At 65.0% G+C, this 50,414-nt stretch carries 43 protein-coding genes and 1 pseudogene; 27 read left to right on the top strand and 17 right to left on the bottom strand.

The genetic code is table 11. The features are described 5' to 3' along the window. Positions 1-27: 27 nt before the first annotated feature. The 4 genes and pseudogenes from AADJ04_RS06450 to AADJ04_RS06435 all read right to left on the bottom strand — a co-directional run. Positions 28-234 (bottom strand): annotated as a pseudogene (locus AADJ04_RS06450) (NAD(P)-binding domain-containing protein); the annotation flags it as partial. 98 nt (positions 235-332) lie between these two features. Continuing rightward, positions 333-1,469 (bottom strand): PilT/PilU family type 4a pilus ATPase, encoded by a 1,137-nt coding sequence (locus AADJ04_RS06445; protein WP_044397335.1) that lies wholly within the window; start codon positions 1,467-1,469, stop codon positions 333-335. Positions 1,470-1,535: 66 nt separating this feature from the next. Beyond that, the gene (locus AADJ04_RS06440; RefSeq protein ID WP_066697709.1) at positions 1,536-2,171 is read right to left on the bottom strand and encodes a cyclic nucleotide-binding domain-containing protein; all 636 of its coding nucleotides are present in this window, start codon (positions 2,169-2,171) and stop codon (positions 1,536-1,538) included. A 66-nt stretch (positions 2,172-2,237) separates the two neighbouring features. Continuing rightward, positions 2,238-3,281, bottom strand: a complete 1,044-nt coding sequence (locus tag AADJ04_RS06435) for a type IV pilus twitching motility protein PilT (protein ID WP_044397331.1) — start codon at positions 3,279-3,281, stop codon at positions 2,238-2,240. A gap of 38 nt (positions 3,282-3,319) precedes the next feature. Here AADJ04_RS06435 and AADJ04_RS06430 point away from each other — a divergent pair, with 38 nt between their 5' ends. Next, a complete protein-coding gene (locus AADJ04_RS06430) occupies positions 3,320-4,048 on the top strand; it encodes a YggS family pyridoxal phosphate-dependent enzyme (protein ID WP_066697706.1) in 729 nt (242 codons plus the stop codon). A gap of 16 nt (positions 4,049-4,064) precedes the next feature. Here the strand turns inward: AADJ04_RS06430 and ltaE are convergent, their stop codons facing one another. Beyond that, entirely contained in the window at positions 4,065-5,135 is a 1,071-nt protein-coding gene (ltaE, locus tag AADJ04_RS06425; protein ID WP_341239106.1) for a low-specificity L-threonine aldolase, read from the bottom strand. Between the two features lie 143 nt (positions 5,136-5,278). Between ltaE and AADJ04_RS06420 the strand changes: the two genes are divergently transcribed. Then, positions 5,279-6,415, top strand: a complete 1,137-nt coding sequence (locus AADJ04_RS06420; RefSeq protein WP_341239105.1) for an aminotransferase class V-fold PLP-dependent enzyme — start codon at positions 5,279-5,281, stop codon at positions 6,413-6,415. A gap of 36 nt (positions 6,416-6,451) precedes the next feature. Beyond that, complete coding sequence (locus tag AADJ04_RS06415) at positions 6,452-7,777, top strand: DUF445 family protein (RefSeq protein WP_341239104.1); 1,326 nt, start codon at positions 6,452-6,454, stop codon at positions 7,775-7,777. Positions 7,778-7,854: 77 nt separating this feature from the next. On the opposite strand, the gene AADJ04_RS06410 is transcribed toward AADJ04_RS06415, so the two are convergent. The 6 genes from AADJ04_RS06410 to AADJ04_RS06385 all read right to left on the bottom strand — a co-directional run bounded on the left by AADJ04_RS06410 (position 7,855) and on the right by AADJ04_RS06385 (position 13,297). Further along, positions 7,855-8,580, bottom strand: a complete 726-nt coding sequence (locus AADJ04_RS06410; RefSeq protein WP_044397321.1) for an LrgB family protein — start codon at positions 8,578-8,580, stop codon at positions 7,855-7,857. Continuing rightward, positions 8,564-8,926 (bottom strand): CidA/LrgA family protein, encoded by a 363-nt coding sequence (locus AADJ04_RS06405; protein ID WP_273623847.1) that lies wholly within the window; start codon positions 8,924-8,926, stop codon positions 8,564-8,566. The genes AADJ04_RS06410 and AADJ04_RS06405 overlap by 17 nt, the downstream gene beginning before the upstream one ends. A gap of 9 nt (positions 8,927-8,935) precedes the next feature. After that, positions 8,936-10,429, bottom strand: coding sequence for an FAD-linked oxidase C-terminal domain-containing protein (locus AADJ04_RS06400; RefSeq protein ID WP_341239108.1), 1,494 nt, complete (start codon positions 10,427-10,429; stop codon positions 8,936-8,938). 95 nt (positions 10,430-10,524) lie between these two features. Next, the gene (locus tag AADJ04_RS06395) at positions 10,525-11,439 is read right to left on the bottom strand and encodes a LysR substrate-binding domain-containing protein (protein WP_341239103.1); all 915 of its coding nucleotides are present in this window, start codon (positions 11,437-11,439) and stop codon (positions 10,525-10,527) included. A 23-nt stretch (positions 11,440-11,462) separates the two neighbouring features. Next, complete coding sequence (purU, locus tag AADJ04_RS06390) at positions 11,463-12,311, bottom strand: formyltetrahydrofolate deformylase (RefSeq protein WP_044397315.1); 849 nt, start codon at positions 12,309-12,311, stop codon at positions 11,463-11,465. An 86-nt stretch (positions 12,312-12,397) separates the two neighbouring features. Further along, complete coding sequence (locus AADJ04_RS06385) at positions 12,398-13,297, bottom strand: ChaN family lipoprotein (RefSeq protein ID WP_341239102.1); 900 nt, start codon at positions 13,295-13,297, stop codon at positions 12,398-12,400. Between the two features lie 104 nt (positions 13,298-13,401). Between AADJ04_RS06385 and AADJ04_RS06380 the strand changes: the two genes are divergently transcribed. The 16 genes from AADJ04_RS06380 (at position 13,402) to AADJ04_RS06305 (ending at position 34,575) form a co-directional block, all read left to right on the top strand. Next, entirely contained in the window at positions 13,402-15,372 is a 1,971-nt protein-coding gene (locus AADJ04_RS06380) for a type IV pili methyl-accepting chemotaxis transducer N-terminal domain-containing protein (RefSeq protein ID WP_341239101.1), read from the top strand. Then, positions 15,369-16,067 (top strand): response regulator transcription factor, encoded by a 699-nt coding sequence (locus AADJ04_RS06375; RefSeq protein ID WP_066697701.1) that lies wholly within the window; start codon positions 15,369-15,371, stop codon positions 16,065-16,067. Before AADJ04_RS06380 ends, AADJ04_RS06375 begins: the two co-directional genes overlap by 4 nt. Positions 16,068-16,402: 335 nt before the next feature. Further along, a complete protein-coding gene (locus AADJ04_RS06370) occupies positions 16,403-17,692 on the top strand; it encodes a nitrate/nitrite transporter (RefSeq protein ID WP_341239100.1) in 1,290 nt (429 codons plus the stop codon). Positions 17,693-17,714: 22 nt separating this feature from the next. Further along, positions 17,715-19,124 (top strand): NarK family nitrate/nitrite MFS transporter, encoded by a 1,410-nt coding sequence (locus AADJ04_RS06365; RefSeq protein ID WP_341239099.1) that lies wholly within the window; start codon positions 17,715-17,717, stop codon positions 19,122-19,124. A 46-nt stretch (positions 19,125-19,170) separates the two neighbouring features. After that, positions 19,171-22,971 carry a nitrate reductase subunit alpha gene (locus tag AADJ04_RS06360; protein WP_341239098.1) on the top strand — a complete coding sequence of 1,267 codons (3,801 nt, stop codon included), beginning with the start codon at positions 19,171-19,173 and terminating at the stop codon, positions 22,969-22,971. A 20-nt stretch (positions 22,972-22,991) separates the two neighbouring features. Then, a complete protein-coding gene (gene narH, locus AADJ04_RS06355; protein WP_341239097.1) occupies positions 22,992-24,515 on the top strand; it encodes a nitrate reductase subunit beta in 1,524 nt (507 codons plus the stop codon). Between the two features lie 23 nt (positions 24,516-24,538). After that, positions 24,539-25,240: a nitrate reductase molybdenum cofactor assembly chaperone gene (narJ, locus tag AADJ04_RS06350; RefSeq protein WP_207374928.1), complete on the top strand. Its 702-nt coding sequence runs from the start codon at positions 24,539-24,541 to the stop codon at positions 25,238-25,240. Further along, positions 25,237-25,968, top strand: a complete 732-nt coding sequence (narI, locus tag AADJ04_RS06345) for a respiratory nitrate reductase subunit gamma (RefSeq protein WP_288486633.1) — start codon at positions 25,237-25,239, stop codon at positions 25,966-25,968. The genes narJ and narI overlap by 4 nt, the downstream gene beginning before the upstream one ends. Positions 25,969-26,116: 148 nt before the next feature. Beyond that, positions 26,117-26,932 carry a peptidylprolyl isomerase gene (locus tag AADJ04_RS06340; RefSeq protein ID WP_242638274.1) on the top strand — a complete coding sequence of 272 codons (816 nt, stop codon included), beginning with the start codon at positions 26,117-26,119 and terminating at the stop codon, positions 26,930-26,932. A 26-nt stretch (positions 26,933-26,958) separates the two neighbouring features. Further along, positions 26,959-27,633 (top strand): carbonic anhydrase, encoded by a 675-nt coding sequence (locus AADJ04_RS06335; protein WP_066690171.1) that lies wholly within the window; start codon positions 26,959-26,961, stop codon positions 27,631-27,633. A 104-nt stretch (positions 27,634-27,737) separates the two neighbouring features. Further along, positions 27,738-30,185 (top strand): adenosylcobalamin-dependent ribonucleoside-diphosphate reductase, encoded by a 2,448-nt coding sequence (locus tag AADJ04_RS06330; protein WP_341239096.1) that lies wholly within the window; start codon positions 27,738-27,740, stop codon positions 30,183-30,185. Then, positions 30,182-31,528 (top strand): NnrS family protein, encoded by a 1,347-nt coding sequence (locus AADJ04_RS06325; protein ID WP_341239095.1) that lies wholly within the window; start codon positions 30,182-30,184, stop codon positions 31,526-31,528. Before AADJ04_RS06330 ends, AADJ04_RS06325 begins: the two co-directional genes overlap by 4 nt. 98 nt (positions 31,529-31,626) lie before the next feature. Continuing rightward, positions 31,627-32,256: a nitroreductase family protein gene (locus AADJ04_RS06320; protein ID WP_341239107.1), complete on the top strand. Its 630-nt coding sequence runs from the start codon at positions 31,627-31,629 to the stop codon at positions 32,254-32,256. Positions 32,257-32,294: 38 nt separating this feature from the next. Further along, a complete protein-coding gene (locus AADJ04_RS06315; RefSeq protein ID WP_044395477.1) occupies positions 32,295-32,708 on the top strand; it encodes a hypothetical protein in 414 nt (137 codons plus the stop codon). Positions 32,709-32,759: 51 nt separating this feature from the next. Then, positions 32,760-33,308 (top strand): hemerythrin domain-containing protein, encoded by a 549-nt coding sequence (locus AADJ04_RS06310; protein ID WP_341239094.1) that lies wholly within the window; start codon positions 32,760-32,762, stop codon positions 33,306-33,308. 187 nt (positions 33,309-33,495) lie between these two features. After that, positions 33,496-34,575, top strand: coding sequence for an AbrB family transcriptional regulator (locus AADJ04_RS06305; protein ID WP_341239093.1), 1,080 nt, complete (start codon positions 33,496-33,498; stop codon positions 34,573-34,575). 121 nt (positions 34,576-34,696) lie between these two features. On the opposite strand, the gene AADJ04_RS06300 is transcribed toward AADJ04_RS06305, so the two are convergent. The 3 genes from AADJ04_RS06300 to AADJ04_RS06290 form a co-directional block, all read right to left on the bottom strand. Continuing rightward, positions 34,697-34,993, bottom strand: a complete 297-nt coding sequence (locus AADJ04_RS06300; protein ID WP_044395823.1) for a DUF3567 domain-containing protein — start codon at positions 34,991-34,993, stop codon at positions 34,697-34,699. A 192-nt stretch (positions 34,994-35,185) separates the two neighbouring features. Next, positions 35,186-36,352 (bottom strand): DUF3108 domain-containing protein, encoded by a 1,167-nt coding sequence (locus AADJ04_RS06295; RefSeq protein WP_273623836.1) that lies wholly within the window; start codon positions 36,350-36,352, stop codon positions 35,186-35,188. A gap of 46 nt (positions 36,353-36,398) precedes the next feature. After that, the gene (locus AADJ04_RS06290) at positions 36,399-37,181 is read right to left on the bottom strand and encodes an IclR family transcriptional regulator (protein ID WP_066693290.1); all 783 of its coding nucleotides are present in this window, start codon (positions 37,179-37,181) and stop codon (positions 36,399-36,401) included. Positions 37,182-37,302: 121 nt separating this feature from the next. On the opposite strand from AADJ04_RS06290, the gene AADJ04_RS06285 reads away from it, so the two are divergent. Further along, positions 37,303-38,319: a fumarylacetoacetate hydrolase family protein gene (locus tag AADJ04_RS06285; RefSeq protein WP_066693293.1), complete on the top strand. Its 1,017-nt coding sequence runs from the start codon at positions 37,303-37,305 to the stop codon at positions 38,317-38,319. Between the two features lie 221 nt (positions 38,320-38,540). Here AADJ04_RS06285 and AADJ04_RS06280 read toward each other — a convergent pair whose 3' ends face one another. Next, on the bottom strand, positions 38,541-39,563 hold the full coding sequence (locus AADJ04_RS06280) for a zinc-binding alcohol dehydrogenase family protein (protein WP_341239092.1): 1,023 nt from the start codon (positions 39,561-39,563) through the stop codon (positions 38,541-38,543). 131 nt (positions 39,564-39,694) lie between these two features. On the opposite strand from AADJ04_RS06280, the gene AADJ04_RS06275 reads away from it, so the two are divergent. From AADJ04_RS06275 to AADJ04_RS06265, 3 genes are all read left to right on the top strand, one after another. Further along, a complete protein-coding gene (locus AADJ04_RS06275; protein WP_341239091.1) occupies positions 39,695-40,612 on the top strand; it encodes a LysR family transcriptional regulator in 918 nt (305 codons plus the stop codon). Positions 40,613-40,809: 197 nt separating this feature from the next. Beyond that, positions 40,810-41,973: an iron-containing alcohol dehydrogenase gene (locus AADJ04_RS06270; protein WP_341239090.1), complete on the top strand. Its 1,164-nt coding sequence runs from the start codon at positions 40,810-40,812 to the stop codon at positions 41,971-41,973. Between the two features lie 116 nt (positions 41,974-42,089). Then, entirely contained in the window at positions 42,090-42,770 is a 681-nt protein-coding gene (locus tag AADJ04_RS06265; protein WP_341239089.1) for a type 1 glutamine amidotransferase domain-containing protein, read from the top strand. A gap of 130 nt (positions 42,771-42,900) precedes the next feature. On the opposite strand, the gene AADJ04_RS06260 is transcribed toward AADJ04_RS06265, so the two are convergent. Further along, entirely contained in the window at positions 42,901-44,976 is a 2,076-nt protein-coding gene (locus AADJ04_RS06260) for a molybdopterin oxidoreductase family protein (RefSeq protein WP_341239088.1), read from the bottom strand. Between the two features lie 133 nt (positions 44,977-45,109). On the opposite strand from AADJ04_RS06260, the gene AADJ04_RS06255 reads away from it, so the two are divergent. Next, positions 45,110-46,258, top strand: a complete 1,149-nt coding sequence (locus tag AADJ04_RS06255; RefSeq protein ID WP_341239087.1) for an ABC transporter substrate-binding protein — start codon at positions 45,110-45,112, stop codon at positions 46,256-46,258. A 101-nt stretch (positions 46,259-46,359) separates the two neighbouring features. Here AADJ04_RS06255 and argE read toward each other — a convergent pair whose 3' ends face one another. Next, positions 46,360-47,517 carry an acetylornithine deacetylase gene (argE, locus tag AADJ04_RS06250; RefSeq protein WP_341239086.1) on the bottom strand — a complete coding sequence of 386 codons (1,158 nt, stop codon included), beginning with the start codon at positions 47,515-47,517 and terminating at the stop codon, positions 46,360-46,362. 283 nt (positions 47,518-47,800) lie between these two features. On the opposite strand from argE, the gene AADJ04_RS06245 reads away from it, so the two are divergent. From AADJ04_RS06245 to AADJ04_RS06235, 3 genes are all read left to right on the top strand, one after another. Beyond that, complete coding sequence (locus AADJ04_RS06245; protein WP_341239085.1) at positions 47,801-49,012, top strand: M20 aminoacylase family protein; 1,212 nt, start codon at positions 47,801-47,803, stop codon at positions 49,010-49,012. Positions 49,013-49,056: 44 nt separating this feature from the next. Next, entirely contained in the window at positions 49,057-50,157 is a 1,101-nt protein-coding gene (locus AADJ04_RS06240; RefSeq protein ID WP_341239084.1) for a M14 family metallopeptidase, read from the top strand. Positions 50,158-50,207: 50 nt separating this feature from the next. Further along, the coding region (locus tag AADJ04_RS06235) for a hypothetical protein (protein ID WP_341239083.1) at positions 50,208-50,414 on the top strand (207 nt) is incomplete at its 3' end.

The following is a 50,414-nucleotide window of genomic DNA, read 5'->3' as shown; positions in this document are numbered from 1 at the left end:
GATATCGGCGCCAGTGGCTGCCTCTCATGGCGTAGCCGCACTGCGCGGCGCCGGGGTGGCGGCAAATTCCTCACACCATGCCACGGCCTTGGCGGCAGTTCGGTTGTACACGGTCACTTCATGGCCGGCCAGGGCCAGGTGCCCAGCCATGGGGTAACCCATCACCCCGAGGCCTAGGAAAGCGACTTTGCTGCTGGCGATGGATTCGTAAGAGCGTGGGTTGGTGCTGGACATGGTATGGCTCGGGAGGTCAAAGAAAAAGCGCCTGCCTTGCGAACGTATTCCAAGGGCAGGCGCCGGGGTGGGGGTGTGGCGCGCCGCAGCGCAGGGGCTCAGACGATGGCGAAATGCTCGGTGCCCGAGGCCAGATCGGGTGACCTGGCGCGCTGGCTGTTGAGCTTGATCTGCAGTCGCAGGTCGTTCAGCGAATCGGCATTGCGCAGGGCGTCTTCGTAACTGATCACATTGGCTTCGTACAAGTCAAAGAGCGACTGGTCAAACGTCTGCATGCCCAGGTTGCGGCTCTTCTTCATGATTTCTTTGATTTCCGAGACTTCACCCTTGAAGATGAGGTCGGAAATCAGGGGCGTGTTGATCATGATCTCCACGGCCGCCGCACGGCCTTTGCCGTCCTGCTTTGCCACCAAGCGTTGCGACACCATGGCGCGCAGGTTCAGTGACAGGTCCATCAGCAGCTGAGCGCGGCGCTCTTCAGGGAAGAAGTTGATGATCCGGTCCAGTGCCTGGTTGGCACTGTTGGCGTGCAGCGTGGCCATGCACAGGTGTCCGGTTTCAGCAAACGCGACGGCGTGTTCCATGGTTTCGCGGTCACGGATTTCGCCCATCAAGATCACGTCCGGGGCTTGGCGCAGGGTGTTCTTCAGGGCCGCTTCCCAGCTGTCGGTATCAAGCCCCACTTCGCGCTGCGTGACCACGCAATTCTTGTGCGGGTGAACAAATTCGACGGGGTCTTCCACGGTGATGATGTGGCCGAACGAGTTTTCGTTGCGCCAGTCCACCATGGCCGCCAGAGTGGTTGATTTGCCCGAGCCTGTGGCACCCACCATGATGCACAAGCCGCGCTTGGTCATGGTGATTTCCTTGAGCACCTGGGGCACGCCCAGGCCGTCAATGGTGGGTAGCGTCAATGGGATCGTACGCAGCACCATGCCCACTCTGCCTTGCTGCACGAACGCATTGACCCGAAAGCGGCCGATGCCTGCAGGCGAAATGGCGAAATTGCATTCCTTGGTGCGCTCAAAGTCAGCCACCTGCTTGTCGCTCATGATGGCGCGCGCCAGCGTGAGCGTGTGGGTGGGGGTCAATGGCTGCGGCGACACCTTGGTCACCTTGCCATCGACCTTGATGGCGGGCGGGAACTCCGCTGTGATGAACAAGTCGCTGCCGTTGCGGCTCACCATCAACTTGAGCAGGTCATTGATGAATTTACTGGCCTGATCGCGTTCCATCCGAAATCCTCTCTGGCGTCATTGTCACCCGCTGGTGCGGATGTGATTTGTACTTCTTACGTGCCGTTACTTTTGGTGGTCGCTCAGGCGGGCGCTGACCACGCGCAGGCGCAGCGACAGTTTACGCGCCAGCAGGGCCACCAGGCTGGCCGCCAGTTGGGGATCCTTGGACATCATCTCATCCATGGCTTCAGCGCTGAGCACTGCAATTTCGCAGTCGGTCAACGTGGTGCAGGCCGAAAAGCGGATGCCGCTGTCCAGCAGGGACATCTCGCCCAGGATGTCGCCAGGGCGAGTTTCTGCCAGGCGCAGTTGCTCACCCCAGGGCTGAACGCGGTCCACCGCGATGGTGCCCGTCAGCAGCACCACCATGAAGTTGCCGTACTCGTCTTGGCGAATCAGGTCGCGGTTCGATGGCACCGACGCAAACTCAAAGAAGCGCTCCATGCGCTCCACGGCGTCCTTGTCCAGGTGTGCCATGTACTTGTCTTTGGCCCACAAACCTTGCAGCAGCTTGCCGCCCCGGCTGGCGGGTAGCCGCTTGGCGCCCACTTCTACCGCACGGGCTTCCCAGGGCACCAGCATGGAATCGTCCACGCCTTGGCCGGCGAACGCGGTGGAGAAGAGCATGGAGTCCGTGCTCTCGTCCTTGGGTTTGTTCACCAATGTTTTAGAACGCAGAAGGCCAAGAATGCCTTTCATAAGTTGCTCCGGTCTGCGGCAGGATGTGCCGCCAAGTGTGTTCGGGTGGGCTGGCGTGGGTGCCTGTCAGCCTGGGAAGTTTTCAGGGATCTTGGCTTTGCTGCGCGCTTCAGCAGGGCTGATGATGTTGCGGCGCACCAGATCCGTCAGGTTCTGGTCCAGCGTCTGCATGCCCACGCTGTTGCTGGTCTGGATGGTCGAATACATCTGCGCCACCTTGGCCTCGCGGATCAGATTGCGGATGGCGCTGGTGCCCAGCATGATCTCGTGCGCAGCCACGCGGCCTGAGCCGTCCTTGGTTTTGCACAGGGTTTGCGAGATCACGGCCTGCAGCGATTCCGACAGCATCGCACGAACCATTTCCTTTTCTTCAGCCGGGAACACGTCGATGATCCGGTCGATGGTCTTGGCGGCGCTGGATGTGTGCAGCGTGCCGAACACCAAGTGGCCTGTTTCGGCAGCCGTCATGGCCAGGCGGATGGTTTCCAGGTCGCGCATTTCGCCCACCAGAATCGCGTCCGGGTCTTCACGCAGCGCAGACTTCAGAGCTGCCGCAAACGACAGCGTCATCGGCCCCACTTCGCGCTGGTTGATCAGGCACTTCTTGGATTCGTGCACGAACTCGATCGGGTCTTCCACCGTGAGGATGTGGCCGTACTCGGTTTCGTTCAGGTAGTTGACCATGGCGGCCAGCGTGGTCGATTTGCCCGAGCCCGTGGGGCCGGTCACCAACACCAGGCCACGGGGCTTGAGGGCCAGGTCGCCGAAGATCTTGGGCGCGTTGAGCTGCTCCAGCGTCAGGATCTTGGAGGGAATGGTCCGGAACACGGCAGCCGAGCCGCGGTTCTGGTTGAACGCGTTGACGCGGAAACGGGCCAGGCCTTCGATTTCAAACGAGAAGTCAACCTCGAGAAATTCCTCGTACTGCTTGCGCTGAGCGTCGTTCATGATGTCGTACACCATCGCGTGCACGGTCTTGTGGTCCAGTGCTTCCACGTTGATGCGTCGCACGTCGCCGTGGACTCGAATCATGGGTGGCAATCCCGCCGACAAGTGCAAGTCGGAGGCCTTGTTCTTGACGCTGAACGCCAGCAATTGGGTGATGTCCACGGGGCTCCCTCTATCGTTTGGTACGCTTGGCGGCCATTATGACCACGATTGCCAACAACCTCCAACAAGTGAACGACCGCATTTCCCAGGCGTGCCAGGCCGCTGGGCGGGCGCGCGAAGAGGTGTCTTTGCTGGCCGTTTCCAAGACATTTGGGGCCGCCGTAGTGGCCGAAGCCGCCGCTGCCGGCCAGCGGGCGTTTGGAGAGAACTACATTCAGGAAGGCGTGGACAAGATCCTGGCGCTGCGTGAGATGGTGCCGTATGCGTTGCAGTGGCACTGCATTGGCCCCATTCAGAGCAACAAGACGCGCCTGGTGGCGGAGCACTTCGACTGGGTGCACACGGTAGATCGTCTCAAAATCGCCCAGCGCTTGTCAGACCAGCGGCCCGCGCATCTGCCGCCGCTGAACGTTTGCATCCAGGTCAATGTGGATGGCGGCGACAACAAAGCCGGTGTGCCCCCCGAAGAAGCTTTGGAGTTGGCCCTGGCCGTGGCAAAACTGTCACGGTTGCAGCTGCGCGGGGTGATGAGCATTCCCGAGCCTTATCCCGAATTCGCCGCGCAAAAGACAGTGCATGAAGCAGCGCATGCGCTGTTCGAGAGAATCCGGGCGGCTCTCGCGGCACATGCAGATGTGCACAGCGCTCCATGGGACACCCTGTCGATGGGCATGACCGCCGACCTGGATGCCGCCATCCAGGCGGGCAGCACCATGGTGCGTGTGGGCACGGGCGTCTTCGGTGCGCGCACCTACCCGGCTGCTTGAAAGAGACCCCGGCCGGTCAGCCCGGCAGCATAAAGCGCGCCACGCAGTCGAGCGCAGCCTGTACGTCGGCAGCGTTCACATCCAGATGCGTGACCCAGCGCAGACGCGACTGGCCGCCGTACAAACTGCTGGTCACCCGGATCTGGTGCTGCGCCAGCCAGGCAGTAAATGCCGGTGCCACATCGGCCTGCACATCGGTGAACAGGATGTTGGTTTGCCAGGGGTGTACGGTGATGCGCCCGCGCAGAACCGGGTGGTTTTCACCCACGGCACGCAGGCCTGACGCCAGCGTGTGCAAATTGGCGTGGTCTTCTGCCAGACGCCTGACGTGGTGCTGCAGCGCGTAGTGGCCCGCCGCTGCCAGCACGCCAGCCTGACGCATGCCGCCCCCCAAAATCTTGCGCGTGCGGCGTGCCTGGCGAATAAAGGCCGCGCTGCCCAGCACCAGTGAGCCCACGGGGGCGCCCAGGCCCTTGCTCAGGCACACCGAGACCGAATCAAAGTGGCTGCACAGCTCGCGCGCTTCCTGGTACACATCGGTGCCGCGGCGCGCTGCATTGGCCGTGGCTGCATTGAACAGGCGCGCGCCATCCAGGTGCAGTGCCAGCCCGCGCTGGCGCGCCAGTTGGGCCACCTCGGCCACGTACTCGGGCGGTAGCACCTGGCCGCCGGTGGTGTTCTCCAGCACCACGAGGCGGGTGCGCGCAAAGTGCGGGTCGTCGGGCTTGATGGCGGCGGCGATGTCGGCCAGGCGCAGTGTGCCGTCGGGCTGGGTTTCGACCGGCTGCGGCTGGATCGAGCCCAGCACCGCCATGCCGCCCGCTTCCCAGCGGTAGGTGTGCCAGCTCTGCCCCACGATGGCCTCGTCACCCCGCTGGCAGTGGCCCCACAGGGCGATCAGGTTGGTCTGCGTGCCGGAGGGGGCGAAGAGCGCTGCTTCAAAGCCCAGCAGCTCGGCCGCGTGCTCCTGCAGGGCATTCACCGAGGGGTCGTCGGCAAACACATCGTCGCCCAGCGGTGCTTTGAACATGGCTTCCCGCATGGCTGGGGTGGGCTGGGTCACGGTGTCGCTGCGAAAGTCGGGCATGGCGGTCCTGCGGATAAAAAGGGCATCGTAACGCCCTGCGTACATCAGGGCTGGCGCAGGTCTTTTGCATTGACTGCGTGCTAAGCTGATCCGTCTAGCCCGCCCCGTGCCGGGGTGGCGTTCCTGTTGATGGAGAGGTTTACATGCCCGGACTGCTGCCCGATGTCGATCCCGATGGCCTGCTCGAATTCTCGGTGGTCTACACCGACCGCGCACTCAACCATATGTCCAAGCGCTTCACCGGCGTGATGCAGGACATTCTGGCCATGCTCAAAGAGGTCTACCACGCCCACACCGCCGTGCTGGTGCCCGGCAGTGGCACCTTTGGCATGGAGGCCGTGGCGCGCCAGTTTGCCAACAAGCAAAAGGTGCTCATCGTGCGCAATGGCTGGTTCAGCTTCCGCTGGAGCCAGATTTTTGATGCCGACACGGGCCTGGGCGGTGGCGCCGTGGTTTGCAAGGCGCGCCGTCAGGGCGATGGCGCGCAGGCCCCCTGGGCACCTTGTCCGGCCGAGGAGGTGGCTGCCACCATCCGCGCTGAAAAGCCCAAGGTGGTGTTCGCCCCGCATGTGGAAACCTCCAGCGGCATCATCCTGAGCGACGACTACATCCGCACCGTGAGTGCTGCCGCACACGAAGTGGGCGCGCTGTTCGTGCTGGATTGCATTGCTTCGGGCGCGATGTGGGTGGACATGCAGGCCTCGGGGGTGGACGTTTTGATCTCCGCCCCGCAAAAGGGCTGGAGCAGTAGTCCCTGCTGCGCGATGGTGATGCTGAGCGAACGCGCCCGGCAAGCCATTGAAGGCACACAAAGCTCCAGCTTCGCGTGCGATCTGAAAAAGTGGATGCAGATTGCCGAAGGCTATGAAAAAGGCCAGCACGCGTACCACACCACCATGCCCACCGACGCACTGGTTCGCCTGCGCGACGTGATGGCGGAAACGCGGACGTACGGCTTTGAAAAAGTGCGGCAGGAACAGATGGACCTGGGCGCCAAGGTGCGTGCCCTGCTGGAGTCGCGCGGCTTTCCCAGCGTGGCGGCAGACGGCTTCAAGGCACCCGGCGTGGTCGTGAGCTACACCAGCGACCCCGCCATCCAGAGCGGCAAGAAGTTCCTCGACGTGGGGCTCCAGACGGCTTCCGGCGTGCCCCTGCAGTGCGATGAGGGGCCAGACTTCAAGACGTTCCGCATCGGCTTGTTTGGCCTGGAGAAATGGCACAACGTGGACCGCACCGTGGGGCACCTGAGTGCCGCGCTCGACAAGGTCGCAGCCGCTTGATGCTTGGAATGGGCTGGATGGAGTTGCAGCCTCCGCATGCCAGATAGCGAGCGCGTTGAGCACCCCGCTGGGGCTGTGGAGACCCCGGCGCATGTAGCCCTGCGCCGTGCCAAGCGCCAGGCGCTGGCGCTGCTGCTGGTGGTCACGGCCGTTTTTGTGGCTACCAGCCTGGTCGAGCGCGGCCTGCTGCTCAACTGCATCAAGGCCATGGCCGAGGCCGCCATGGTGGGGGCTCTGGCCGACTGGTTTGCCGTGGTGGCCCTGTTTCGCCGGCCGCTGGGGCTGCCCATACCGCACACGGCGGTGATTGCCCGCAACCAGGAGCGCATCGGGCGCAACCTGGGCTCCTTTGTGCGCGACAAGTTCCTCGACGTGCCCTCGCTGGTGGCACTGATCCGCAGGCACGACCCGGCTGAGCGCCTCTCGCAGTGGTTGCTGGCCCCCGGCAACGCGGCCTTGCTGGGCCAGCAGGCGGTGCGCCTGGCGTCCACCGCGCTGGAGACGGTGCAGGATGCGCAGGTGGAGCGCTTCGTCCAAAAGGCGGTGCGCACCCTCATTGGGCAACTGGATCTGTCGCGCGCCCTGGCGGCGGTGCTGGGCACCCTCACGCACAACGGGCGCCACCAGGCGCTGCTGGAAGAAGTGCTGCACAAGCTCGTCGAGTGGCTGCAGAACCCCGAAACGCGTGAATGGGTGGCGCAGACCATCGTGGCCTGGCTCAAGAAAGACCACCCCCGCACTGAAAAGCTGCTGCCCACCGACTGGCTGGGCGACAAAGGCTCTGCCATGCTGGCCCGGGCGCTGGAGACCCTGATGTCCGAGGTCGCCGCCAACCCCCAGCACACGCTGCGGGCCCAGTTTGACGGCGCGCTGCAGCGCTTTGTCGAACGCCTGCGCCACGACCCCGAGTGGCTGCGCAAAGGCGAAGAAATCCGCACCTATCTGCAAACGGATCCGACCGTGGGTGAGTATGCGAAGACGCTGTGGGTGGACCTGCGGGCCGCATTGCAGCGCGATCTTGCCGACGCCGATTCCGTACTGGCGCGTCAGGTGGTCAAGCTGGGCGTGTGGTTGGGCGAATCGTTGGCGGCCGACCCGGCGCTGCGCCAGTCCTTCAACACGCGAATGGAAGGCTGGGTGCAAGGACTGGCGCCGGACGTGTCGCAGTTTGTGGCGCAGCACATCCAGGACACGGTGCAGCGCTGGGATGCCGAGCAGATGTCTGCCTTGATTGAGCTGAACATTGGCAAGGACTTGCAGTACATCCGCATCAACGGCACCGTGGTGGGCGGGCTGATTGGCTTGGTGCTGTTCGGGCTGTCTCATGCCCGCGAGATTGCGCGGGCCGTGGCCGGTGGCTGAGTGGTTGTGAAGTGTTTGCTATTAAAAATATAGCTACCAGCGCTTGTTGAATAAGCGCTGGAGCCACTTTTTATCACTTAAAAAAGCCGAAACACCAGCGGCATCAACACGGCTGCCAGCACCACCTGCAGGCCCAGTGCCAGCCCGGCATAGGCTCCGGCATCGGCATTCACCTGCATGGCGTGGGCGGCGCCAATGCCGTGGGAGGCTGTGCCCAGCGCAAAGCCGCGCAGGGCCATGCCCTCAGCGTCGGTGGGCAGGCGCATCAGGCCAAACAGCCAGCGGGCCGACAAGGCGCCCACCATGCCGGTCAGCGCAGCAAACACCGCCGCCAGCGCGGGCACGCCGCCAATCTGCGCGGCCACGCCCATCGCCACCGGGGCCGTGACGGATTTGGGGGCCAGGGACATCAGCACATCCCCCGGCAGACCCAGTGCCCAGCCCAGCCCCACGGCGCTGGCTGCCGCTGCGGTGCCCCCTGCCAGAGAGGCCAGCACCAGCCGCCCCCAGCGCGCGCGCAGGGCGGCCCGGCGCTGCCACAGCGGCCAGCCCAAGGCCACGACGGCGGGGCCCAGCAAGAAGTGGATGAACTGCGCGCCCGCAAAGTAGGTGGGGTACGCCGTGCCGGTGGCCAGCAACACCCCCGCCAGCACCGCCACCGAGAGCATCACCGGGTTGGCCCATGGGGCATGCCCGGCACGCAGTGACACCGCCTGTGCCAGCACATACACAGCCAGCGTCGCCGTCAACCCGAACAGAGGGGCCGACGACAGGTAGACCCAGAGCTCAACGAAGTTCTGCATGCTCACTCGCCTTGGGCTGCAAAAGGCGCAGTACCCCTGCCGTCACGGCCATGCCCACCCAGGTGGACACCACGATCACCGCCACCAGCTGCAGGCCGTGCGCACTCAGCAGGGCCAGATGCGTCATCACCCCCACGCCCACGGGCACGAACAGCAGCGACAGATGGCTCAGCAAAAAACCGGCCGCCGGTGCCACCGCCGCCTGCACGGGGGACCAGCGCAGAGCCAGCAGCAAAAGCACCATGCCCACCACCGGGCCCGGCACGGGCAATTTCAGGAAGTGGGAGAGTGCCTCGCCTCCCGATTGCATGAGCAACAAGAACGCCAAACCTTGCAAGGGTCTCATGGGCAAGCGTCAGAACCGGGGCAGGTCGGGGTGCTTGATCTGCCCGCCGCGCACCAGCATCTTTCCGTATTCGGCGCACCGGTTCAGCGTGGGAATCACCTTGCCGGGGTTGAGCAGACCGGCTGGGTCAAACGCATGCTTGAGCCCGAACATCTGCGCGTTTTCCTCGGTGGTGAACTGCACGCACATGCTGCTGAGCTTTTCCACGCCCACGCCATGCTCGCCCGTCACCGTGCCGCCCATGGCCACGCTGGTCTCCAGGATGTCGGCGCCAAACAGCTCGCAGCGGCGCAGCTGGTCCGGGTCGTTCGCATCGAACAGGATCAGTGGGTGCAGGTTGCCGTCGCCCGCGTGGAACACGTTGGCGCAGCGCAGCTGGTACTTTTTCTCCATCTCGGCAATGGCCAGCAGGATGTCGGCCAGGCGCTTGCGCGGGATGGTCGAGTCCATGCACATGTAGTCGGGGCTGATGCGGCCGCTGGCGGGGAAGGCGTTTTTGCGGCCGCTCCAAAAGCGCAGGCGCTCGGCCTCGTCGCGGCTCACGCTGATGGCGGTGGCGCCTGCCGCGCGCAGCACCTCGCTCATGCGGCCAATTTCTTCTTCCACCTCTTCGGGCGTGCCGTCGCTTTCGCACAGCAAGATGGCTTCGGCGCTCAGGTCGTAGCCGGCGTGCACAAAGTCTTCCACGGCGGCGGTCATGGGCTTGTCCATCATTTCCAGGCCGGCGGGGATGATGCCCGCCGCAATCACGGCGGCCACCGCGTCACCGGCTTTGCGCACATCGTCAAAGCTGGCCATGATGCAGCGCGCCAGCTGGGGCTTGGGTACGAGCTTGACGGTGACTTCAGTGGTCACGGCCAGCATGCCCTCGCTGCCGATCACAGCGGCCAGCAGGTCGTAGCCGGGGGTGTCCAGCGCCTCGCTGCCAAATTCCACGGGCTCGCCTTCCACCGTAAAGCCCTTCACCTTGAGCACGTTGTGCACCGTGAGCCCGTATTTCAGGCAGTGCACGCCGCCCGAGTTCTCGGCCACGTTGCCGCCGATGGTGCAGGCGATCTGGCTGCTGGGGTCCGGCGCGTAGTAAAGGTTGTACGGTGCTGCCGCCTCGCTGATGGCCAGGTTGCGCACACCGCACTGCACCACGGCCGTGCGGCTTTCGGGGTTCACTTCCAGAATGCGGTTGAACTTGGCCAGCGACAGCGTCACGCCCATGGCGTGGGGCATGGCGCCGCCCGAGAGGCCCGTGCCCGCTCCGCGGGCCACCACGGGCACCTGCAACTGGTGGCAAGTGCGCAGCACGGCCTGCACTTCGTCGTACGTTTCGGGCAGGCACACCACCAGCGGGCGCTGGCGGTAGGCGGTCAGGCCGTCACATTCGTAGGGGGTGGTGTCTTCAGCGTGCCAGAGCAGGGCGTGGGCGGGTACCACGGCAGACAGGGCCTGCACCACACGGGATTGCAGCGCCTGGCGCTCGGCGGGGGAGGGGTGGGGTGTTTCGGTGATCACCTGCGCACTGTAACGCGGTGTACCGCTGCTTGGGAGGGGTCCCGTTTTGAAGTTTTGTCACGCGCTGTGTGACAAAAGCGCTTGGAGGATCTTTACAGCGTGGCGTTGAGCCACTGCGCAAAGGCCGAACACTCCCAGCGCTCCATGGCGCCCGTGCGCCAGCACAGGTAGTGGGCGTGGGGGCTGGGCGCTTCGATGGGGAGCAGGCGCACCAGCGTGCCGTGGTCCAGCCAGGGCGCGCCCAGCTTCAGGCGCACCAGGGCCACGCCCATGCCGGCAGCGGCGGCGTCGCACATCAGGCCAATGTCGTTGAATTGCGAGCCCTCGCTGGGCTCCGCCCAGTCCAGGCCGCTGACCGAAAACCAGGTGCGCCAAGGCTCCAGCGGGCTGCGCAGCAGGGGCAGGCCCTCCAGGTCTTCCGGGCGCTCGAAAGGACCATGTTCGCGCACAAACGCGGGCGATGCCAGCGGCGTGACCACGTCGCGCGCCAGTTCGATGTGTTCCACATCGGCGTAGTGGCCGGGGCCAAAGCGCACCATGAGGTCGGCGTCTTCTGCCACCACGTCCAGCAGCGGGATAGACACCTGTAGCGCCAGGTCGATTTCGGGGTACGCCTCGGTGAACTGGCGCAGCCGGGGAATGAGGATGGTGCGGGCAAACGTGGGCGTGACGGCCAGCTTCAGCCGCCTGCGCCCTGGCGCCGAGGCCGCGCCCGGAAAGCGCTGCAAGGCCCCCAGCCCTTCTCGCACATGGGCCAGGTAGGCGCTGCCTTCGGTGGTGAGCGAAAAATCTGCCCGGCCAAACAGCCGCACGCCCAGAATCTGCTCCAGCTGCTTGACCCGGTGGCTCACCGCGCTGGGCGTAACGCACAGCTCGTCCGCCGTCAGCGTCACGCTGCGCAGTCGGGCCAGTGCCTCAAAAGTAAGCAGACACTGGATCGGCGGGATGCGCCGTGCGTTGCCTGCCTGGAAGGCCAGGGCGTTGCTGCTCACCGGGGGCTGGGCCATGCGGCGGGGTGTTGCGCCGCTGCTTAGCGGAAGACCACAGTCTTGTGGCCGTTGAGCAGCACGCGGTGTTCGCTGTGCCACTTCACGGCGCGGGCCAGCACCTGGCTTTCGGTGTCTCGGCCCCGGGCTGTCAGGTCTTCCACCGTGTCGGTGTGGTCTGCGCGGGCCACGTCCTGCTCAATGATCGGGCCTTCGTCCAGGTCCGCCGTCACATAGTGGGCCGTGGCCCCGATGAGCTTCACGCCCCGGTCGTGCGCCTGGTAGTAGGGCTTGGCGCCCTTGAAGCTGGGCAGGAAGCTGTGGTGGATGTTGATGGCGCGGCCTGCCAGCTTGCGGCACAGATCGTCGCTGAGCACTTGCATGTAGCGGGCCAGCACCACCAGTTCGGCGCCTTCGGCTTCGATGATCTCGAACTGCTTGGCCTCGGCCTGGGCCTTGGTGGCCGCAGTCACCGGGATGTGGTGGAACGGCACGTTGTAGCTGGCGGCCAGTTGGTAGAAATCGCGGTGGTTGCTGATGATGGCGCGGATGTCCACCGGCAGCAGGCCCGATTTCCATCGGAACAGCAGGTCGTTGAGGCAGTGGCCTTCCTTGCTGACCATCAGCACCGTCTTCATCGGCTCGGCCGTGGTGTGCAGGCTCCAGCGCATCTGGTGGGGCTCGGCAAAGGTGGCCAGGCGGGCCTTCAGGGTGGCGTGGTCGTGCTGGTCGCAGGCAAACTGCACGCGCATGAAGAACAGGCCTGTGGCGTTGTCGTTGTACTGGGCTGCTTCTTCAATATTGCCGCCGTGTTCCATCAGGAACCCGGACACGGCGTGCACCAGCCCCAGTCGGTCGGGGCAGGACAGGGTAAGGATGTAGGCTTGGGTCATAGGCGCCCGATTGTCGCAGCACCGGCGCCAGTTTGCTGCGCAAGGCCTATGGTGGGCGCTCGCCAGTGGTGCCGTTTTGAGCTGCGTCACTGCAATTGTTGGCGCAGCGTCTCGCAGTGGTCGGGCCCTTCGCGCCAGGGGGAGGCCCACACCAGGTCGGCGTCGGCCGGAACGGTGCGCGCAATCGCCTGGGCCATCGCGTCGTCCGCCGGGGTGGGTGTTCCATCACTGGGCGGCGGCGCCTTGTGCTGCATGGCGATCACGATGCGCGCAGTGAGGTCTTTGGGGAGGTGCACTGGCACCCCCGCTGTGCGCAGCACATGGCCGGCACCGGTGATCAGCACCGTCGTCTGGCCATATTGCCGCTGGGCCTCTACCAGGACCTGGGCCATGCTCTTGTCGCGGGCAATCTGGATGCGGGCCATGGCGGGCACCTGGGTTTCCGCCAGCAGGCGACAGTGCCCCTGGCGAATGGCCTCGCGCTGGCGCTCCAGGGCGGGGGGCGTCAAGATCAGGTCCAAGGTGTCATCGCGCATCGCGCTGCGGTTTTGTGTGCGGGGCAGGTTGCCCCCCAGCACCGGTACGCCAGCCCGCACGGCTTCCATGATGGCCGGGGCATAGGCGGCCCAGGGCCAGGCTGCGTCGTTCCAGCGCAAAGCGTTCTGCACCTGGGCGGGAGTGGCATCTACCGGCAGGGCGGCAGTGCTGGTGCCACGTTCTGCCATCTCCAGCACCACGGCCCCCAACTGGTTGCGGATGGCCAGCCACTGCACGGCAGCGTGCTGCATGCGCTGGTGCTCAGGGTCGTCGTGCTGCTCGCCCAGCAGCAGCACCTCAGCGGGCAACAGGGTGCGCAGCACCAGGGGCCATTGCTCCCCTTCGGCCACCGGGGGGCGCTGGGCGCAACCTGCCAGGGCCAGGCCCATCAGCAGGGCCAGCGCGGTGCGGCGCGTTGAAAGAGGGAGGAGAGGCAGACGGAAGGACATGGAATGCATGCGCAAATGCTAAGCGGTTGCTTTGGTGGATGTGCGGGTGTATGGTCTTGATCTTGGTCAAGACTCACTGGGCAGCCCATGCCTACACTGCGCCGATGCGAAATTCCCCGTCCCTCACAACCAAGCTGCTGGCGATGGGTGCAGGCTTCCTGCTCGTGGCCCTCAGCTCCATTGGACTGACCCTGTGGGTTACCTGGAAGCTGGAAGGCGGTGCCGCGGCCGTGAACGAGGCGGGGCGGCTTCGCATGAACATGCTGCGCATGGTGATGGTGCTGCAGACCGAGCCGGTGCAGGCCGTGCAACAGCATGCCAAAGAATTTGACGCCAGCCTGGAGCTGCTGCGCACGGGCGACCCATCCCGCCCCCTGTTTGTGCCCTGGAGCGATGAGACCCGCCCCCGCTTCGACGCCATCCGACTCAACTGGGCCCAGCTGCAGCAACAGTGGACGCAGGAGCCGCGCCCCAGCCGGGACCAGGCCCTGGCGCAGGCCGACCACTTCGTCAGTGAGGTGGACCGCTTTGTGGAAACCATTGAGGTCCAGATTGCGAGCTGGACGGCCGCGCTGCACCTGTTTCAGCTGTGCATGATGGCCCTGGCCATTGCGGCGGCGGTGACCTTCATGGCCGTGAGCTATCTGCTGGTGATCAACCCCGTGGCCCGGCTGCAAGGCGCGCAGGCGCGTCTGCGCCAGGGTGATCTCTCTACCCGCTTGCCGGTGGACACCGATGACGAATTCGGCCAGCTGTCTGCCGGCTTCAACCTGATGGCGCATGCGCTGCAGGCATCGCACGAGGGGCTGGAGCAGAAGGTGCAAGAAAAAACGGCCAGCATTGCCGTGCAGAACCAGCGGCTGGAAGCCCTGTACGCCGTGAGCGGCCTGGCGTCGGATGCGGCCAGCCTGACGGAGCTTGCCAATGCGTTTGTGCGCCATGCCCGAAAAGTGGCCGGGGCCGATGCGGTGGCCATGCGCTGGTCAGACGAAGCCAACGAACGCTATGTGTTGCTGGCCAATGACGGCCTGCCCCGGGCCATGGCGGAAGAAGAGCATTGCCTGCACACGGGCTCTTGCCATTGCGGACAGCCCCAGGAACAGGCGCGCACCCGCGTCATCCCCATCACCCCCACATCCATGGTGGCGCTGCCCCATTGCCGCGAAGCCGGGTTTGAGACCATGGTGACCATTCCCGTGCAAATGCAGCAGCGCGTGCTGGGCGAGGTGGATCTGTTCTTCCGCTTCCCGGTGGTGTTGAACGATGATCTGCGGGAGTTGCTCGAAGCCATGACGCGCCACCTGGCCAGCGCCATGGAGGGCTTGCGTGCCACGGCGCTGGAGCGGGAAGCCGCCGTGGCGCAAGAGCGCAGCATGATCGCGCGTGAGCTGCACGACTCCATCGCCCAGTCGCTCGCCTTCCTCAAGATCCAGACCCAGCTGCTGCGCGATGCCGTGGCCAAGGGCGACACCGCCAAGCGTGACCGCAGCATCGACGAACTGGATGTAGGCGTGCGCGAGTGCTACAGCGATGTGCGCGAGTTGCTGGTGCACTTTCGCACCCGCACCAGCGAGGAGGACATCGAGGCTGCGCTGCGCGCCACGCTGTCGAAGTTTGAGCACCAGACCGGCATGGCCACGTCGCTGTCCATGGCCGGCCACGGCGTACCCCTGCCGCCCGATGTGCAGATCCAGGTGCTGCACATGGTGCAGGAAGCCTTGTCGAATGTGCGCAAGCACGCCAAGGCGACGCGGGTGGAACTGCGGGTGGAGCGCCATCCGCGCTGGCGCTTTGAAGTGCAGGACGATGGCATGGGCTTTGAGGTAGAGCAGGTTCCGCCCGATTCCTTGCACGTAGGCCTGGGTATCATGCGCGAGCGCGCCCAGCGCATTGGCGCGGTGGTGCAGGTGCAGTCGCACCGCGGGCAGGGCACACGCGTGTGCATTGAGCTGCCCAGCAACCCCAGGCCACCCGCACCAGCCAATGCTGCCGCAAGCCCGGCCCAGGCCGCGCCTGTGGCTGCCGCGCCCCTCGCCCCCCCTTCGCCCCCCCCCCTTCAGGAGCTATTGACGTGACCCAGCCCCCTGCCGCCGCCCCCGTGACCTTGCTGGTGGTGGACGATCACACCTTGTTCCGGCGTGGCCTGATCGCCCTGCTGGGGCAGGACGCCGGCCTGCATGTGGTGGGCGAGGCAGGCGACGCCGCCGAGGCCTTGAGGCTGGTGCCCACCTTGCAGCCCGATGTGATCTTGCTGGACAACCATCTGCCCGGCGTGATGGGGGTGGACGCCATTCGCGGCTTGCGCGAAGTGTCTCCACGCTCGCGCGTGCTGATGCTCACGGTGAGCGAAGACTCGCAAGACCTTGCTGCGGCGTTGCGCAACGGCGCCCAGGGGTATCTGCTCAAAACCATCGACGGGGATTTGCTGGCGCAGGCCATTCGCCGTGCCGCGCAGGGGGAGCCTGTGGTCAGCCAGGAACTCATGGGCAAGCTGGTGGCGGCCTTCCAGTCGCAAGGGGCGCCTTCGGCGGCCAGCCCGGTGCCTGCGCCGGAGGTGGCCGCGTCTGACAGTGGCACCCCTCTGTCCCCGCGCGAAGAAGAAGTGCTGCGCGAGATTGCGCGCGGCATGAGCAACAAGGAAATCGCACGGGTGCTGGACATCGCCGAGACCACGGTGAAGATCCATGTCCAGCACATCCTGCGCAAGCTCGGCCTGACCTCGCGCGTGCAGGCGGCGGTGTACGCATCCGACCGCCAGCGCGCGGAATAGCGGCCACGCGCCGATCTTTCATTCCTTGGTGATGAGCCCCTGCGGGGGCTCTTTTCTTTTTTGCTATCAAAAAAATAGCTGGTGGCGCTTATCTGTAGGCGCTTTCAGCCAATTTTGGCTTGAAATTCTGATGTGCCACATCTTCGTCACGGTGGCGTTCTACAACCAGCGGGGCGGTCAGCCCCTTCTGCGGCGGACGGGGGGGTAGTTCTTTCGAACGATGCGCTTGCACCCTGACTACTACCTCTGCCGCGCTGCACATGGTCTAGCGAAGGATGGGCAAAACCCTCGGTAACGCGGACGATACCTCCCATACGAAAGAGAGGAACAGCGCAATGGTTAACGAAACCCTGCCCAAGGGCGCAAGCCCCCAGCGCACGCGACAGGCTTGGTCGGTGCTCATCGTGAGCACCTTCGCCTTCACCGTCTGCTTCATGGTCTGGATGATGTTCGGTGTGATCGGCATCCCCATCAAGAAGATGCTGAACCTGAATTCCACGCAATTCGGTCTGCTCATGTCCATGCCCGTGCTCACCGGCTCGCTGGTGCGCGTGCCGTTGGGCATCTGGACGGACAAGTACGGCGGCCGCATCGTGATGGCCGCTGTGATGGCCGCCACCGTGCCCGCCATCTGGATGATGGGCTACGCCACCGAATACTGGCACTTCCTCGCCATCGGCCTGTTCGTGGGTCTGGCGGGCGGCTCCTTCTCGGTGGGCACCCCTTACGTTGCCCGCTGGTTCCCCAAGAATCGCCAGGGCACGGCCATGGGCGTGTACGGCGCAGGCAACTCGGGCGCAGCCGTCAACAAGTTTGTTGCGCCGGTCATTCTGGTGGCCTTCGGCTGGACCATGGTGCCCCAGGTGTACGCCGCCATCATGCTGGGCACGCTGGTGCTGTTCTGGCTGTTCAGCTACAGCGACCCTGCCCATCTGGTGCCCAGCAACGTCAAGTTCACCGACCAGCTCAAGGCGCTGAAGGACCCCAAGGTGCTCAAGTACTGCCAGTACTACAGCATCGTGTTCGGTGGCTATGTGGCCCTGTCGCTGTGGATGGTGCAGTACTACGTGGGAGAGTTCGGTCTGGACATCCGCGTGGCCGCCTTGCTGGCTGCCTGCTTCTCGTTGCCCGGTGGCGTGCTGCGCGCCATTGGCGGCATGCTGAGTGACAAGTACGGCGCCCACAGCGTGACCTGGTGGGTGATGTGGGTGAGCTGGATCTGTCTGTTCCTGCTGAGCTACCCACAGACCGATTTCACGATCGCCACCGTCAACGGCCCCAAGACCTTTCACATCGGCCTGAACGTGTACGTGTTCACCGGCATCATGTTTCTGCTGGGCATTTGCTGGGCGTTTGGCAAGGCCAGCGTGTTCAAGTACATCAGCGACGACTACCCCCACAACATCGGCGCTATCAGCGGCATCGTGGGTCTGGCTGGTGGCCTGGGCGGGTTCGTGCTGCCGATCCTGTTCGGTGCGCTGATGGATCTCACCGGCATCCGCTCCAGCGCCTTCATGCTGATGTACGGCGTGGTGTGGGTCTCGCTCATCTGGATGTACTTCACCGAAGTGCGCCGCGCCCCCGTCATGGGTGCGCAAGGTGCCGCGCAAGCCGGCAACCGCTGATTTTTTCGAAGGAAACCTCACCATGTCTGCCACCACCACCAGCGGGCGCCAGGGGCGTCTGCTCACCATCTGGGCACCGGAGGACAAGTCCTTCTGGGAGCGCGAAGGCGAAGCCATCGCCAAGCTCAACCTCTGGATCTCGGTGCCTGCGCTGTTCCTGGCCTTCGCCATCTGGCAAGTCTGGAGCGTGGTCGCTGTGAGCCTGCCAGGCCTCGGCTTCAAGTATTCGACCAACCAGCTCTTCTGGCTGGCCGCAGCGCCTGCTCTCTCGGGCGCCACGCTGCGCATCTTCTACTCGTTCATGGTGCCGCTGGTGGGCGGCCGCCGCTGGACAGCCATCTCCACCGCCTCGCTGCTGATCCCGGCCATCGGCATTGGCTTTGCGGTGCAGGACAACACCACGGCCTACCCCACCATGCTCATCCTTGCGCTGCTGTGCGGCCTGGGTGGCGGCAACTTCAGCTCCAGCATGGCCAACATCAGCTTCTTCTTCCCCAAGGAGCGCAAGGGCTCGGCACTGGGTGTGAATGCGGGCCTCGGTAACCTGGGCGTGTCGGTGGTGCAGTTCCTGAGCCCTCTGGTCGTCACGGCCGGCATCTTTGGAGTTTTGGGGGGTGAACCCCAGACCATCGTCAAGAACGGCCAAACCATGCAGGTCTGGACGCAGAACGCCGCCTTCATCTGGGTGCCATGGATTGCCCTCACGGCCCTGGCTGCCTGGTTTGGCATGAATGACATTGCCGACGCCAAGGCCTCGTTTGCTGCACAGGCCGCCATCTTCAAGCGCAAGCACAACTGGCTGATGTGCTTGCTGTACCTGGGCACCTTCGGTTCGTTCATCGGCTATGCCGCAGGCTTCCCGCTGCTCATCAAGAGCCAGTTTCCCAATGTGAACCCTCTGGCATACGCGTGGCTCGGCCCATTGGTGGGTGCGGTGGTTCGTCCCTTTGGTGGCTGGCTGGCGGACAAGCTCGGCGGTGCTCGCGTCACGCTGTGGAACTTCATCGTCATGGCCATCGCAGTGGTAGGCGTCACCGTGTTCTTGCCATCGGCTGGCAATGAAGGCCACTTTGGCGGCTTCTTCGTGTGCTTCCTGGTGCTGTTCCTCACCACCGGCATCGGCAACGGATCGACCTTCCGCATGATCCCAGTCATCTTCCTCACGGAAGCCATGCGTGGCGTGGACAAGAACAACGCCGCCGCCGTGGCCCAGGCCAACAAGGAAGGCAACACCCTGGGCGCTGCCACGCTGGGCTTTACGGCTGCGATGGCTGCCTACGGCGGGTTCTTCATTCCCAAGAGCTACGGCAGCTCGATCGCACTGACCGGCGCCCCACATGCCGCGCTGTGGTGCTTTGCCGCCTTCTATCTCGTGTGCATTGCCGTGACCTGGTGGTACTACGCGCGCAAGCACGCCGAAATGCCTTGCTGATGGCCGTTTGACCCATCTGCACCCCCTATAGAACAAGGAGCCCCCGATGAGCCATTTTCTTGATCGCCTCACGTACTTCTCGCAACCCCGCGAGACATTTGCACAAGGCCACGGCGAAACCAACGGTGAAGACCGTACCTGGGAAGATGCCTACCGCGACCGCTGGGCACACGACAAGATCGTGCGCTCCACCCACGGTGTGAACTGCACGGGCTCTTGCTCGTGGAAGATCTACGTCAAGGGCGGCATCGTCACCTGGGAAACCCAGCAGACCGACTACCCCCGCACCCGCCCCGACCTGCCCAACCACGAGCCCCGTGGCTGCGCACGCGGCGCCAGCTACAGCTGGTACCTGTATAGCGCCAACCGCGTGAAGTACCCCATGGTGCGTGGCCGCCTGCTCAAGCTCTGGCGCGCTGCCATTGCCCTGGCCAAGAGCCCGGTGGACGCCTGGGCCAGCATCGTCGAGAACAGCACTTCGCGCAGCGACTGGCAAAAGCAGCGTGGCCTGGGCGGCTTCGTGCGCAGCACCTGGGATGAAGTCAACCAGATGATTGCTGCGGCCAATGTCTACACCATCAAGAAGCACGGCCCCGACCGCATCATCGGCTTCTCGCCCATCCCTGCGATGTCGATGATTTCCTACGCAGCCGGTTCGCGCTACCTGAGCCTGATTGGCGGCGTGTGCATGAGCTTCTACGACTGGTACTGCGACCTGCCCCCCAGCAGCCCGCAAACCTGGGGCGAGCAAACCGACGTGCCCGAGTCGGCCGACTGGTACAACAGCTCGTACATCATTGCCTGGGGCTCGAACGTGCCCCAGACGCGCACGCCCGACGCGCACTTCTTGACCGAGGTTCGCTACAAGGGCACCAAAGTCGTGTCCATCACGCCCGACTATTCCGAAGTGGCCAAGCTGGGTGACTTGTGGATGCACCCCAAGCAGGGCACCGATGCGGCCGTGGCCATGGCCATGGGCCATGTGATCCTGAAAGAGTTCTACTTCAAGGACGGTGGCAAGGGCCGGAGCAGCTACTTTGACGACTACGCCCGCCGCTACACCGACCTGCCTCTGTTGGTGGTGCTCAAGGAAAAGACGCTGCCCGACGGTCGCAAGGCCATGGTGCCTGACCGCTACGTGCGCGCCAGCGACTTCCCCAACAAGCTCGACCAGTCGAACAACCCTGACTGGAAGACCGTGGGCTATGACGAGCTGGGCCAGGTCACGCTGCCCAATGGCTCCATCGGCTTCCGCTGGGGCACCGACGGCCGCCCCGACCAGGGCCTGTGGAACCTGGAGAACAAGGACGCCCGCACGGGCAATGACGTCAAGCTCAAGCTGTCGGTGATCGAAGACGGCGAGCAGCCCCACGACGTGGCGGATGTGGCCTTCCCTTACTTTGGCGGCGTGCATGCCCCCAACTTCACCGCCAACGACCAGGGTGGTGACGTGATGGTGCGCCGCGTGCCTGTGAGCCATCTGGAGCTGGACGGCCATGAAGTCCAGGGCCGCGTGATGGTGGCCACGGTGTTCGACCTGCTGGCAGCCAACTACGGCATCGACCGTGGCCTGCCTGGTGAAGAACCTGGTGGCAGCTATGACGCCGATCGCCCCTTCACCCCTGCATGGCAAGAAAAGATCACCGGTGTGCCGCGTGAGCAGATCATCACCGTGGCCCGCCAGTTTGCCGACAACGCCCACAAGACGCATGGCAAGTCCATGGTCATCATCGGCGCGGCCATGAACCACTGGTACCACAGTGACATGAACTACCGCGGCATCATCAACATGCTGATGCTGTGCGGCTGTATTGGCCAAAGCGGTGGTGGCTGGGCGCACTATGTGGGCCAGGAAAAGCTGCGCCCGCAGACCGGCTGGACGGCCCTGGCCTTTGCGCTGGACTGGATCCGCCCACCCCGCCAGATGAACAGCACCAGCTTCTTCTACGCGCACACCGACCAGTGGCGCTACGAAAAGCTGGGCATGGAAGAGATCCTTTCGCCGCTGGCCGACGCCCGCGCCTACCACGGGGCCCAGATCGACTACAACGTGCGCGCCGAGCGCATGGGCTGGCTGCCTTCCGCGCCCCAGCTCAAGACCAACCCCATGCAGGTGGCCAAGGACGCTGCTGCGGCGGGCATGGACGCGAAGGACTACGTCGTCAAATCGCTCAAGGACGGCAGCCTGACCATGAGCTGCGAGGACCCAGACCACCCAGACAACTGGCCGCGCAACATGTTCGTGTGGCGCTCCAACATCCTGGGTTCGTCGGGCAAGGGGCATGAGTACTTCCTCAAGCACCTGCTGGGCACCACGCACGGTGTGCAGGGCAAAGACCTGGGCAAAGACGAAGCCAAGCCCGAAGAAGTGCAGTGGCACGCGAATGCGCCTGAAGGCAAGCTGGACCTGCTGGTCACGCTCGACTTCCGCATGAGCACGACCTGCCTGTACTCCGATATCGTGCTGCCCACGGCCACCTGGTATGAGAAGAACGACCTCAACACCAGCGACATGCACCCCTTCATCCACCCGCTGTCCACCGCGGTGGACCCTGCCTGGCAAGCCAAGAGCGACTGGGAGATTTACAAGGGCTTTGCAAAGGCTGTGAGCGAGGTCAGTGTGGGCCACCTGGGCGTGGAAAAAGACGTGGTGCTCACCCCCATCATGCACGACACGGCCGGCGAAATGGCCCAGCCCTACGGCGTGCGCGACTGGAAAAAGGGCGAGTGCGAACTCATCCCTGGCAAGACTGCTCCGCAGATCACGGTGGTCGAGCGCGACTACCCGAACCTGTACAAGCGCTTCACCGCTCTGGGCCCCTTGATGGACAAGGTGGGCAACGGTGGCAAGGGCATTGGCTGGAACACGCAGACAGAAGTGGGCCAGCTGGGCGACCTGAATGGCCGCGTGAAGGAAGAGGGCGTGACGCAGGGCATGCCCCGCATCGTGACCGACATTGACGCCACCGAAGTGGTGATGATGCTGGCGCCTGAGACCAACGGCCATGTGGCCTGCAAGGCTTGGGAAGCCCTGGGCAAGCAGACGGGCCGTGACCACGTGCACCTGGCACTGCACCGCGAAGACGAGAAGATCCGCTTCCGCGACATCCAGGCGCAGCCGCGCAAGATCATCAGCTCGCCCACCTGGTCGGGGCTGGAGAGCGAAAAGGTCAGCTACAACGCCGGCTACACCAACGTGCACGAGTACATCCCATGGCGCACCCTCACCGGACGTCAGCAGTTCTACCAGGACCACCCCTGGATGCGCGACTTCGGCGAAGGCTTTGTCAGCTATCGCCCACCCGTGCACCTCAAGACGCTGGAAGAAGTCGAAGGCAAGAAGCCCAATGGCAACCGCGAGATTGCGCTGAACTTCATCACGCCGCACCAGAAGTGGGGCATCCACAGCACGTACAGCGACAACCTGATGATGCTGACGCTGAACCGCGGTGGCTCGGTGGTGTGGCTGAGCGAAGACGACGCCAAGAGCGCTGGCATCGTGGACAACGACTGGGTGGAGCTGTTCAACGCCAACGGCGCCATTGCGGCCCGTGCGGTGGTGAGCCAGCGTGTGAACCCCGGCATGGTGATGATGTACCACTCGCAAGAGAAGATCATCAACACCCCCGGCTCCGAGATCACCGGCACCCGTGGCGGTATCCACAACTCGGTCACGCGCATCGTGCTCAAGCCCACCCACATGATTGGTGGCTACGCACAGTACAGCTACGGCTTCAACTACTACGGAACCATTGGCACCAACCGCGACGAGTTTGTGCTGGTGCGCAAGATGGACCGCGTGGACTGGCTGGACGACGAAGTGTCTGACACCGGCGCACACGCCTGAGCCCGCAAGGAGAAAACACGATGAAAATTCGCGCACAAATCGGCATGGTGCTGAATCTGGACAAGTGCATTGGCTGCCACACCTGTTCCGTCACCTGCAAAAACGTCTGGACCAGCCGCCCCGGCATGGAATACGCCTGGTTCAACAACGTGGAAAGCAAGCCCGGCATTGGTTACCCCAAGGAATGGGAAAACCAGGACAAGTGGAACGGCGGCTGGGTGCGTAACCCTGACGGCTCCATCGCCCCCCGCCAGGGCGGCAAGTGGAAGCTGCTCATGCGCATCTTTGCCAACCCCAACCTGCCGCAGATCGACGACTACTACGAGCCTTTCACGTTCGACTACGACCACCTGCAGTCGGCGCCTGAAAGCAAGGCCGCGCCCACCGCGCGCCCACGCAGCCTCATCACCGGCAAGCGCATGGAGAAGATCGAGTGGGGCCCGAACTGGGAAGAAATCCTGGGCGGCGAGTTCAGCAAGCGCAGCAAGGACAAGAACTTCGACGATGTCCAGAAGGACATCTACGGCCAGTTCGAAAACACCTTCATGATGTACCTGCCGCGCCTGTGCGAGCACTGCCTGAACCCTGCCTGCGTGGCGTCGTGCCCCAGCGGCTCGATCTACAAGCGCGAGGAAGACGGCATCGTGCTGATCGACCAGGACAAGTGCCGCGGCTGGCGCATGTGCGTGAGCGGCTGCCCCTACAAGAAGATCTACTACAACTGGCAATCGGGCAAGGCCGAGAAGTGCATCTTCTGCTACCCCCGCATTGAGGCGGGCCAGCCCACCGTGTGCTCGGAAACCTGCGTGGGTCGTATCCGCTATCTGGGTGTGCTGCTGTACGACGCAGACCGCATTCAGGAAGCCGCCAGCGTGGAGCGCGACCGCGACCTGTACCAGGCCCAGCTCGACATCTTTCTGGACCCTAACGATCCAGACGTCATCAAGCAGGCCCGCATCGACGGCATTCCCGACAGCTGGATGGAAGCCGCCCGCAACAGCCCGGTCTACAAGATGGCCGTGCAGTGGAAGGTGGCCTTGCCGCTGCACCCCGAGTACCGCACGCTGCCCATGGTCTGGTACGTGCCACCCCTGTCGCCCATCACGGCCGCAGCCAACGCGGGCCATGTGGGTGTCAATGGCGACATTCCCGACGTCTCGCAACTGCGCATTCCGGTGCAGTACCTCGCCAACCTGCTCACCGCTGGCGACACCGGCCCCGTGGTGCGAGCCCTGGAGCGCATGCTGGCCATGCGCACCTACCAGCGCGACAAGCACGTCGAGCAACGCCAGAACCTGGCCGTGCTGCAGCAGGCGGGCCTGTCGATGGCCGAGGTGGAAGAGATGTACCACGTGATGGCGATTGCCAATTACGAAGACCGCTTCGTGATTCCGACTGCCCACCGCGAGTACGCCGAAAACGCTTTCGACATCCGTGGCGGTTGCGGATTCTCGTTCGGCAACGGCTGCTCGGACGGCGCGACCGAAGTCAGCATGTTTGGCGGCAAGAAGCCACGCACCATCCCGATCAAGGCCACGGTCTGAAGCGGGCGCAAAAAGGAACCACCATGTTCAAGAAGAACCCGACCTCTTTGCGACTGACGCTGCGTGCACTGGGCTACCTGCTGAGCTACCCCGATGCACAGCTGCGCAGCGTGATGCCTCAGCTCGTCGATGCCCTGCGCTCCGAAGGCGCCTTGACCAGTGAGCGCATGTCTGAAATCGAAGCCGTGTGCCAGCACTTGGCCGCGCTCGACCCCCTGGAAGTCGAAGCCCGCTATGTGGACAACTTTGACCGCGGCCGCCAGACCTCGCTGCACCTGTTCGAGCATGTGCACGGCGACTCGCGCGACCGTGGACCGGCGCTTATCGATCTGATGCAGACCTACGAAAAGGCTGGCCTGCAATTCAACGCCGACGAGCTGCCTGACCACCTGCCGGTGGTGCTGGAGTTTGCCTCCACCCAGCCGCCCGAAGTGGCCATGGAATTCCTGGGCGAAATGGCCCACATCCTCAATGCGCTGTTCAGTGCGCTGGTGGCTCGCAACAGCCCCTACGCCAGCGTGATCGCCGCTGTGCTCGAAGTCTCGGGCCAGCGCGTGCAATCGGTGGCGCTGACCCCCGAGCCCGAGATGGACGAGGTCTGGGCGGAGCCTGAAGCGTTTGGGGGTTGCAGCACCCAGGGGCAGTCCAAGCCTGACCAGCCGCAACCCATGCATTTTGTTCGTACCCCCCGCGCCGAGCGGGCACCAGAAGGAGTCTCCGTATGACCGCCTGGCTTGATACCCTGTTGTTTGGCATCTATCCCTATATTTGCCTGGCCGTGTTCTTCATTGGCAGCTGGGCGCGGTTTGACCGCGACCAATACACCTGGAAGAGCGACTCTTCGCAGCTGCTGCGCACTGGCAGCCTGCGCTGGGGCAGCAACCTTTTCCACATCGGCGTGCTGTTCCTGTTCTTCGGTCACACGTTCGGCATGTTGACGCCCCACGTGGTGTACGAGCATTTCATCAGCGCTGGCAACAAGCAACTGATGGCCATGATCTCCGGCGGCATCGCTGGCGTGCTCGGCTTTGTGGGCGTGACCATCCTGCTGCACCGCCGCCTGTCGGACCCACGCATTCGCGCCACCTCCAAGACCAGCGACATCGTGCTGCTGTTCCTGCTGTGGCTGCAACTGGCGTTGGGCCTGGCCACCATTCCGCTGTCTGCGCAGCACCTGGATGGCTCCATGATGATGAAGCTGGCCGAGTGGAGCCAGCGCATCGTGACCTTCCGCAGCGGTGGCGTGGAGCTGCTGGCTGATGCGGGCTGGATCTTCAAGACCCACATGTTCCTGGGCATGAGCATCTTCCTGATCTTCCCATTCACCCGCCTGGTGCATGTGTGGAGCGGCTTTGGCACGCTGGCCTATGTGCTGCGCCCCTACCAGGTGGTGCGGGCACGCCGCATGAACCTGCCCGCAGGCCATATGCAGTCGCAAGACCGCCGCGCCTGAAACCCACGATACCCAAGGAGCACACACCATGAGCGGATGTGGAACCGGGAGCTGCGGCTGCAGCTCCACCGAAAGCAGCCAGGGGAGCGCGCCCGCCAGCACGCTGACACCAACGCAGGCCGCGGCCTATGAGGCTCTGGCGGCATCCATGGTCGATGCGCCCGTGCAGCCAGCGCCTTCATCCGCGCCCAGTGCCGGTGCTGCCCCTGTGGCTCGCATCAACGGCGTGCCGTTGAACACGCCCAGCGAATGGCTGGACGAGGAAACGCTGCGCCAGCGCGCCTGCACTGAATTGCTGCGCCAGGCGGCGCAGCAGGCAGGCTTGCTGTCTGCCGACGATGCTCCGGGCGTCGAAGGTGCCACCAGTGCGGAAGCATCGAATGCCATTGAGCAATTGCTCGACCGCGAGCTGAACATCCCCGAACCCTCGCTAGAGGCTTGCCGCCGCTACCACGAGGCCCATCCCGCCGCCCACGCGCAAGGCGAACGCGCCCATCTGCGCCACGTGCTCTTTGCCGTCACGCCAGGCGTGGACGTGAAGCAGTTGCGTCTGCGGGCTGAAGCCCTGTTGATCGAGCTGCGCTGTGCTGATGATGGTGGCGCCAAGTTCGCGCAAGCGGCTGCTCAGTGGTCCAACTGCCCCAGTGGCCAGCAAGGTGGTGACCTGGGCTGGCTCACGCGGGCCGACTGTGCCCCCGAATTTGCCCGCGAAGTCTTTGGCGGAGCCGAAGTGGGCGTGCTGGCACGCCTGGTGCACAGCCGCTTTGGCCTGCATGTGGTGGAAGTGGTAGCCCGCGATCCAGGCCAGCAGCCTTCCTTTGAGGAAGTGCGCCAGGCCATCGCCCTCACTCTGCGCCAGCAAGCCTTGGTGAACGCGCTGCGCCAGTACCTGCAGTTGCTGGCGGGTGCGGCCACGGTGGAAGGGGTGATGCTGGACGCGGCCGACACGCCGCTGGTGCAGTAAGTCCTGGCACCTTTACGGATGACACCATGCCTGATGAACTGCTAGACCGCCTGCGTCGTTTTCACAACGATGCTTTTCCGCAATACCGCGAGCAGTTCCAGAACCTGGTGGATGAGGGCCAGCACCCCACCACCTTGTTCATTGGCTGTTCGGACTCGCGCCTGGTGCCCTATCTGCTGACGGGTGCGGGGCCGGGGGAGCTGTTTCTGGTGCGTAACGTCGGTGCCTTTGTGCCACCGTACGACGGCTCGCATGGCCACCACGGCACTACAGCCGCCATCGAGTTTGCCGTGCTCAACCTGCAGGTGCGCCGCATCATCGTGTGCGGCCACAGTCACTGTGGGGCTATCAAGGCGATGTATGGTGAGGTGTCGCCCGAGGCCCCCAACCTCAACCGCTGGCTGGACCTGGGGCGTGAGGCCTTGCTGCCGGTGCAGCCGGGCCCCGAGGCTCTGCGCCGCACAGAACAGCGGGCCGTGGTGCTCCAGCTCGAACGGCTGATGGAGTACCCCATGGTTCGCAGTCGCGTGCAGTCAGGGCAGATCAGCCTGCACGGCTGGCACTACGTGATTGAAGATGGGGAAGTCCACGTTTTTGATGTGCAGACGGGCGGTTTTGTGCCCGCATCGCGTGCCGACAACAGCGGCACCGGGCCCTACCACCCCTATGTGGAGCATGACGGCCAGGTGCTGCTGGACTAGCCTTTGCCGCCCCGGCGTGTTGCCAGGGTGGCGGGGCGTTGCTTTTACCCCTTCTTGATGGAGCGCAAGGCCGCCGATTAGGGAACCTTGAATCATTCCGAGCCATGAAGCGCGAAACTCCCCCCTCCCTGACCCCCTCCATCTCCCCTCTGCAGCCCATCAGCCTGGATGTGCTGCGCGAGAAATACCTCAAACCCGGCGAGAGCAGCGTCGAAGACCTGTACAGCCGCGTGGCCCGTGCCCTGGCCTCGGTCGAGGCCCCGGCCCTGCGTGAAAAATACGAAGCCCTGTTCCTGGCCAACCTGCATGCGGGTGCCATCGGCGCCGGCCGCATCATGAGTGCAGCAGGCACCGACATCCAGGCCACACTCATCAACTGCTTTGTGCAGCCCGTGGGTGACTGCATTCAGGGCGTGGATGAAGAAGGCTACCCCGGCATATACGAAGCCCTGCGCGAAGCGGCAGAAACCATGCGGCGCGGCGGCGGCGTGGGCTATGACTTCTCGCGCATCCGCCCGCGCGGCGCTGAAGTCAAAGGTACCCATTCCATGGCTTCGGGGCCGTGCAGCTACATCAATGTGTTCGACCAGTCCTGCTCTACGGTCGAAAGCGCAGGCTCGCGCCGTGGCGCGCAGATGGGCGTGCTGCGCATCGACCACCCCGATGTGAAGGAGTTCATCACCGCCAAGCGCACGCCTGGCCGCTGGAACAACTTCAATGTGTCGGTGGGCGTGTCCGATGCCTTCATCGAAGCCGTTCAGGCCGATGGCCCGTGGGAACTGGTGCACCGCGCGCGGCCGGGCGCGGCGCTGCAGGCGCAAGGTGCCCACCAGCGCGCAGACGGGTTGTGGGTGTATGCCACCGTGCCCGCACGCGAGTTGTGGGACACGATCATGAAATCCGCCTACGACTTTGCCGAGCCCGGCATTTTGTTCCTGGGCCGCATCAACGAGGACAACAACCTCCACTACTGCGAAGACATTGCCGCCACCAACCCCTGTGGCGAACAGCCGCTGCCGTCGTACGGCTGCTGTGACCTGGGGCCCATCATCCTGACGCGCTTTGTGCGCAATCCTTTCGGGCGGGGTGGTGCCGCAGCGTTTGACTTTGAAGCGTTTGAGCAGGCCGTGGTCTTGCAAGTGCGTGCGCGCCACCCTGTGCTGGACGTCACCTTTTGGCCGCTGCCGCAGCAGCGCGACGAGGCCATGGCCAAGCGCCGCATTGGCGTGGGCTTTACCGGCATGGGCAACACGCTGGCCATGCTGCAACTGCGCTACAACGCACCCGAAGGCCGCGCCATGGCCGCCCGCATCGCCGAGCGCATGCGCGATGCGGCATACGAAGCATCGGTGGCGCTGGCCCAGGAAAAGGGCGCGTTCCCCAAATTCAACGCAGACGGCTACCTGGCCGCTGGCACGTTCGCCAGTCGCCTGCCCGCCGCCTTGCAAAAGAGCATCCGCAAGCATGGCATTCGCAACAGCCACCTGCTGTCCATCGCGCCCACCGGCACGGTGAGCCTGGCCTTTGCCGACAATGCCTCCAACGGCATCGAGCCGCCGTTCTCGTGGATGTACAAGCGCAAGAAGCGCGAGGCCGACGGCAGCACCAGCGAATACGCGGTGGAAGACCATGCATGGCGGGTGTACCGGGATGGAGGCGGCGATGTGAATGCGCTGCCCGATTACTTTGTTTCGGCCCTGGCCATGTCGGCCCAGGACCACATCGCCATGATGGAAGCCGTGCAGCCCTTCGTGGACACGGCCATTTCCAAGACCGTGAACATCCCGGCCGACTACCCCTACGAAGACTTCAAGGACCTGTACCTGCAGGCCTGGCGCGCACGGCTCAAAGGCCTGGCTACCTACCGGCCCAACGCCATCCTGGGCTCTGTGCTGGAAGTGAGCGCGCCCGCCCCGGCGCCAGCCATTGCGGCAGCGGCGCCTGCTCCCGCCGCACCCGTGGTGGACCCCATGCGCACGGTGATTGAAAGCCGCCCGAAGGGTGGACTCTCGGCCGTGGCCGAGAAGGTCGAATACTGGACGCAGGAAGGTCACAAGACGCTGTACATCATCGTCTCGTTCCTGCCCGTGCCCACAGGCGTGGGCAACCACACGGTGGACCGCGCCATCGAGTTCTTCATGCCCGTGGGGCAAAGCGGTGAGTCGCAGCAGTGGATCACCTCCAGCATGCGGCTGCTGTCGCTCGCAGCGCGCGGCGGCTTTCTGGAGCGTGCCCTGTCGGACATGCGCAAGGTGGCGTGGGACCGCGGGCCCGTGCGCCTGGGCACGCACCAGCGAGCTGACGGCGCCATGGTGCCCATGTGGCACGACTCGGAAGTGGCCGCCATTGCTTTTGCCGTGCAAAACATCCTGGCCCGCCGCGTCGCGGAGCCGCAGCAGCAGTCCCTGCCGCTGGACGAGCCTGAAGCGCCCGCTGGCATGCCGCCCGCCATGGCAGGAAAGAAGTGCAGTGAATGCGGCGCGCACGCCGTGATCCGCAAGGATGGCTGCGACTACTGCACGCAATGCGGCCACCTGGGTAGCTGCGGATGAATACGCCTCGCCCCACCATCCCGCTGAAGGTCGCGTCCGGCAAGCCCTCGAAAGAGGCGCTGGCGCAGCTGGACAAGCACTGGCGCGTGCAGTACCTCATGCTGGCCCCCCACCGGCTGAGCTTCTTCCTGGCGATGGTGGTGCTGGTGGCGTCTGCGCTGTGGTGGGGCGCGGTACAGGTGGACCGGGCCACGGGCTGGCTGGGCTTGCCCTATGCCTCGGGCTACGCTGTCTCTCCTACGCTGGTGCATTCGGCGGTGATGGTGCTCGGGTTCATTCCGCTGTACTTTGCTGGCTTCCTGTTCACCGCAGGCCCCAAGTGGCTGGGGGTGGACCCATTGCCTGTGTCCGCCGTGCGGCCCCCGCTGTTTCTGCAAGCCCTTGGGTGGCTGCTGTGGCTCGCCGGTGCGCATTTGCACGCCGCTTTGGCCCTCGCCGGTCTGGCGCTGGCGTGCGCCGGGCTTGCATGGATGACGGTGCAGTTCTGGGGCCGGGTGCACCTGAGCCAGGCGGAAGACCAGCTCCATGCCCGCGTGATTGGCTTTGCCTGCGTGCTGGGCACCTTGAGTGCGGCGGGCGTTTGGGTGGCCATGCTGCTGCAGGCCCATGCACTGGCCCGGGTGTGGGTGTTTTGCGCCCTGTGGGGCTTTGTGGTGGTGGTCTACGTCACCGTGGCGCACCGCATGATTCCTTTCTTTACCTCCAGCGCCATGCCGCTGGTGCAGGCCTGGCGTCCGTTCTGGGTGCTGTGGCTCATGCTGGCCGCCGCAGGCATGCAGGTGCTGGCTGCGTGGCTGGAGTGGGGCGGCATTGCCGCCAGCCCGGCCGGGCCCGCATGGGCGGTGGTGCACGGCACGCTGCAGGTGCTGGTGGGCGGTGTTCTGGTGTGGCTGGCGTGGGTGTGGGGCCTGGTGCAAAGCCTCAAGAACAAACTGTTGGCCATGCTGCACATCGGATTTTTGTGGCTGGGTGTCGCCTTCTTGCTGGGCGGCCTCGCGCAGTGGCTGGCGGTGGGTCTGGGCGTTGGTAGCCTGGGCCTGGGTGCGCTCCATGCGTTGTCGATGGGCTGCTTGGCGTCGCTGATGCTGGCCATGGTCACGCGGGTGTCGTGTGGCCACGGCGGGCGGGCTCTGGTGGCCGACCGCATCGTGTGGTCGCTGTTCTGCCTGCTGCAACTGGCCACCTTGCTGCGCATTGCAGCCACCTTGCCAGTGTGGCCAGCGGGCGCGTTGCCTTGGTTGCTGCTGGCCAGCGCCAGCGTGTGGCTCATCACCATGGGGGTGTGGGGTGGGCGGCTGGCGCGCTGGTATGGCCGCTTGCGCCCCGATGGGCGCCCCGGCTGACCCCTGGATGAAAGGACTTCCTCATGTCTGTCATCCCTTGGCCCTTGGATCCCGTGCGCGGCGGCGGCCGCCGCAGCACCGGGGCACTCAAACATGCCATGATCGAACATATGCCCAGTGCCGATGACACCGCCGGTCTTGCAGCGGCGTTGATCCAGTCCCGCCAGACCATCTTGCCCAAGCGCCTGGGGGCGCCGGGCCCCAACGTGGCCGAGCTGGCCGCCATCCTGCAGGCGGCTGCCCATGCGCCCGACCACGGCCAGCTCACGCCCTGGCGCTTTGTGCTGGTGCCCGACACCTCGCGCACGCTGCTGGCCGATGTGTTTGCCGAGGCCCTGCTGGAGCGTGACCCCGATGCCGCCCCTGAACAGGTGGAGCAGGCGCGCGAAAAGGCCTACCGTTCCCCCGTGTTGCTGCTGGCCATTGTGGATGGCGAGCGGGGCGATGCCGACATTGAGCTGGCCGAGCGCATGGTGTCGGCCGGTTGCGCCATTCAAAACATGCTGCTCATGGCCACCGCCCAGGGGTACGGCTCGGCGCTGACCAGCGGCAAGGCCCTGAAGGCTTCGCGCCTGCGGGCGCTGTTCCGGCTGGCGCCAGGCGAGCAGGCGCTGTGCTTTGTGAGCATTGGCACCGTGGTGTCCCGCAAGGGCGCGCGGCTGCGGCCCACAGCCAGCAGCTACGTGAGCACGCTGGACGAACACCGGGGCATACTGCCCGGCTTCTAATCCATTGATTAACTGCTTCTTTTAAAGACCACCCACCCATGGATATCTCCAGCTTTGACGATTTGCTGCACGCCGCGCGGCTGCAACCCGAGCCCCAGCGCCTGCTGTTTGTGTTTGTCGGCGTGGAGCTGCCCGATGACGCCACCCCCGCCCAGCGCGCACGCTTTGAGCAAGGGCAGGGCGGTGCGCTGGTGCCCCTGATGTGTGTGGACAAGACTCCGCAGGAGCTGCCATCGTTTGCAGCCCTGGTGACCGAAGCCCAGCAGTTCACGGCGCCGGGGCATGACTGGGTGATGGTGTTTGCTGCCGCCATGTCGGGCACGCTCAACCAAGCCCCCACCAGTGCGGACGCCGAAGCACCGCTGCAACGCATGGTCGATGCGATCAAGCGTGGTGCCATCGAGGCCTTCATTCCGTTTGACCGCCAAGGGCACCCGGTGCGCTTGGGCTGAATCAGGTCGCGGCATTCTTCAAACGACCTGCAACTCCACCTGTCCACTCACATGGCCACGTCCGCCGGCTTGCCCGGATTCAACACCCCCGCCGTAGGGTTCGAGCAGCCCTTCGCGATGCTGGAGGCTTGCCACGAACGCGTTGAGCGCACCCTGACCCTGCTGTCGCGGCTGCGCTCCTACCTGCGCGAGCAGGCGGTGGACGATGCCGCCCGCCAGGCGGCCCGCGACGTGCTGCGTTACTTTGACATTGCTGCGCCCCTGCACCATGAAGACGAGGAACTGCACGTCTTTCCGCTGCTGCTGGAGCGGGGGGCGCCGTCGGTGGTGGCGCTGGTGCGGCAGTTGCAACAAGACCATGTGCACATGGCGGCCGATTGGGCCGCCGCCCGGGGCGCTCTGGCGGCTCTCGTCGATGGCAGCGCCGTTGGCCTGAGCGCTCAGGACGAAGCGCTGCTCGAGCAGTTTGCCCAGCGCTACGGCCAGCACATCCAGGCAGAAGAAGGCACCGCCTACCCCAGCGCACAGGCCCTTTTGGGCGAGGGCGACTTGCGCACCATGGGGCTGGAGATGGCGGGCCGTCGCCGCAGCGCTCCCTGAATAAATGCTACTGAATTAATAGCTGGCGGCGCTTTCTGTGTAAGCGCTAGACGCACTTTTCGCTTGAAATTGACCGCCCACCGTTCTTCTTCGGGTGGACGGCTTCGGTTTGCAAGACTGCCTCGCCACCGGCCCCGGCAGCGCGATACTCGGCAGCTTGCTCTTTTCTGCGCTCTTCCCGCCCCCGATGTCTGTGAAATTTCTGCTCCGCGTTGCGGGCACCCTGCTGCTGGCCTGGGCCGCTGCGGCTGCCTGTGTGGCGCTGCACACCCCGCTGCCCTGGATGCTGGGTCCCCTGGTTGCCACGTCCGTGCTGTCCATGGCCGGTGCGCCCACCGAAAGCTGGGGGCCGTTGCGCAATGGCGGTCAGTGGGCGATTGGCGCCGCGCTCGGCCTGTACTTCACGCCCGAGGTGTCGGCGCTCGTGGGCAGCCTGTGGTGGGCCATCGTGCTGGGCATTGGGTGGGCGCTGCTGCTGGGCTGGGGCTTTGGCGCGTGGCTCTACCGCCTGCACGCGCCGCGCATGCACGGCGTGCCCGCTTCAATGCTGCGGTCTACCAGCTACTTCGCGGGGGCGATTGGAGCCGCGTCTGAGATGACCCTGCTGTCCGAGCGGGAGAACGCCCGCACCGACCTGGTGGCCGCCAGCCACAGCCTGCGCCTGCTCATCGTCACGATCACCATTCCATTTGCCCTGCAGTGGAGCGGCCTGCAGGGGCTGGACATTCTGAACCCCACCGTGCGCGAGGAGAGCTGGCCGGGCCTGGCGCTGCTCGCCTTGCTGACCGGCGCGGGTGCTTTGGTGATGGACCGCCTGGGCCGCGCGAACCCGTGGTTCATGGGGGCGATGCTGGTGTCCATGGCGGTCACCATGGCGGGGCTGCATCTGTCGGCAGTGCCGCAAGCGGTGGTCAATGCCGCGCAGCTCGTGATCGGTGTCAGCCTGGGCGTGCGCTTTCGCGCGGAATTTCTGCACACGGCGCCGCGCTGGCTGGCTTCAGTGGCCGTAGGCACGTTCGGTTTGATGGGCATTTGCGCAGCATTTGCCGCCGTGCTGGCATGGGCCACGGGGCTGCCCTGGGTCACGCTGCTGCTGGGCACCTCCCCCGGCGGCATCACCGAAATGGCCATCACCGCCAAGGTGCTGCAACTGGGTGTGCCCGTGGTCACCGCGTTTCAGGTGTGCCGGCTGATTGCCGTGCTGATGCTGGTGGGGCCGATGTACCGCAGGATCTACCCGCCAACGAAGGATGGTTCTGCAACCTGAAAAAAGAACCGCCCTCGTTGACACTGGCGCGCGGTCGTCGCGCAGGACGACAAGCAAGGGCCGCCCCGCAGCAAGGTCGTCGTCCCCCTTGGGGGAAGGCGCGCAGCGCCTCAGGGGGGATTCAATGCACCACTACAGGGTTTTGTGCCAGGCCAGCATACCGATCCAGCGCGTCTTCCACTTCTTCCTGCGTGGGCGTGTCGCGCTGCCAGGCCAGGATTTGCTGCTGGAACATCTCTGCCCAGGAGCCATCCAGGTACACCTCCTTGCCCGAGCGCTTGTCCACGATTTCAAAGCCGTGGCGCGCCAGTTGGGGGCGGGGTGGTGCCGTGTCGTTGAGCGCCTGGGTTGATGTCTCCACGGCGTCGGGCAGCATGTGGACCACCACAAAGGATTCAGAGTCGTAGAGCATTTGCATGGTGTTACCCCGGTCGATACCCAGGTCAGATTGCAGCGGTTGCGCAGAGTTCAAGGGGGAAGCCCCTGAACCTTCTTCCTGGGTCGCAACCAGTATTTCATGAAATCCGCAGGTGCGCGGCCTGGCAGGGCTTTTTTGCAGGGGTGGCGCGCGGGCGCAACAGGCCTTTGAACAGGTTTTTTGAACAGGCTCTCAGGGCGGGCTGCTGTTGCGCAGGCGCAGGTCGGCAAAGTCGCCATTGGCCTGGGTGATCTTGATGCGCACGGGCAGGTAGCCCATGTCCGGGGCCAGCCACAGCTCGGCCTTCTGGTCGTAGTCGCGCCGGGGCAGGCGTTGTAGCTTGAGGGCGGGCAGCGTGCCTGCGGGCAGGTTCAGGGTTTCGGTGGCTTCCACGGTGAAGGTCCAGCGGTCGGCGCCGGTGGCGCTCACGGTGGTCAGCGTCAGCTGGGTGCCGGGCACAAAGCGGTCGGGCGTGGCGGCCAGAAGGCCGGCCAGCTGGATGAAAACGCTCAGGCGGTCTTGTGCGCCAGGGCCAATGGCGGCTTCGGGCGTGTTGGCGCTGAAGGTGACGCGGCCGCGCTGGTAGTCGAAATGGGCGGCGCGCTCGCTGCGGTTGCGGTCGCCAAAACGCTCGGGCTGCAGGCCCTGCGTCGTCACCAGGCCGGTGCTGCGCTGGGTGCGCGAACCCACTAGGAATGCGCTCACTTCCTGCCGCGCTTCGTAGCGGGCGCCATCGTGCTGCCACACCAGTTCCGCCCGGGCCTGGTAGTCAAACTTTTTGGCCTGCCCCGCCACGTCAAACGCCAGCTTGATGGGCGCAGGCAGGCGCACGGGGGGCGCAGCGGTGCTGGTGCCTTGCCCAGGGGTGCCGCCCGGCGGGGTGATGTCTACGCCCGAACCATCGGCCACGGGCAATGGGACTGTGGCGCTGGCAGCCGCCGCTGGTGCTGCGGCCACCGTTGCGGAAGCCTCTGGCGCAGGCGCTTCGGCAGCCGAAGCGGTGGTGCCGTCCGTCCCCTGTTCGGTGTTGCCCGTCGGCTCGGCCACCTCCGGCTCCGCTGTGGTCACGTCGGCGGGCTCGTTCGGTGCGGGGGCTGGCTCTGTGGTGGCAGGGCGCGTGGGCGCAGCCTTGCGCGGTTTGGTGGGCTGGGGCGGCGCAGCCGCAGGGGGCGCGGCGGCAGGGCTGGGTGATGGCGCGGGGGCTGCCGCTACCGCAGGCGGCGCTGCCACGCTGCGGGTGGTGAACACCTTGCCTGCTGGCGCAGCAGAGCCGTCCCAGGCCAGGGGCACGCCTTGCAGCACCAGCCAGTGAACGGCCAGCACCAAGGCGGTCAGGATCCACAGGGTGCGCCGTGGCATCAGCGGGCCCTGGCAGTGCAACAGGCCTGGGGCCAGGCGCAGCGGCTCATGCGCTGCCTGCGCCCAGGTCGGTGGAAAGCTGGGCGGCGGCAGCGCGCAGCGGCACCTCGATGGCGCCACCCCATTCCGGGTCGAACGTGGCCACCGAGCCCAGCGTGGTGATGCCCAGCGCCAGATGGCCGCCCGCATCAAACACCGGGGCGCAAAACGCGACGATGCCGGGCAGCAGTGTGTCCACCACCCGGGCCATGCCGCGCTCGCGCACATCGGCCAGCACATCCTGCGCCTGCTCCAGCGTGGCGGGCAGGTCCGTACGCCGCAGCTTGGCGGCCTGGGCCAGCTCCTGTTGCAGCAAGGGCGCCACGGCTTCGGGCGGCATGTAGGCAGCAAAGCAGCGCCCGGTGGCGGAAGACAGCAGCGGCATCACATCGCCCAGGCGCAGGTTGGCGGTGACGGCCTGGGGCGATTCCTCCCAGTGCACGATGGTGGGGCCATGGTTGCCCCACACCGCCAGCGCCAGGGTGTGGCCGATCTGCTCCATCCAGCCGGGCACGCGCTCGCGCGCCAGCCGCATGGCGTCCAGCCGCGCCAGCGATGCCAGCCCCAGCTTGAGCGCGGCGGGGCCCAGGTCGTAGCGCGCAGTGCGCGCGTCTTGCGTGACCAGCCCCAGGCGCTGAAAGCTCACCAGGTAGCGGTGGGCCTTGGCCGCGCTCATGCCGGCGGCAGCGGCCACATCTTTGAGCATGAGCGGCCCGCGCGCGCGGGTCAGCCCTTCCAGCAGGGCAAAACCGACTTCCACCGACTGGATGCCTGCGCGTTCTTTGTCCATGTGCACTAGAATTTGCGAGTTTTGTTTAGTTAAATCAATTTACCAAATCGTAATTTGGCCAGGGCTTCCAGCCATTCGGTTTGGTGCCTTGCCACTCTGAGAGACAAAGGTCCCCGCCACCATGAAACTCGCTACGTACAAAGACGGCTCGCGCGACGGCCAGCTGGTTGTGGTCTCCCGTGATCTGGGAACAGCCCATTATGCGACCGGCATTGCCAGCAAGCTGCAGCAGGTGCTGGACGACTGGAGCTTCCTCTCGCCCCAGTTGCAAGACCTGTATGACCAGCTCAACAGCGGCCGCGCACGCCACCCCTTCCCCTTCGATCCGGCCCAGTGCATGGCCCCGCTGCCCCGCGCCTACCAGTGGGCCGACGGCTCGGCGTACATCAACCACGTCGAACTGGTGCGAAAAGCGCGCAACTCCGAGGTGCCTGAGAGTTTTTACACCGACCCGCTCATGTACCAGGGCGGCAGCGACGACTTCATTGGCCCCTGCGACCCGGTGGTGGTGCCCAGCGAATCCATGGGCATCGACTTTGAGGCCGAGATCGCCGTCATCACCGGCGACGTGAAGATGGGCGCCACGCCTGAGCAGGCACTCGAAGGCATCCGCCTGGTGATGATTGCCAACGACGTGAGCCTGCGCAACCTGATTCCGGCCGAGCTGGCCAAGGGCTTTGGCTTCTTCCAGAGCAAGCCCGCCACCGCGTTCAGCCCCGTGGCCGTGACGCTGGACGAGCTGGGCGACGCCTGGGACAAGGGCCGCGTCAACCTCACCGTGCAGTCCACCTGGAACGGCCGCAAGGTCGGCATGTGCGACGCCGGGCCCGAGATGACCTTCCACTTCGGCCAGCTCATTGCCCACATTGCCAAGACGCGCAACGTGCGCGCTGGCTCCATCGTGGGCAGCGGCACCGTCAGCAACAAGGGCGTGGAGCAGAACGGCCGCATGGAATGGCCCAAGGGCTACAGCTGCATTGCCGAAAAGCGCTGCATCGAAACCATCCAGGACGGCAAGCCCACCACCGAGTTCATGAAGTTTGGCGACACCATCCGCATCGAGGTAAAGGGCAAGGACGGTGCCAGCATCTTCGGCGCCATCGACCAGGAAATTGCCGCACCCGGCGCTGCAACCTAAGGTTTGAAGCCAAAAGTGCCTGATTAGCTACTTACCTCAGAAACGCGCAGCAGACTCCAAGGCAGCGGCCCAGTAGTCACCAATGCCTTCAACAGCACCTAGCTGGCGTTGGTTCTGCTCAGTCTGAGATATGTCGCTAATCAGGAAAAAGAGCTTCCAGCGCTTGTCTGTCAAGCGCTGGAAGCTCTTTTTTTAGGAGCAATGACTGGTGGGCACCTTCCTCAGTTCCAACCCTCCAGCACCAGCTTGCCCCGCGCCTTTCCGCTCTCGATGAGTGCATGTGCGCGCTTCAGATTCTCCGCATTGATGGTGCCAAACCGCTGGTCCAGCGTGGTGCGGATCAGTCCGGCGTCCACCAGCTGCGCTACTTCGGTCAGCAGGCGGTGCTGGCCGATCATGTCGTCGGTGCCGAACAGCGCACGGGTGAACATCAGCTCCCAGTGCAGCGACACCGACTTGCGCTTGAGCTTCGTCACGTCGAGCGACACCGGGTCATCGATCAGCGCGAACTGGCCCTGCGGCGCGATGGCCTCGACGATCTGGTCAAAGTGCGCTTCGCTCTGCGTGAGACTCACGATGATGTCTACCGTAGGGTGGCCGATGCGCGCCAGCTCTTCAGTGAGCGGTTTGCTGTGGTCAATGACGTGGTGCGCGCCCAGGTCGCGCACCCATTGCTGCGTTTCGGGGCGCGATGCGGTGCCGATGATCGTGAGGCTGGTCAGCCGCGCCGCAAGCTGCGTGAGGATGGAGCCCACACCGCCGCTCGCGCCAACGATGAGCAGGGTCTTTTGTGTGGGCTGCTTGCCGGGTGCCACACGCAGGCGGTCAAACAGCAGCTCCCACGCGGTGATGGTGGTCAGCGGCAGCGCGGCGGCCTCGGCAAAGTCCAGCGACTTTGGCGCGTGGCCCACGATGCGTTCATCCACCAGGTGCAGCTCGCTGTTGGTGCCCTGGCGGGCAATGGAGCCTGCGTACCAGACCCGGTCGCCGGGCTGGAACAGCGTGACATCCGGCCCCACGGCGCGCACGATGCCGCTCGCGTCCCAGCCCAGCACCTTGTAGTCGGGCCCGTCGCCGCTGCGCGAACTGCTTTTGCGCACTTTCGTGTCCACGGGGTTCACCGAGACGGCATGCACTTCCACGAGCAGATCGCGGCCGGTGGCCACCGGGTCGGGCAGGGTGATGTCGAGCAGAGACTCGGGGTGGTCGATGGGGTGGGCGGTTTGGTAGCCAACGGCTTTCATGGGGAGGTCCTGGAGGTAAACAAAGGGTGCTCCAATGATGGGTCTTGCAAAATTGCTTTTAAATAGGCCGATGATTGAATCTATCTTCAATCATTGTTTGTAAATAAACCCCTCCGCACCCAAGGCACGCCATGAAAAGCCTGCAAGACCTCGACATCTTTGTGCGCACCGTGGACAGCGGCAGCCTCTCGGCCACCGCCCGTGCGCTGGACCTCACGCCCGCCGCTGCGAGCGCCGCGCTCAAGCGGCTGGAGGCCGAGCTGGGCGTGGCGCTGTTCGTGCGCTCCACGCGCAGCCTGCGGCTCACGCAGGAGGGCGCACTGTTCCTGGAGCACTGCCGCCCCGCGCTGGCGGCGCTGCAGCAGGTGCAAGGCCAGCTGGCAGGCGGGCGCGCCGGTGGCTTGCGCGGCACGCTGCAGCTGGCCGCGCCGTCGGACCTGGGGCGCAATGTGCTGCTGCCCTGGCTCGATGCCTTCCAGGCCGAGCACCCGGGCATCGACATCCGCCTGCAGCTGGCCGACCGCGTGGCCAACGTGTACAGCGAGCCGGTAGACGCTGCCTTCCGCTACGGCAAGCCGCAGGATTCGAGCCTGGTCGCACTGCCGCTGGCCGCGGACCACCGGCGTGTGCTCTGCGCAGCGCCCGCCTACCTGGCAGCGCACGGCATGCCCGACACGCCCCACGCACTGGCCGAGCACCAGGGCCTGTGCTTCATGTTGGGCGAGGACGTGCACGACCGCTGGCGCTTCTGGGATTCCGCAGGCCAGGAGGTGGTGGTGCGCGTGCGCAGCCGCAACGTGGCCAACGATGGCGATGTGGTGCGCCGCTGGGCGGTGCTGGGCCGGGGCATTGCGTACAAGTCGTACTTCGACGCGGCCGATGATCTGGCCGCCGGCCGGCTGGTGCCGCTGTGCCCTGGCTGGACCACCGAGGCCGTACCGCTCTTTCTGGTGGCGCCCAGCCGCCGCCAGTTCACGCCGCTGGTGCGGGCGCTGCGCGACTTCGTGGCCGGGCGCCTGCAGGCGCTCATGGAGCGGGCGCCACGCTGAACGCTAGCAGCAACCGCATGCGCAGCGCCGACCTGCCGCACGAGGCTCTGCCAGCAGCAGGGGTAATGCACACGCGACCGGCGCCGCGCACCCGTGCGCCGTACAATCGCGCCCTTGCTGCCGCCACCGAGCGCGGCGCTTCTTGCGCAGCCCAGTGCCCGGTGCTGCGGCAACGCCTTCGACGGAGAAAGACAATCATGCTGAATTTCGACTTCCACAACCCCACCCACATCGTCTTCGGCCAGGGGCGCATTGCCGACCTGGCCAAGCTGGTGCCCGCTGCCGCCAAGGTGCTGATCCTGGTGGGCGGCGCCAGCGCCGAAAAGACTGGCACGCTGGCCGAGGTGCGCGCCGCGCTGGGCGAGCGCGAGCACGCCACCTTCACCGGCATTGAGCCCAACCCCAGCTACGAAACCTCCATGCAGGCCGTGGCGCAGATCCGCGAAGGCGGGTTTGACTTTCTGCTGGCCGTGGGCGGCGGCTCGGTCATCGACGCCACCAAGTTCATCGCTGCCGCCGTGCTGTTTGAAGGCGGCGACCCCTGGGCGATTCTGGAAAAGTTTGGCCGCAACGTGCAGCGCGCCATGCCGTTTGGCGCCGTGCTCACGCTGCCCGCCACGGGTTCGGAGATGAACAACGGCAGCGTCATTACCCACCGCGCCAAGGGCGCCAAGCTGCCCTTCAGCAGCGAGCACACCTACCCCGTCTTCTCGGTGCTCGACCCCACCAAAACCTACACCCTGCCGCCCCAGCAGCTGGCCAACGGTGTGGTCGATGCCTTTGTGCACACGGTGGAGCAGTACCTGACTTACCCCGTCAACGCCCTGGTGCAAGACCGCTTTGCCGAAGGCATCCTGCACACGCTGATCGAGGTGGGCCCGCGCCTGCTCACCGCCACCGAGCCTGTGTACGACGACCGCGCCAACCTGATGTGGGCCGCCACCATGGCGCTCAATGGCTTGATTGGCGCTGGCGTGCCGCAAGACTGGGCCACGCACATGATTGGCCACGAGCTGACAGCGCTGCACGGCATTGACCACGCCCGCACCCTGGCCATCGTGCTGCCCGCGCTGCTCAACGAGCGCCGTGGCCCCAAGCGCGCCAAGCTGTTGCAGTACGCCGAGCGCGTGTGGGGCCTCACCACCGGCAGCGAAGACGAACGCATCACTGCCGCCATCGAACGCACCCGTGATTTCTTTGAAAGCATGGGCATCCGCACCCGCCTGTCCGGCTACGGCCTGGGTGCGGAAGTGATCGACACCGTCATCACCCAGCTCGAAGCCCACGGCATGGTCAAGCTGGGCGAGCAGCGCGAGATCACGCCTGCGGTGAGCCGCCGCATTCTCGAAGCAGCGCTGTAAGCCAACGCCGCGATTTGACGCGCCGCAGTACCCGGCAGCCTTGGTTGGGGGTACTGTGGCGTTTTGGTTTTTTACAACCGGTTTTTAGATTCCACTGAACAAAGAAAGCGACCCCCATGGCACACATCCTCATGGTTCTGACGTCCCACGACCAACTGGGCAACACGGGCAAAAAGACCGGCTTCTGGCTGGAAGAGTTTGCCGCCCCGTACTACGTGTTCAAAGATGCTGGCGTGCAGATCACGCTGGCATCGCCCCAGGGCGGCCAGCCACCGCTGGACCCCAAAAGCGATGACGAAAGCGCCCAGACGGACGCGACGCGCCGCTTCAAGGCCGATGCCGAAGCGCAAAAGCAGCTGGCCAGCACGGTGCCGCTGTCGAGCGTGAAGGCCGATGCATTTGACGCCGTGTTCTACCCCGGCGGCCACGGCCCGCTGTGGGACCTGGCTGAAGACGCACAGTCCATCGCACTCATCGAACAGACCTTTGCCGCTGGCAAACCGCTGGCGCTGGTGTGCCACGCGCCGGGCGTGCTGCGCCACACCAAGGCACCCGATGGAACCCCGCTGGTGAAGGGCAAAAAGGTGACGGGCTTTACCAACACCGAAGAAGACGCCGTGCAGTTGACCGACGTGGTGCCTTTTCTGGTGGAAGACATGCTCAAGGCCAACGGCGGCGTGTACTCCAAAGGCCCTGACTGGGCTCCTTATGTGCTGACCGACGGCACCCTCATCACGGGGCAGAACCCCGCCTCGTCCGAGGCGTGCGCCCATGCGGTGCTGAAGTTGCTGGGGTAACTCCGCAGCGCATGCCCTTCGCCTGCCAGCCGCATGGGTGCTGAATTTTGATGAAAATGGCCGCCAGCGCCCGTCAAATAAGCGCTGGCAGCTATTCAATCAATAGCGTTCTAGCCGGGCTGCGCGTTCTTCAGGCGGCGGCGCTGGCTTCCACTTCCACCAGGCAGTCATAAAACGTGGGCGCGCGGCCCAGGTCAGTCAAGGCCTGGCTGGTCAACTCGTTCACGTTGGTGCCGTTCAGCCCCAGCTTGCGCCACCAGATGCCCAGGCCGTTGACCACGCCGGGGCGGGCGCGGGTGGAGACTTCTGCATGGCATTCGTAGCTGCCCCGGTCGTTGAATACGCGCACGGTGCTGCCGTCGGCAATGCCGCGTGCGGCGGCGTCGTCGGGGTGCATCTCCAGCAGCGGTCGGCCTTCGATGGTGCGCAGGCTTTTGACGTTGACGAAGGTGGAGTTGAGGAAGTTGCGTGCTGGGGGCGAGATCATCGCCAGCGGGTAGCGCGCGTCGGTGCCCTGCAGTTCGTGGTTGGGAACGTGGTCGGGCAGGCCGTCCATGCCCTGCGCGGCCAGCCGGGCGCTGAAGAATTCGCAGCGGCCCGAAGGCGTGGGGAAGTTGCCTTCGGCAAAGGGTGCATCGGGCCCGGCCAGCGTGGCAAAGCCCTGCGATTCGAGCAGCGCATAGTCCACTGCGTTGCCAAAGGCTTGGCGGCACAGGGTTTCGTCGCTGTCGGCAAAGCAGGGGTCGGCAAAGCCCATGCCGGCGGCCAGGTCGCGGAAGATCTGGGCGTTGCTGCGCGCCTGGCCGACGGGGGCGATGGCCGGGCGGTTGAGCATCACATCGGTATGGCCATAGGCCAGGTGCACGTCCCAGTGCTCCAGTTGTGTGGTGGCGGGCAGGATGTAGTCGGCGTAGTCGGCCGTGTCGGTGTGAAAGTGCTCCAGCACCACGGTGAACAAATCCTCGCGGGCAAAGCCCTGCACCACCTTGCCCGAATCGGGTGCTACTGCCACGGGGTTGCAGTTGTAGACCACCACGGCTTCGACCTTGGGGCCGAAGGTGGGTGAGGACTCGCGCAGCAGGTCGTCGCCAATGGTGGACATGTTGATGGTGCGCGGCGTGCGCCCGGCCAGCAGGTCTGGGCGGTGCAGCGCGGCGCGATCCACCGGGAACTGCCCGGAGCTGGACAGCAGCAGCCCGCCCGCACGGTGCCGCCACGCGCCGATGAGCGCGGGCAGGCAGGCGACAGCGCGCACGGCATTGCCACCGCCACGCACGCGCTGCATGCCGTAGTTCAGGCGGATGGCGGCGGGCTTTGTGGTGCCCCAGGCGCGGGCGAGCTGGCGGATTTGCTCGACGGGAATGCCGCACACCTCGGCCGCACGCTCGGGCGGCCATTGCAGGGCGCGGTCACGCAGCTGCTCCCAGCCCAGCGTGTGCTGGGCGATGTAATCGTGGTCGAGCCAGTCGTGGGCGATCAGCTCGTGCATCAGCGCCAGCGCCAGGGCTGCATCGGTGCCGGGGCGCAGGGCGATGTGTTCATGGCACTTGTCGGCGGTTTCGCTCTTGCGCGGGTCTATGCACACCAGCTTGGCACCATTGCGCTTGGCCTGCTGGGCGTAGCGCCAGAAGTGCAGGTTGCTGCCAATCGAGTTGCTGCCCCAGATGAGGATGAGCTGGGATTCGGCAAAGAACTCCACCTTCATGCCCACCTTGCCGCCCAGCGTTTGCACCAGCGCTTCGCCACCGGCCGATGCGCAGATGGTGCGGTCCAGCAGCGAGGCGCCCAGGCGGTGGAAGAAGCGCCGGTCCATGCTTTCCCCCTGCACCAGGCCCATGGTGCCCGCGTAGCTGTAGGGCAGGATGGCCTCGGGGGCGCGGGCGGCAATGGCTTGCAGGCGCTGGGCAATGTCGCTTAGCGCTTCGTCCCAGGTCACGGGCGTGAACTGGCCGCTGCCTTTGGCGCCGCTGCGCTTGAGCGGCGTGAGAATGCGCTCGGGGTGGTAAGTGCGCTCGGTGTACTTGCTCACTTTCGCGCACAGCACACCATCGGTGTGGGGGTGATCCGGGTTGCCTTGCACCCGGGTGGCCACGCCGTTTTCCACAGTGGTGACCAGGCCGCAGGTGTCGGGGCAGTCATGCGGGCAGGCGCCCCGAATGCTCAGAGGCGCTGCGGGTGTGGGGTTTTCGCTAATAAATGCAGACATTTGTTCGTGGCCGTCTGAAAATTCGACTGTAATGATTTGTGGACGCAAGCTCGCGACTTGCCCGCGCTGCAGCAAGGGCCGGTGTGGCGGTTATACGTTGCCCCTGACACAAAACCAACCCTCAACACCCACCATGCAACCCTCCGTTTTGAACCGCAGACAGTTTTCCCTGGGCATTGGCGCTACCGCGCTGGCCGGTTTTGGCGTGGCACGGGCCCAAAGTGAAGGCCGCATCGTGCTGGGACAGTCTGCCGCATTTTCAGGCCCGTCCGCGCAATTGGGCATCCAGTTCAACCAGGGGGCCAAGCTGTTTTTTGACCAGCTCAACGCTGCCGGTGGCGTGGGCAAGCGCATGGTGGAAATCCGTACGCTGGACGACGGCTATGAGCCCGACCGCTGCGCTGAAAACACCCGCAAGCTCCTTGCGGACGACGTGTTTGCGCTGTTTGGCTATGTGGGCACACCCACCAGCCTGGCGGCAGTGCCCCTGTTCAACCAGGCCAAGGTGCCGTTTTTCGCCCCGTTCACGGGGGCTGAGTCGCTGCGCCAGCCGTTCAATCGCCTCGCCTTCCATGTGCGGGCTTCGTACTACGACGAAACCGCGCTCATCGTGCGCCAGCTGGTCAACCTGGGCATCAAGAAGATCGCCGTGTTCCACCAGAACGATGCCTATGGCAAGGCTGGGCTTGACGGCGTGAACAAGGCGCTGGCCGAGCACAAGCTGCCCCTGGCAGGCGCTGCCACGGTGGAGCGCAACTCGGTGGACGTGGCTGCCGCCGTGGAAAAGCTGGTGGCCGCCAAGCCCGATGCGGTGGTGCCGATCGCCGCCTACGGCGCCAGCGCCGCCTTTGTGCGTGCCGCCCGCAAGGCAGGTTTCGGCGGCACGTTCTACAACGTGTCGTTCGTGGGCACGCAGGCGCTGGCCGACGAGCTGGGCAAGGATGGCGCCGGTGTGGTGGTGTCGCAGGTGGTGCCGTCGCCCTACCAGCCCTCGCGCCAGATCACCCGCGAGTTTCTGGACGCCATCAAAAAGGCGGGCGACAAGGTGCAGCCCAACTATTCCAGCATGGAAGGCTTCCTGGCCGCCCGCATCTTCACCGAAGGCCTGCGCCAGGCCGCAGCCAGCGGCAAGATCAGCCGCGACAGTTTCATCTCTGGCATGGAAGGCCTGGGCACCCAGGTGATTTCGGGCTTTCCGGTGTCGTTTGGCCCGAATGACCACACGGCATCCAGCTTTGTGGAGATGTCCATGCTCACCGGCGATGGCCGGGTGAGAACCTGACACGTTGCGCAAGCCCTGCAACCACCATCCAAGCCCGGCGCGAAAGTGCCGGGCTTTTTTTTATGTCTGATTTTTTGCCCGATGGTGGGGCAGGTGCGGCGTCAGTCCATGGACTGGGTATTCGCCAGCCCCTGCATGAACGCCTCACAGCGCCCCAACTGTTCCAGGCTCACGAACTCGTCGGGCTGGTGGGCTTGCTGGATGCTGCCGGGGCCGCACACCACGGTGGGGATGCCGGCGTTTTTGAACAGCCCGGCTTCGGTACCGAAGGCCACCAGCGTGGTGCCGGCTTCGCCGCTCAGCCGCTGGGCCAGTCGGGTTACGGCGTCGTCCTTGCTGCCCAGGAAGCTCGGGATCTCGCAGATGGTCTCAAAGCCAAAACCTGCGTCTGGCGCCACCTTTTTCATCGCGGGCTCCAGCGACTTGGCATAGGCCAGCACTTCCGCTTGCATCTGCGCGGCGTTGGCCGTGGGCAGGTCGCGGAATTCGTAGCGGAATTCGGCGTCGCGTGGCACCACGTTGTCGGCAATGCCACCGTGGAACTGGCCGACGCTGGCGGTGGAAAAGGGCACGTCAAAGCCTTCAAAGCGGGGCTCGTGCTGCTCAAAGCCCTCGGCCATGTCGCGCACGCGACCCACCACGCGGGCGGCCATTTCAATCGCGTTGACGGAGTGTGGGGTCAACGAAGAGTGCGCCTCTTTGCCGCGCACACAGCACTTGTAGCGGTACACACCCTTGTGGGCAATGGCGGGCACCATGAGCGTGGGCTCACCCACAATGCAGGCCAGGGGCTTGATGCTGGCGTCGCGCAGGTCGGCAATCAGCTCTTTCACACCAAAGCAGCCCACTTCCTCGTCGTAGCTGAAGGCGAAGTGCACCGCGAACGGGGCCTTGCTGTTCAGGAAGGCTTCTGCGTGGGCCAGGGCCAGGCCGATGAAGGCCTTCATGTCGGCACTGCCGCGGCCGTAGAGCTTGCCGTCCTGCACCAGCGCGCTCAACGGGTCCATGCTCCAGTCCTGCCCCGTCCAGGGCACGGTGTCGGTGTGACCCGAAAGAATGATGCCGCTGGGCTTGCCCTCGCCCAGCGTGGCGAACAGGTTGGCCTTGGTCTTGTCGGCGTTGAATGTCAGGCGGCTTTTCACGCCCAGTTGGGCCAGCGTGTCGCGCACAAAGTGGATCAGCTCCAGATTGGAGTTCTGGCTGACGGTGTTCATGCGCACCAGGGTTTGTGCAATTTCGAGGGCGCGGGCAGAGAGCATGGGCGGAACCAGGGCTGAAGGTGGAAATACCCGTTTCGGCATAAGGTGGTCTGCCACCACTAGGGATGTCCTGCATAACTCCCTGCGGTCTGTGATAGCGCGGCCTCGGGCAGTCCGCTGCGTTGCTTTTCTTGCCAATAGCACGGCTATTGGCTGCCAAAAGCCGCCTTGCGGCCTATCCCGATCCGCACTACCACCGACTCGCGAGGGTTATGCAGGACATCCCTAGCGTGGCAGGGCTCTTGCTGGCGGGCTAGACTGTGCGATCGTAAGGATGCATATCATGAACGTTATCGACTCCATCGTCACCCAGGCCGCGGGTATTGCAGCGGTGCGCCGGGATATCCACGCCCACCCCGAGCTGTGCTTTGAAGAAGTGCGTACCGCCGACGTGGTGGCGGGCAAGCTCACCGAATGGGGCATTCCCATCCACCGCGGGCTGGGCAAGACGGGTGTGGTGGGCATCGTGCATGGCCGCGACGGCGGCGCCTGCGGGCGTGCCATTGGCCTGCGCGCCGACATGGACGCACTGCCCATGCAGGAGTTCAACACCTTTGAGCACGCCAGCAAGCACCACGGCAAGATGCACGCCTGCGGCCACGATGGCCACACGGCCATGCTGCTGGCAGCGGCGCAGCACTTTGCCAAGCACCGCAACTTTGACGGCACGGTGTACCTCATCTTCCAGCCTGCGGAAGAGGGCGGCGGCGGCGCCCGCGTGATGATTGAAGACGGCCTGTTTGAAAAATTCCCCATGCAGGCTGTGTACGGCATGCACAACTGGCCGGGCATGCCCGCAGGCACCATGGCCGCCAGTGCGGGGCCGGTGATGGCATCGACCAGCGAATTCAAGATCACCGTGCGCGGCAAGGGCGGCCACGCTGCCATGCCCCACATGGGGGTGGACCCGGTGCCGATTGCCTGCCAGATGGTGCAGGCCTTCCAGACCATCATCAGCCGCAACAAGAAGCCGGTGGATGCGGGGGTGATCTCGGTCACCATGATCCACACGGGCGAGGCCACCAACGTGGTGCCCGACAGCTGCGAGCTGCAAGGTACGGTTCGCACCTTCTCGTTTGAAGTGCTCGACCTGATCGAAAAGCGCATGCGCCAGGTGGCCGAGCACACCTGCGCCGCGCACGACGCGGTGTGCGACTTTGAATTTGTGCGCAACTACCCGCCCACCATCAACACCCCGGCCGAAGCGCAGTTTGCCCGCAAGGTGATGGCCAGCATCGTGGGCGAAGACAAGGCGCTGGACCAGGAGCCCAGCATGGGCGCGGAAGACTTTGCCTACATGCTGCAGGCCAAACCGGGCGCATACCTGTTCATTGCCAACGGCGATGGCAGCCACCGCGAAATGGGCCACGGCGGCGGGCCTTGCACGCTGCACAACCCCAGCTACGACTTCAATGACGACCTGATCCCGCTGGGTGGCACGTTCTGGGTGCGTCTGGCCGAGGAATGGCTGGCGGCCCAGGCCAAGTCTGCCTGAGAGACTGCCCCACATGCCCTGCCGTTGATTGAAAGAATAGTTCCATGATTGGTATCACCGAAGCCTTTTCGCCCACCTACGCGGTAGCCCGCCGGAAGTTTCTGGAGGCTGCCGCCGCAGGCGGGCTGGAGGTGGAGTCCCCCACCCACCCGCTGGCCGGGCGTGACGGCGAGGTGCTGGCCATGGACGTGGCTTTGGATGGCCCCCGTGGCGCCGACAAGCTGCTGATGGTGAGCAGCGCCTGCCACGGGGTGGAGGGATACTGCGGCAGCGGCGTGCAGGTGTTTGCGCTGCACGACGCCGAGTGGCGAGCCAAGGCGCGCGATGCTGGCGTGGCGGTGCTTTACATCCATGCGCTCAACCCGTACGGCTTCTCGCACATTCGGCGTGCCACGCACGAAAACGTCGATCTCAACCGCAACTTCCATTCCTTCACCGGGCCCTTGCCAGACAACGCTGCCTACCGCGAGGTAGCGCCCCTGCTGCTGCCCGACGTGTGGCCGCCCAACGCCGCCAACGTGCAGGCGGTGCAAGCCTTCATTGCCGAGCGCGGCGAGCCCGCCTGGCAGGCTGCCATCACCCGGGGGCAGCATGAGTTTGCGCAGGGCTTGTTCTATGGCGGCACCGCACCCACCTGGAGCAACCAGACCTTGCGCCAAGTGCTGCGCGAACACGGCACCCGTGCGCAGCGCCTGGCCTGGATTGACCTGCACACGGGCCTGGGCCCGAGCGGCCTGGGCGAGCGCATCTACGCGGGCAAGGACGATGCCGCCGCCGTGCAGCGCGCGCGCCAGTGGTGGGGTGGCGGCGGTGCCACGCCCGTGACTTCGATCTACGACGGCTCATCCACCTCGGCCTTCCTCACGGGGCTGATGTGGACGGCCATCTACGACGAGTGCCCACAGGCCGAATACACCGGCATTGCCATGGAATACGGTACCGTGCCGGTCACCGAAGTCATCCAGGCGCTGCGCGCCGAGCACTGGCTCAACATCCACCCCGAAGCCCCGGCCGAGCTGGCCGCACAGATCAAGGCCCAGATGCTGGCCGCCTTCTACACCGACACCGATGCATGGAAAGGCCAGATCATCAGCCAGGCGCGGCAGTCGCTGTTCCAGGCGGTGGATGGTTTGACGGGTTATTGATAAAAAAGCCCTGCAGCGCTTATCTGGTAAGCGCAATGTGCTATCAAAATGTGAGCATTTTGGTGAAGGCCCATGCGTTACTGGCGCTGCCGGGGAGTGTCGTGTGGACGTCGCTCGCTGGCCGCCGCACTGGGCAGTGGCGGCCTGAGGCTCTAAGATGGCGCGGCTCTTTTTTTGTGTTTTTTGCACCCTTCCCCATCCGATACGGAGACAACCACATGTCCGACCTGAACGCCGCTTTTGAAGCCGCCGTCGCC

It is taken from the genome of uncultured Acidovorax sp. (assembly GCF_964021665.1).
Taxonomy (GTDB): Bacteria; Pseudomonadota; Gammaproteobacteria; order Burkholderiales; family Burkholderiaceae_C; genus Acidovorax; species Acidovorax temperans.
Note: the sequence above shows the minus strand (reverse complement) of the source record. Positions and strands in the feature narration are given on the sequence as shown.

Coding starts and splice junctions, on each gene's coding strand:
- AADJ04_RS06445 (WP_044397335.1), bottom strand. CDS start 1,469: ATGGAACGCGATCAGGCCAGTAAATTCATCAATGACCTGCTCAAGTTG.
- AADJ04_RS06440 (WP_066697709.1), bottom strand. CDS start 2,171: ATGAAAGGCATTCTTGGCCTTCTGCGTTCTAAAACATTGGTGAACAAA.
- AADJ04_RS06430 (WP_066697706.1), top strand. CDS start 3,320: ATGACCACGATTGCCAACAACCTCCAACAAGTGAACGACCGCATTTCC.
- ltaE (WP_341239106.1), bottom strand. CDS start 5,135: ATGCCCGACTTTCGCAGCGACACCGTGACCCAGCCCACCCCAGCCATG.
- AADJ04_RS06420 (WP_341239105.1), top strand. CDS start 5,279: ATGCCCGGACTGCTGCCCGATGTCGATCCCGATGGCCTGCTCGAATTC.
- AADJ04_RS06415 (WP_341239104.1), top strand. CDS start 6,452: ATGCCAGATAGCGAGCGCGTTGAGCACCCCGCTGGGGCTGTGGAGACC.
- AADJ04_RS06410 (WP_044397321.1), bottom strand. CDS start 8,580: ATGCAGAACTTCGTTGAGCTCTGGGTCTACCTGTCGTCGGCCCCTCTG.
- AADJ04_RS06405 (WP_273623847.1), bottom strand. CDS start 8,926: ATGAGACCCTTGCAAGGTTTGGCGTTCTTGTTGCTCATGCAATCGGGA.
- AADJ04_RS06395 (WP_341239103.1), bottom strand. CDS start 11,439: ATGGCCCAGCCCCCGGTGAGCAGCAACGCCCTGGCCTTCCAGGCAGGC.
- purU (WP_044397315.1), bottom strand. CDS start 12,311: ATGACCCAAGCCTACATCCTTACCCTGTCCTGCCCCGACCGACTGGGG.
- AADJ04_RS06385 (WP_341239102.1), bottom strand. CDS start 13,297: ATGTCCTTCCGTCTGCCTCTCCTCCCTCTTTCAACGCGCCGCACCGCG.
- AADJ04_RS06380 (WP_341239101.1), top strand. CDS start 13,402: ATGCGAAATTCCCCGTCCCTCACAACCAAGCTGCTGGCGATGGGTGCA.
- AADJ04_RS06370 (WP_341239100.1), top strand. CDS start 16,403: ATGGTTAACGAAACCCTGCCCAAGGGCGCAAGCCCCCAGCGCACGCGA.
- AADJ04_RS06365 (WP_341239099.1), top strand. CDS start 17,715: ATGTCTGCCACCACCACCAGCGGGCGCCAGGGGCGTCTGCTCACCATC.
- AADJ04_RS06360 (WP_341239098.1), top strand. CDS start 19,171: ATGAGCCATTTTCTTGATCGCCTCACGTACTTCTCGCAACCCCGCGAG.
- narH (WP_341239097.1), top strand. CDS start 22,992: ATGAAAATTCGCGCACAAATCGGCATGGTGCTGAATCTGGACAAGTGC.
- narJ (WP_207374928.1), top strand. CDS start 24,539: ATGTTCAAGAAGAACCCGACCTCTTTGCGACTGACGCTGCGTGCACTG.
- narI (WP_288486633.1), top strand. CDS start 25,237: ATGACCGCCTGGCTTGATACCCTGTTGTTTGGCATCTATCCCTATATT.
- AADJ04_RS06340 (WP_242638274.1), top strand. CDS start 26,117: ATGGTCGATGCGCCCGTGCAGCCAGCGCCTTCATCCGCGCCCAGTGCC.
- AADJ04_RS06335 (WP_066690171.1), top strand. CDS start 26,959: ATGCCTGATGAACTGCTAGACCGCCTGCGTCGTTTTCACAACGATGCT.
- AADJ04_RS06330 (WP_341239096.1), top strand. CDS start 27,738: ATGAAGCGCGAAACTCCCCCCTCCCTGACCCCCTCCATCTCCCCTCTG.
- AADJ04_RS06325 (WP_341239095.1), top strand. CDS start 30,182: ATGAATACGCCTCGCCCCACCATCCCGCTGAAGGTCGCGTCCGGCAAG.
- AADJ04_RS06320 (WP_341239107.1), top strand. CDS start 31,627: ATGATCGAACATATGCCCAGTGCCGATGACACCGCCGGTCTTGCAGCG.
- AADJ04_RS06315 (WP_044395477.1), top strand. CDS start 32,295: ATGGATATCTCCAGCTTTGACGATTTGCTGCACGCCGCGCGGCTGCAA.
- AADJ04_RS06310 (WP_341239094.1), top strand. CDS start 32,760: ATGGCCACGTCCGCCGGCTTGCCCGGATTCAACACCCCCGCCGTAGGG.
- AADJ04_RS06305 (WP_341239093.1), top strand. CDS start 33,496: ATGTCTGTGAAATTTCTGCTCCGCGTTGCGGGCACCCTGCTGCTGGCC.
- AADJ04_RS06300 (WP_044395823.1), bottom strand. CDS start 34,993: ATGCAAATGCTCTACGACTCTGAATCCTTTGTGGTGGTCCACATGCTG.
- AADJ04_RS06295 (WP_273623836.1), bottom strand. CDS start 36,352: ATGCCACGGCGCACCCTGTGGATCCTGACCGCCTTGGTGCTGGCCGTT.
- AADJ04_RS06290 (WP_066693290.1), bottom strand. CDS start 37,181: ATGGACAAAGAACGCGCAGGCATCCAGTCGGTGGAAGTCGGTTTTGCC.
- AADJ04_RS06285 (WP_066693293.1), top strand. CDS start 37,303: ATGAAACTCGCTACGTACAAAGACGGCTCGCGCGACGGCCAGCTGGTT.
- AADJ04_RS06280 (WP_341239092.1), bottom strand. CDS start 39,563: ATGAAAGCCGTTGGCTACCAAACCGCCCACCCCATCGACCACCCCGAG.
- AADJ04_RS06275 (WP_341239091.1), top strand. CDS start 39,695: ATGAAAAGCCTGCAAGACCTCGACATCTTTGTGCGCACCGTGGACAGC.
- AADJ04_RS06270 (WP_341239090.1), top strand. CDS start 40,810: ATGCTGAATTTCGACTTCCACAACCCCACCCACATCGTCTTCGGCCAG.
- AADJ04_RS06265 (WP_341239089.1), top strand. CDS start 42,090: ATGGCACACATCCTCATGGTTCTGACGTCCCACGACCAACTGGGCAAC.
- AADJ04_RS06260 (WP_341239088.1), bottom strand. CDS start 44,976: ATGTCTGCATTTATTAGCGAAAACCCCACACCCGCAGCGCCTCTGAGC.
- AADJ04_RS06255 (WP_341239087.1), top strand. CDS start 45,110: ATGCAACCCTCCGTTTTGAACCGCAGACAGTTTTCCCTGGGCATTGGC.
- argE (WP_341239086.1), bottom strand. CDS start 47,517: ATGCTCTCTGCCCGCGCCCTCGAAATTGCACAAACCCTGGTGCGCATG.
- AADJ04_RS06245 (WP_341239085.1), top strand. CDS start 47,801: ATGAACGTTATCGACTCCATCGTCACCCAGGCCGCGGGTATTGCAGCG.
- AADJ04_RS06240 (WP_341239084.1), top strand. CDS start 49,057: ATGATTGGTATCACCGAAGCCTTTTCGCCCACCTACGCGGTAGCCCGC.